Genomic DNA, 53,186 nt, shown 5'->3' with positions numbered 1-53,186 from the left:
ACCCCGGAGGTGGTCGTGCGGACTGTGAACTTCACCCAGCTACGCCAGAACCTGGCCGCTGAACTCGACAGCGTCATCAACGACGCCGAGGAAGTGGTGGTTACCCGGTCTGGCCACGAGCCGGTGGTGATCGTGTCGCTGGCCGAGTACGAGTCGATGAAGGAAACCGAATACCTCCTACGCAGCCCCAGCAATGCCGCAGCCCTACGCCGGTCGATCGCCGAGCTTGAGCAGGGCGACACGGCCGAGCGGGAGCTGACCGACCCGGACACCGCGCGGGACGTCGCGTGAGGCTGGTCTTCACCGCGACAGCCTGGAGCCAGTACCTCAGCCACACCGACCGCAAGCTGATCAAGCGCATCAACGACCTGATCGCGGACGTGATGCGCAACGGGTACGAGGGCATCGGCAAGCCGGAACCCCTGCGGGGAGAGCTGTCCGGCTTCTGGTCCCGCCGGATCGACCGCGAACACCGGCTGGTCTACCGCATCACCAAGGACGACGTCGAGATCATCGCCTGCCGATACCACTACGGCGACCGGTAGCGGACCGGCCGGAAGCGGGAGCGTCGGCCGTCCCGACCGAGTCCGCACGTCCTACCGGTCCAGCGCGCTGTGAGGATCGAGGCTCTCCGGAGCACCCAGGGGCCACACGACAGCGTGAAACGTCGGCAACCACGGACGAACGACGTGAGCCGACGAGCAGGCGCGACCAGGATGCGAAGCGGGCAACCGCAGGTCATGCGACCGCCCATCGGAGTTCCGCTGCAACGTCTGACACTCGGGCTGGGTAACGACGGGCGCGGGCAGCATCCATCGACTCCGGTGCACCGCTGATGCAGCTCAGCCCCGCATGGCGCAACCCGCCGGGCGGCCACGTGCAGCAAGCCGGTCGATCACCCGACAAAGACTGACCACTGGGATGAGGCGGTGCCAGCCGCTTATATCCAACATGTAATCATGCCCTGACGATGTTCGTAAAACACCCTCTAAATTCGTGGAACTACCTGAAACCCTTGCAATAGGGGACGTGTCGATTGAAGGTCAAGCATTGCGCCAGAATGACCGCCGCCGAACAACGAACAGTATTGGCTGGGCCGAACGGGCAAGTCTCGCCTTCGCCATTCTTGGTATAATAGCTGCCATTGCCAGCGCCTTTACGGCGAGCGATCGAAAAGGTCAACCAGAGCCAACTCCCCCATCCCAATGGCTCACTCCCGTGCTTATCGCGTTCCTCATTGCAGTCGCCATAGCGGTAGTGGCCGTTGCTTGGCTCGCGGCGCATTCTGCCATCCGACGGAGGGAGCGCAGAAAAGATGTCGTAGAGTTACTGATCTCCAAGGGGGGCGAAGTCGAAGAGACGGGCTTTAGTACTCCTGCTCAACAGCTATACGTGAACATGGTGGAGCAGTACTCCAAGTCGCTCGTCGATGCGGCGCGGCAGGCATTCGAACGAGATGGCTCTGACGTCGTCTCGCAGAGACATGTCCAACGGGCCGCTGAATTTTTGGGGACTGGGTCCGTGTCCCGCCGAGGGCGTCACATCGGCGCAATTGGTGGCGTTCTGCTGGGCACAGGCCTTTCCGTCTGGAGCGACATCCTCATCGACAAGAAGTACAATCCCGCAGCTCTTGTGATATCACTAACGGTATCCTTAATCGGGGTAGCCTTTGTTGTCTATAACTGGCTTAAGGACTAGGCGTTAGAACTTTACGTCTTAAATGACAGGCAAGGCGGCGTGAGTGGCCAAGGTGGACAGAGCCCGTCGAGGTGCACTGCGGCATCGCACGCGTCTCGTGTGGCTGGGACCCAGCAGTGAGGCAGCAAGAAGGCAGCACGAGCTCCGATGCAGCAAGTGGTCATAATTCTGACCAGTTGCTAGAGTGGTCGCTATGGAGACCATTCCGATCACCGAAGCCAAGGCCCGGATCGCCGAGCTGGCCGACCGGGTCGCTCGGGAGCACGACCACTTCACGATCACCCGCAACGGCCGTGCCGATGTGATGCTGATCTCGGTCGCGGAGTACGAGTCGATGCGGGAGACGCTCGACCTGCTCTCCGACGACGAGGCCCTCGCGGATCTGCGCCAGTCGCGGGAGGATTTCGCCGCCGGCGACACGTTCTCGATGGACGAGGTTCGCGCCGAGCTGGAACGGCGCCGCGGTAAGGCGGCCTGATGCCTCCGCAAAGCGGGCGGCGGGACGACGCCCGGGAGGCAGCCAGCCCGTACACGGTGGTGTTCTCCCGGCAGGCCCGCCGCAACCTGCACGAGGACCTACCGCTGGAGGTCGCGGTCGCGGCAACGGAGACCATCCAGCACGCGATCGCGGTCAACCCCTATCGGGCTGGCAAACCACTCGACGAGCCCTTCGACGGCTTCCACTCCGCCCGCCGTGGCACGTACCGGGTCATCTACCGGATCAACGAAGCCAAACGCGTCGTGGAGATCCACTCAATCCGCCACCGGCGAGACGCCTACCGCTTCTAGGGGCCACGCCTGGAAACGCGCTTCATTGGGCTGACCCGCCCATCGGCGGTGGTAGCGGGCCACCGGCGACGGTCACGACTGGTTCGAGCGGTGAGGCCTCCGACCCACGTACTCTCTGACCTGCGGTTCTTGGTCCATGCCGCAGTCGTCATGCGAAACCGGTTGATCGACGATCCGGTACACCAGGCGGCGCTCCTGATCGAGGCGCCCCGACCAGAAGCCTGACCAGTTGCCCCGAACTTGCTCCGGTTCCCGATGCCTGACGGCCGTTGCGCCGGACGTCCCCGGTCAGGGTATTTGTACAACCGAGCCGTCGGCGCAGCGCGCAGGTTTTTCACCTGGCGCGGCGCGGACGCCGCGTGCGCACCTGAATACTTAGCCGTTGCGCTAAGTATCGTCGTAGGGGATACTTAGCCACATGGCTCAGTATTCGGCGCAGCTCGACGGCGTGTTCGGGGCTCTCGCCGACCCGACGAGACGCGGGGTCCTCCGCCGCCTCGGCCGTGGGCCGACGACCGTCGGTGAACTCGCCAGCGAGTTCCCGATGACCCTTCCTTCGTTCATGAAGCACGTACGGGTCCTCGAGTCCAGCGGGCTGATCCAGACGGCCAAGGCCGGTCGGGTACGCACCTGTGTGCTCAACCGGGAGCGCCTCGCCGTCATCGACCACTGGCTCGCCGAGCAGCGCCAAGTCTGGGAAGAGCGCACCGATCGCCTCGAACGCTTCGTCACCGACCTTGAGGAGCACCAAGAGTGAAACCCGACCTGGACCTGTCCGTGGAGCGGGTCATCCGCGCACCCCGCCTCACCGTCTGGAGGGCGTGGACCGACCAGTCCCGGCTGGCGAAGTGGTGGGTTCCGGCCCCTGCTCACTGCCGCGTCGACCGCTTGGACGTCCGGCCCGGCGGCGGGTTCGTGACCCGGCTGAGCGACGACGGCGGTGAGTTCGTCCCGCACATGGACGCGACCTTCCTGGTCGTCGACGAATACGAGCGGATCGTGTTCACGAACGCCGTCGACAGCGCCTGGCGGCCCGCGAGCCCTGTCCCGGTCGCCATGACCGCCGAGGTCACTTTCAACGACCATCCGGACGGCACGGACTACCGGGTCGTCGTCCGCCATGGTGATCCCGCCGCTCGCGCCCGTCATCAGGAACTCGGCTTCGCCGACGGCTGGGGCTCGGTGACCGCCCAGCTCGCCGCATTCGCCGAAAGTGAGGAGACACGATGAAGATCGCCCTGACCGAGTTCGTGACCCTCGACGGGGTCAGCCAGGGTCCCGGCTCGCCGACCGAGGATCCGAGTGACGGCTTCACCCGGGGCGGTTGGCTCGTGCCCTACCTGGACCCGCTCTTCGTCAAGCGCACCTCCGAATGGCTTGATCTTGCCGACGGTCTGCTGCTGGGGCGACGGACGTACCAGGCGTTCGCCCGCGACTGGCCGCAGATCACCGACCCGAACGACCCGTTCACGGAACGGATGAACTCGCTACCGAAGTACGTCGTCACCAACACCCTCACCGAGGGCAGTTGGCGTCCCGTGACGCTACTCCACGGCGACCCGGTCCAGACCGTCGGGCAGCTCAGGACGCAGCCGGGACGGGAGCTTCAGATTCACGGGAGTGCGCGGCTCGGCAAGGCCCTGTTGGCGGCCGGTCTGGTCGACACGCTCCGGCTCGTCGTCGCTCCCACCGTGGCCGGTTCCGGACGGCGTCTACTGGACCACCCGAGCGCTCCCGTCGGCCTGCGACTCGTTCACCACGAGGCGACGCCGAACGGTCTGCTGCTTGTCGAGTACGCGCAGGTCGGCGTCGCGCCGGTGGCCGAGTACGACGGCGTCACGGCGTTCGTCTAGATTCCGGCCCTCAGCCGGGCCGCAGAAGCAGCAGCGCGACGGTGGCCAGGTAGATGATCGGGATGGCGGCCCCTTCGAAGCCGATGCCCCGGCGTTCCCTGATCAGCAGCCCGGCGGTCAGCGTGGCCGTCATCAGCGTGGTCATGCCGGTGAACAGCAGCCCCGACAGGTTCGCCTCCGAGTAGATCGACCCGGGCCGGTAGGCGGCGTCGGCGAGGAAGATCATCAGAGAGTCGAACGCGTTGCCGCCGAGGATGTTGCCGATGCCGAGGGTCAGCGCCCCGATGCGGACCGCCGCGATGAGCGTGATCAGCTCCGGCAGCGAGGTGATCGCCGTGGTGATGGTGAAGCCCACGAATCCGCTGGGCAGGCCGGAGGCGGCGACCACGCCGAGCCCACCCTGACCGATCAGGTAGCCGGTGGCGGCCACGACAGCCGCCAGCGCGGCAAGTCGGAGCCACAGCCGACGCAGGCTCATCCCGGACGTCTCGGCAGCCGGCTCGTCCTGACGGGTCTCCGTGGTACGCCGGGCGAACCACATCGGTTCCCGGCGGAGCCGGCGCAGCAGCACCAGACCGTACAGGTAGATGACCGGGATCAGCAGGCTCGCCGGGTGCACCCAGAGCACTGTGAGTTCAGGCGTGGCGTACGCCACCACGGGCAGGCAGAGCAGCGCCACCAGCACGACCGCCTGCAAGACGTTCTCCAGAGACGCCGCCGCGTGCTCGATGTTCGAGCGGCGGTACAGCAGGTCTGCGATGGCCAGCCACACCGTCTGCACCGCGATGCCACCGATCGGGTTGGCGAGGGCGAACTCGGCATCCTGCCGAACCGACCCGATGATCGTGGTGGCGATGCCGGGCAGCGAGGTCACCGCACCGAGCAGAAGGGCGCCGGCCACCGCCTCGCCCATCCCGGTCCGGTCGGCCAGTTCGTCGGCCGTCCGGACCAACGCCCGGCCGGCGGACAGGATCGCCGCGAGGGCGGCGACCAACGCGACCACGCTGGGCAGGAGCGGCCAGGTACCGGTGATCACGAGAGGTCGCCTGAGGGTTGTTCGAGAGCCATGCCTCCCCCCGTACCCATCTGGCGGGATTTTGCGCAGCAGCAGGCCAGGTCCTGGTCTGCCGTCGACGCGTCAGTGATGGGGTGCGAACGTCTGTCAGACTCGCTCGGCGTGAGACATCAGCAGATTCTGGACAAGCTCGCCGCACCGGCCCTCGTCCGCGCGTTGAACGAGGATCTGGCCCGGTGGGTGGGCTGGCAGCTGATTGCCGTACCGGACGATCACCGCGAGCTGGCGCGACGGGTCGTTCCACCGATCCTCACCCGCTGGCGGTGCCTGCTCGACGCCGACGACACCGCTGCGGCGACCCGGCACCGTGGCTGGGTGGCGATGGCGGTTCTGCTGCACCGGTACGGCCTCGCCGATGAGGCTGTCACCGCCCACGCGTCGGCTGCCATCGACTCGCTCAACCGCGACGTCGTGCTCTCCGACGCCTTCGCCCGGCAGTCTCCGGCCATCAAGGACTTCCTGGCCACGCCGCCGACTCCGCCGACACGCCGGCCACGCCGGCCCAGAACGCTGACGCTTCTGCGACCCGGAGACGTGGTGTCCATCCAGGTGGGGTCGAGCTTCCACGCTGCGTTCGTACGCGACGTCGCGGGCGGTAACGAGTACCCGATCGTCGAGTTCTACGCCGGCCGTTTCGACCGGGCACCGACGTTCGACGAGTTGTCCGGCCGGGATGCCGCCCGCGACCGTGGCCAGGCCCGGTTCGGGGTGGTCGGGCTCACCTACCTGCCCGACCCCGCCAACCAGGTCCTGGCCCTCGCCTCCGGGCAGCAGCAGCCACCGGTGGGCACCGATCCCGGGCCGGGCGAGGGCCGCTACACGATGACCGACATCATCCGGCTGCAACACGCCATCACCCGCCTGTTCCAGTGAGCACGGGTCGTCGGTCGTACCGCAGGACGAGCCGGCCGCAGACGACGCCGAGGATCAACTCGACCACTGTGGCGGCAACGAGCCCGGCGGCCGGTGGCCCGTCGAGCGCCATGCCGAGCAGCCGGGACAGACCGTAGGCCAGATAGACCACGGCACCGACCAGGGCGGCGGGGTAGGTCAGCCGTCGGACGTACCCGCCGAGCATGACGAGTACGCCGGTGGCCAGCAGCGCCCCTCCGGCACCGCGGGCCTCGCTGAGCAGGCTGCTGTTGCCCGCATACTCGATGCCGTTTCCGGCGTGGAACGTCGCCGGAACGGTCAGCAACGCTCCACCGATGACGATCGCGACCAGTCCGGCGACGGTCAGGCCGATCCTTCCGGGTGGAGGGGCGGGTGGTGCTCCGGTAGGTGTGTTCCGGCCGCTCACCGCTGCCACGTCCCGGCAGCGACGGCCCGTCGGCAGACATCGGCGAAGTCAACCGGTTGCCGGTCGAGTGCCTGGTGGACGCCGTCGCCGAGGCTGGCGTTGCGCCCGTCGAAGACCTCCACACAGAGGTCGGTGAGGAGCCGGGCGTGCTCCGGCCCGACCTGTCCGACCAGGCCGTCGTGGAACTGCTCGGCGGTGACCGGCAGGTAGCGCACCTCCCTACCGGTGGCCTCGGTGATCTCCGCTGCCGCCTGGTCGAAGGTCAGCAGGCGAGGGCCGGTGACCTCGTACGCCCGCCCGTCGTGCCGGTCGCCGGTGAGCGCGGCGACGGCGACGTCGGCGACGTCGTCCACGTCGACGAACGGCTCGGCGACCCGACCCGCCGGCAGCGCGAGCAGGCCGTCGTGGACGGACTGCGCCAGCTGCCCCTCGGTGAAGTTCTGCGTGAACCAGCTGGCCCGCACGATGGTGTACCCGAGTCCGGAGCCCGCGACGATCGCCTCACAGCGCTGCGCACCCGCCTCTCCACGACCCGACAGCAGCACCAGCCGGTGCACGCCCGTCTTACGGGCGACGTCGGCGAACGCCTCGACCACGTCGGAGGCCTGCGGGGCGGCCAGATCCGGGAAGTAGCACAGGTACACGGCGTCGATGCCGCGCAGCGCGGCCGACCACGTCTCCGGCCTCGCCCAGTCGAAGGGCTGTTCGCCACGGCGGGAAGCCTGCCGCACCGGATGTCCGAGGCGGATGAGGCGGTCGGCGACGCGTCGGCCGGTCTTGCCGGTCGCGCCCGTGACGAGTACTGACGGTCGGGACATGGGTGGCTCCGTTCCGGAGAGGATTGCTTTTCGCTGCCAACCCAGCCTGATGCGGGTTCGATGGTGGAACAATGATCGTGCTGCCGGATTTCTTTGCCTGTCGTCCAGCCGCTAGGACGACGGGCACATCTGCGAGAGCCTTGAGCGATGTGGACGACACCGGCCTGCGAGGTCGCGGCATCCAGTGACCCACTCGGCGAGACCCTGCATCTCCTCCGGCTCACCGGCACGCTGTACTGCCGCGCCGAGCTGACCGCACCGTGGGGCGTGGCGGTGCCGGCCCTGCCCGGTTGCATGACGTTGCAGGTGGTCACGGCTGGGCGGTGCTGGCTTGAGGCGGACGGCGTCGAACCCCGCCTGGTCGGGCCGGGCAGTCTGACGCTGATCCCGCACGGCATTCCGCACCGCTTCCGCAGTGATCCGCAGGCGTCGACCGAGGCACTCTTCTCGATTCCGGTGCAGCGGCTCAGCGAGCGTTACGAGATCATGCGGTACGGCGGTGGCGGCGAGCTGACCCAGGTCACGTACGCGGTGCTGCGGCTGGACCACGTCGCGGCGCAGCGGATGGTCGCTCAACTGCCGACCGTGCTGCACCTGGACCGGTTCGACGACGAGACGGGGTGGTTGCACAGCACGCTCCGGTTCGTGGCCAGCGAGGCGCAGACGTTGCGTCCGGGCGGCGAGACGATGCTCACCCGGCTGGCGGACGTGCTGGTCATCCAGACGATCCGCGCCTGGTTGGATGCCGCACCCGAGGCGCGCCAGGGATGGCTGGCGGCGCTGCGTGATCCCCAGATCGGGCAGGCCCTCACCGCGCTGCACCGTACGCCCGAGCGGGACTGGCGCGTGACCGATCTGGCCCGGGAGGCGGGCATGTCCCGGTCGGCGTTCGCCGCACGCTTCACCGCGCTGGTCGGCGAACCCGTCATGCGGTACGTGGCCGCGTGGCGACTGCAACTCGCCCACGACCATCTCGGTCGTAGTGACGAACCACTGCCGGTGGTGGCGCGGCGGTTCGGCTACCAGTCGGAGGCGGCGTTCTGTCGTGCCTTCAAGCGGGCGTACGGGGTGCCGCCGGGCCGGCTGCGCCGCGAGCCTGTTCCAGACCGTCGAAGAGCAGATCGAGGGTGAACTCGAACTCGGTCTGACTGTCACACCAGCCCAGGGTGGGGTCGGTGGCGTCGTGCAGCTCGGCGGCCACCATCGCGGCCAGGTGGGGCAGCTGTGCGGACAGCGCGGCCAGCTCCGCCTCCGCCGCGTCGGCGTCGACCTCCGCGCCGGCGGCAGGCTGGAAGACCTCCTGGGCGAAACCGAGAGCCAGGCTGCCGAACGCGTGCAGCGCCCGGTGGGCGATCCGGTACGAGAAGCCGCCGTCGATCAGGATGGCGAGGATGCCTTCGTAGTAGCCGTACACCCCGCCGGGAATGGTCGAGCGGGAAGTGAGCAGGGCGGGTGCCCACGGGTGCCGCAGCATGACCGCGCGTGCGGCAAGGAAACGTGACCGTAGCCGGGTACGCCAGTTTCCGCCGGCCGCCTCCGTCTCGGCCTGGTCGGCGGCCGTGACGATCTCGGCGACCACGGCATCGACGAGGCCGTCGAGCAGCCCCTCCTTGCCGGGCAGGTGGTGGTAGAGCGACATCGCCTCGACGCCGAGGTCGGCGGCGAGCCGGCGCATCGTCAGCGCCGCCATCCCCTCCGCGTCAACCAGCGCGATCGCGGCGACCAGCGCCCGGTCACGGCTCAGCGGCTCCCGGCGTCTTCTCGCTCCCATGCGGCTCCCATCTTCCCTTGACCTTACAACGTATGGTTGCCTTACGACGTAAGGCTGATCTCGCCACCAGAGCTGCCGCAACCGAAGGAGCCACCATGCATCCGCTGATCCGCACCGCCCGGACGACCGGGCTTTTCTACCTTGGGCTCGGCATCGCCGGCGCACTGGGCTTCCTCACCATCCGACCCATGATCTTCGAGTCCGGTGACGCCGACGCGACCCTCGCCAACCTGGTCGCCAACGAGTCACTGGCGCGCCTCGGAGTGGCGTTCGAACTGCTCGTCGTCCTCACCCAGACGCTGGCCGCCGTCTGGTTCTACCGGCTGTTCCGTACCGTCAACAGCACCGCCGCCGGCAGCATCGCCGCCTTCGGCATAGTCAACGCCGTTGCCATCCTCGGCAGCGCCGCCATGCTCGGGACCGCGGTCGCGGTGGCCACCGGCGAGGCCGGTGGGGCCGCCGACACGGTCCAGCTGCTGTACCTCGTCAGCGAGAACCTGTGGGCGGTGGGCGGACTCTTCTTCGGCCTCTGGCTGATGCCGATGGGCTGGTGCGTGCTGCGTTCGGGTTGGTTGCCCCGGGCACTCGGCTGGATCCTCGTCGCCGGTGGTGTGGGCTACGTGCTGATGACGTTCGTCGGGTACCTCGCCCCCGACGCCGGGATCGTCGGCGACCTGCTGGTGGTCCCTGCGACCGTGGGCGAACTCTGGATTCTCGGCTACCTGGTCGTCTTCGGCGTCCGGAAGCAGGCACTCACCGAGACGCCGCGAACGACGCCGACCGCGCCGCTCGCCGCCTCACCCGCCTGACCGTCCCGGCCGGCCCGGTTCGGGTCGTGCCCCCGCCCGGGTACGCCCCAGCCGGGGCCGGCCGTCCCGCCGTGTCGTTGATCCGGTTGTGCCCGCCACCCGCCGGTGACCACGGTGGGGGCGCCGAGAAGTCCGGAGGACGCCGATGACAAGCGAACGCGAGACCGTCGAGGTCGACCCCGCCCTGTTCCAAGCCGTCTACGACTCGCCCGCCGCACTGCCCGGCCGGCACCGCTGGACCACACCGGAGTCCGACGTACGGCGGATCGAGAAGCTGCTCAACATGCCGCCCCGGACCATCGGCGCGCCCCTGTGGGTCAGCGGCGACCAGCCGGACTGCCCGAAGTGCGGTCGCCGGATCACCTGGTACGACATCGTCGCCTCGGCCCTGAAGGGCGTGCACGACCCGATGATGATCGCGACGGTGATCCTCGGTGACCGCCGCTACGTCAACACCGGCCTGCCCGCCGCCATACCCGGCGTACGCTGCGCCGACTGCCGGTCACCCATCGAGGGGCTGCGCAGCTTCAAGTGCCACAACTGGGCGTACGCCTTCGAGGAGCTGGCGGCCGTGCGGCAGCGGATGTCCGGCGGCCCGGTCCACGGTGACCAGGGTGAGCCGGTCCACTGACACCCGTGCGGTCAGCGGCGGGCCGGCCGACGGCCGGGTGGGGATGGTGGTTCGGGGCCGAGGTCGGGTAGTGGGGGCATGGGTCGGGTGGTCGGATGGTCGGCGGTCACCCGCAGCCGCTCACCGTGGTGCCACAGCTCGATCGCCACGCCAGCCTCGGCGTCCGGCAGCTCGTAGCGGGCCTCGTCGGCGGTCAGCGTGACGTGCAGCCGGTGGCCGTGCCAGAGCAGGCTGAACGCGAGGCGGTCGATCCGGTCGGGCAGCCGCGGGTCGAACGACAACAGCTCCCGGTCGTCGCGCAGGCCGCCGAAGCCCTGCACCAGCGCCAGCCAGGCCCCGCCCAGCGAGGCCAGGTGCAGCCCGTCGCCCGTCTTGTCGCCGAGATCCTCCAGGTCCTGGAGCACCGACTCGGCGAACAGGTCGTACGCCAGGTCGAGGTGGCCCAGCTCGGCGGCGAGCACCCCCTGCGGTGCGGCGGACAGCGACGAGTCCCGCACCGTCCGCGCCTCGTAGTAGGCGAAGTTGGCAGCCTTCTCCTCGGCGGTGAACTCGCCCGGACAGCGCAGCATCGCCAGCACCAGATCGGCCTGCTTGACCACCTGGTGCCGGTACAGCTCCAGGTAGGGAAAGTGCAGCAGCAGCGGATAGTCGTCGTCGCCGGTGTCGGCGAAGTTCCACTCCGGCCGGTCGGTGAACCCGGCCGCCTGCTGGTGCACCCCGCGCTTCGGGTCGTACGGCATGGTCATCGCCTCGGCGGCGGCCCGCCAACCGGCCACCTCGGCCGGGTCCACGCCCAGCCGGCCGGCCGCCTCGGGGTGCCGCTCGACGGCGTCGGCCGCGCCGCGCAGGTTCCGCCGCGCCATCAGGTTGGTGAACAGGTTGTCGTCGACAAGTGCGGCGTACTCGTCCGGGCCGGTCACTCCGACGATGTGGAAGCTGCCGTCGTCGGTGAAGTGCCCGAAACCGTGCCACAACCGGGCAGTGGCCACCAGCAGGTCCAGCCCGGGGCCGGTCAGGAAGTCCTCGTCGCCGGTGGCCGCGACGTAGCGCAGGACCGCGTCGGCGATGTCGGCGTTGACGTGCAGCGCGGCGGTGCCGGCCGGCCAGTAACCGGAGCACTCCCGGCCGCCGATGGTCCGCCAGGGAAAGGTGGCGCCGGTGAGCCGCAGTTCCGCCGCGCGGTCGTACGCCTGCGGCAGGTGCGCGTACCGCCAGCGCAACGCCGACCGGGCCACGGCCGGCGCGATGTAGGTAAGCACCGGCAGCACGTAACCCTCGGTGTCCCAGAGCACGTGACCGTCGTAGCCGTTGCCGGTCAGCCCCTTGGCGGGGATGGTCCGGTCGCCGTCCGCGCGGCCCGCCTGGATCAGGTGGAACATCGCGAACCGGATCGCCAGTTGCAACTCGTCGTCGCCGTCGAGCAGCACGTCGGCGGTACGCCAGGCGTCGTCGAGGGCGGCACGCTGCTCGGCACGCAGATTCTCAAAGCCGACCGTACGCGCCGCGTCCGCCTCGGCCGTCACCTGCGCCCCCAGTTCCTCGACGGACGAGTCGGCAACGGACGCCCACTCGTACGCCGCGTACTTGGTCAGCCGCACCCGCTCGCCGGGTCGCAGCGGCCCGGCGAGGGTCAGCCGGATCCGATCCGGGCTGGCGTCGGCGTCGGTGGTGACGTGTGCCGGTGCCAACAACCGGTGCGCGACCGCGACGGCGACCCGCTGCTCGCTGCGCTCGGTCCGGTGCACCAACAGCGCGTCGACACCGTCGACGCGGTGCAGTTCGGCGGTCAGTGGGTCCTGGATCAGCGAGGCGGCCCGGGGGTCGTCGGCCCGCTCGGGGACATGCTCGTTGGCCAGCAGGTCCGCGCAGATCCGCAGGTCGACCGGCCCGTCCAGGGGTTCCACCGTCCAGTGCACGGCGGCGACCCGGCGGCGGGGCAGCGACACCAGCCGGGTGCTGCGTACCCGTACCCCGTCGCCGGCTGGCGAGATCCATTCGGTGAGCCGTTCGATCACCCCGGCCCGCAGGTCGAGCACCTGCTCGTGGGCGAGCACCGTGCCGGTGCGCAGGTCCAGCGGCTCGTCACCGACCCAGAGTCGTACCAGCGTGGCGTTCGGCGGGCTGATCACGGTGTCGCTGAGCTGCGGGAAGGCGTAGCCGTTCTCGGGGTAGGTCAGCTCACGGCGTTCGTGCAGCCCGTTGAGGTAGCTGCCCGGCATGTCGACCGGCAAGCCCTCGTCGAGGGTGCCGCGCCAGCCCAGCCATCCGTTGCTCAACGCGAAGACCGACTCGGTCTCGCCGAGCCGGTCCAGGTCGTCCCAGGTCCGCCGGATCCGCCACCGCTCGTCGGGCTGCGGCTCGTCCGTTCGCTGGTCAGGGGTGGGGTGCACAGTACCTCCAGGACTCTCCGACGGTCCCTGCGAGCTGACAATTCCCCACCGCCCGGTTCACCACACCAGCAGCGTCGTTCACCACACCAGCAGCAACGCGGCGAGCGTGCCGAGCACCAGGTACGGCCCGAACGGCAGGTGGCTCGACCAACGGGCCCGACGGCTCACCAGCAGGCCCAGGGCGACGAGTCCGGACAGGGTCAGCGCGAGCAGCAGCCCGAGCACCGGCACACTCCAGCCGTACCAGCCCAGGAGGGCACCCGCGCTCAGCGCGAGCTTGGCGTCGCCGATGCCGAAGCCTCGCGTACCGAGCAACAGGGTGGTGGTGGCGAAGAAGAGGGCCAGCCCGAGCCCGGCGGCGATGGCACGCAGCCATGGTGTCGCACCGGCCCCGGTCAGCGCGGCCAGCCCGAGCAGCAGCCAGGTGCCGACGGCGGCCGGCCAGGTCAGTCGGTTCGGCAGCCGGTGCACCGCGACGTCGATGAAGAGCAACGGCACCGCGAAGGCCAACCACCAGCCGGCGGCGGCCACCTCGACGGCGGGTGGGCGGGTCAGCAGCAGCGCGGCCAGGGCAGCCAGCGCGGCCAGTTCGACGGTGGCCGGCGGGGCACCGACCCGGGCGCCGCAGCCGCCGCAGCGGGCGGTCGGGCCGAGCGCCGGCCAGGGGCGGTGCGGGCCGATCGGCGCGCCACAGGCGTCGCAGCCGGTCCGGCAGGCGGTTCCCGGGGGTACGGCGTGCCGGGCGACGGCGTACCGGAGCAGTGGGGTGATCGTCAGCAGAGCCGAGGCGCGCGGCCACGACCGGGTGATGTGCCCGGGTGATGGATCATCCGGCGCGGCCGCCCGGGGCACCGGCGGAGCAGGTTGCCGGGTCATCTCGACCACCCCTTCACGGAGGGTAGTGTGCCCGGTCGGTTCGGGTGGCGGTCCGAATGTCCGACGCCGTCCGCCGCGCCGCCGCGCCGCCGTCGGCTCAGATGCCCGGAACGGGCAGATGGAATTCCCATAGATCGCAACTGGCGGCCAGTTGGCCCCTTTTTTGCCGGGGACGGATCGGACCGATTGCCATTTCCCGCCCTATTGCGACCAGCCGGTGGGCCGCCCACCCGGCGGTGGGATCGTCCGCTTCGCCACCCGCACCCGCCCGAGCCGCACCCCGGGTCGATCAACGCCGGCAATCTACCGGTAACCATGCGGCGCCACCACCATTCATAACTCAGAGTGTTCGAATGAATTGCCTCTGTTGCATCGGCCAGCGTCAGCCTATGCTCGCCCCTTGGATGTGACGCAACCCACGTCCGTTACCGACGAGCAGCCAGGCCAATGCGTTAGCAGGAGATCCACAAGAGCAAATGCGGCTGGGCACGAAACAGGGCCGGAAAGATCCGTCCGATCGCGCCGCCGCACGCCCGGCGACGCTGATTCGACGTCCGCCGGTCGGCACCGAGGAGGGCACGAGGTGCGAGCACGGCAGCTGAGCCGCTGGACGGCCGGCCTGGTCGCGGTGGCCACGGTCGGCACGAGCACCGCCTGCGGCAACACCCAGGAGACGTCCACCACCGCGACACCCGAACGGCACAGACCAGCCGGCGCCGAGCGGGCCGCCGAGGAGACGGCTGCGGAGAAGGCGGCGCTGGCGGCCTACTCCGGCTACCTCTCGGCGTCCCGCACGGCGAGCCGGCGCAGCGACCCACAGGAGCCGGCGCTGACCCGGTTCCTCGCGGACCCGCTGCTGACCAGGGTCCGGTTCAGCCTGCGGCAGGCCCGCCAGAACGGCGCGGTGAGCGCCGGCACGCTTCGCTCCGAAGGGCCCACCGTCATCTCGATGGACCTGGACGCCACACCCCCCACAGTGGAGATCCAGGACTGCGTCGACGCCAGCAACTACCGGCTGATCTACGTCGCCGACGACAAGGTCGTACCGGGCACCCGAGGCTCCCGCCACCTGGCCACCGCCACCGCGACCCGTTATCCCGACGGTCGCTGGCGGATCAGCACCGGCGCGGCCCACCAGGACCAGCCGTGCTGACCGGGCTGACCTACCGCCGCCGCCCGGCCGCCCCGCGTACCGGTGCCGTCCGGCGGACTCTGCTCGGCGGCGCGTTGGCGGTGCTGCTGGCGACCGCTGGCGCGGTTCCGGCGACCGCCGCCGACCCCGGTGCCGAATGCCCGCCGGCCCAACCGAACTGCAACGTCTGGGACGACGACCCGGGTACCCCAGGTGGCGGCGGCAACGGTGGGGACAACGGCAGCGGCGGCGACAACGGCGGTGGGGGCGGTGGCGGCGTCTGCCAGTGGGAGGGCCGCACCATCCCCTGCTACGACGACGTGCTCGGCTGGTTCAACAGCGGCGACGGCTGCTACTACAAGCTGGCCGAGCCGCAGCCGGAGGCGCCCGAGGGCCAGCAGTGGTACGTGCGTACCTGCTACGGCGGGGCGGTCGGTGACCAGCGGACAGTGCTGCTGGACGCGCCGCCGCAGGGCTTCGGCGCTCCGCCGGACCCGGAGGAACTGGCCCGTCGGGCGTTCGCCTCGATTACCCTGCGCGCGCCCCGCGCGTCGGTCGCGCCCCGCAAGTCCATCGGCCCCGGGCTGGTCGGTCTGCCGGTCTGGATGTGGGCCGAATGGGGTCGCGAGCAATTCGGCCCACAGAGCGCCACCGCCGAGGACCGAGGCCTCGAGGTGACGATTCGGGCCAAGGTGAACCGGGTTGTCTGGGACATGGGCAACGGCGACACCGTCACCTGCGCCGACGCCGGTACCGAGTACGAACGCCGGGGCCCGCACGCCGGACGACGCTCCCCCGACTGCGGCTACCACGACGGCTACGCCGAGGCCGGGACGTACACCGTCCGGGCGACCACGCACTGGTCGGTGACGTGGACCAGCAACGGCGGCGACAGCGGGAGCATCGGCGGTGTCACCCGCACCACGGGCCCGATCGTCATCCAGATCAACGAGCTTCAGGTGGTGACCCGGTGAGCGCGAGGAGTGAGCCGGTCCTGCGAGCCCCGCAGTCGCGAACGAAAGGTGTGACCCGATGAGCGTGGCGACCCGCAACGGAAACACTCCGGTGGATGCGCCGGTCGCCCCTCCCCGGGTGGTCCGCCAACGCCGGGTCCGGCCCGGGCTGCTCGGCCTCGCCGTCCTGCTGATCGCCCTCGGCGGCCTCGGTTCGGCGTTCGCGGTGACCTCGGTCCGGGCGACCGGCAGCTACCTGGCGGTGGCCCGGGCGGTCGAGGTGGGCAGCGTGCTCCGCGCCGACGACCTGATCTCGGTGCAGGTGGCCGGCGGGCAGGGACTCGAACCGGTGCCCGCCTCCCGGCTCGCCGACGTGATCGGGATGCGCGCCGCCGTCTCGCTGGCCCCGGGTTCCCTGCTGACGATGGCCCAGCTCACCGACGAACCACTGCTCGGCCCCGGGCAGCAGCAGCTCGCTCTCGGGCTGCGCGCGGCCCAGGTGCCGGCGCCGAAGCTGCGCCCCGGTGACCAGATACTGCTGGTCAGCACGCCGAGCAACGACAGCGGCGGAGGTTCGTCGTCCGGTGCCACCCGGTTCACCGCGACCGTCACCGACGCCGTCTCCACCGACGGACGGGACGAGGTTGTCGTCTACCTGGCGCTCGCTGTCCGGGACGTACCGGCCGTGGTGGCACTGGCCGCCCAGGATCGGATCGCGGTCGTACTGACCAAGGCGGCCTGAGTATGGCGATCATCGCGCTGGTCTCGGCCAAGGGTTCGCCGGGGGTCACCACCACCGCGCTGGCCTGTGCGTTGAGCTGGCACCGGCGGCTGATCCTCGCCGAATGCGACCCGGCCGGCGGCTCCGTCCTCGCCGGCTATCTCGGTGGGGCGCTCGACGGGCCGCGCGGCATCGGTGAGCTGGCCGTCGGCGAGCTGCGCGACGGCAGTCTGGAGAGCGCATTCTGGTCGCAGCTGGTCGACCTGGACGCGCCGCGCCGGGAACGGCTGCTGCTGCCGGGCGTGGTCGACCCGGCCCAGGCCGGCAGCGTCACGCCGCTCTGGCAGCGGTTCGCGGACTTCTTCACCGGGTTGGAGCGCGGCGACCCACCGTACGACGTGCTTGTCGACTGTGGCCGGTTGCACGTCCTCGGTCCGCCCTGGCCGCTGCTGCGCGCCGCCTCGGTGGTGCTGGTGGTAAGTCGGGCGCAGCTGCCCGACCTGTCCGGCACCCGGGCCATGCTCCAGGCCATCGAGCGGGACTTCGCCGAGCATCGGGTGCCGTCGGGCACCCTGCGCCTGCTGTTGATCGGCGGCGGCCACGGCAGAAGCGAGGTCAGCAAGGCCCTTCAGCTGCCGGTGATCGCCCGGCTGCCGCACGATCCGCGTACCGCCGAGGTGTTGAGTCTGGGCGGGACCGTGCGGGCCACCCGACCGCTGTTGCGGGCGGCCCGCGAGCTGGAGGTGCCGATCGGCGCGCTGCTGGAACGGCGGCGGGCCCGGCTGGCGTGGCCCGTCTCCCAGGGAGTGCCGGATGCGATTTGAACCGGTCTCGTCCGACCCGCGCCGGCAACCACCGGGCGCCACCTCCACCGCCCCGCCGCTGCCCCCGGTCAACGGTTGGCACCAACCACCGAACGGGTCGGTGCCAGTCGCGACACCACCAGCGGCGCCGCCGCCCCGGCCACGGGTGGATTTCCAGGTGGTGCGCGAGCTGCGCCGGCAGCTCAGCGAGCGGCTCACCCGCTGGCAGCGTGGCCGCGAGTTCAGCGTCGCCGAGGAGGACACCGAGCGTGCCCGGCTCGCGGTCGAGCTGGTCGCCGAGTACGCCGACGCGGTGCGCCGCGCCGGCACGCCGATGGCCGCCGGCGAGGAGCGGCTGCTACTCGACCAGGTGACCGCCGAACTGGCCGGCCTCGGTCGACTTCAGACCCTGCTTGTCGACGACACCATCGAGGAGGTGCACATCCTCGGCTGTGACCAGGTGCGGATCACCCGGCACGGTGGTGGGGTCGACTGGGCCGACCCGATCGCGGACAGCGACGACGAGTTGGTGGAGATCCTCCAGGCGGCGGCCCGCCGGGCCGGCGCCACGGAACGCTCCCTGTCCACCTCGAAGCCCACCCTGGACCTGCAACTTCCGGACGGCAGCCGACTGGCCGCGGTGTTCCTGGTCAGTCACCGCCCGTACGCGGTGATCCGCAAGCACAACACCCTCGACGTGACCCTGGACGACCTGGCCGGTGGCCGGGGCGACCTGGACGAAATGATCGACCCGCTGCTGCGCGACTTCCTCCGGGCGTCGATGCGGGCCGGGTTGAACATCATGGTCGCCGGGCTGGCCGGCGCCGGTAAGACCACCGTGATCCGGGCGATGATGAGCGAGATCCCGCCGGACGAGCCGTACGTGCTGCTGGAGGAGAGTCGGGAGCTGCTACCGGCCCGCCGCGGCGATCGCCACCGGGCGGTGATGAGCTTCGAGGCCCGGGAGGGGCACGGCGAACGCGGGCCGGACGGTCGACCGGCCGGGGAGGTGAGCATCGCCGACCTGATCCCGGTCTCGCTGCGGATGGGCGTGCTGCGGATCATCGTCGGTGAGGTGCGGTCCCGGGAGATCGTGCCGATGCTCCAGGCGATGACCACCAGCCGGGGATCGATGTGCACGATCCACGCGCGAACCCCGGCCGGGGTGAGCGAGCGGATCATCGAGTTGGCGCTCGCCCACGGCCGCGAGATGACGGTCGACCAGGCCCGCCGGATGGCCGGCAATGCGCTCGACCTGATCGTCTACGTCACCGTCGACGACGAGACCGGCATCGGCGGGCGCAAGCACCGCTTCGTCTCGCACGTCGAGGAGGTACTGGGCGTCGGTGAGAGCAGCCGGATCACCACCACGCAGGTCTTCGGTCCCGGCCCGGACGGCCGGGCGGTCCCTCGACACCTGCCGGAACGGGTCCGGGACCAGTTGCTGCGGGTGGGCTACGACGCCCGGTTGCTGAGCCGCTGGATCGAGGCCGGCCAGGGTGCCTGGCGTCGGCCCCGGCAGACCCGACTCGGTCGGCGGTGAGCCGGTGCGTACGAACATCGAGCTGATCGCCCTGGTCTCGGGGGCGGCCTGCGTGGCCGGCCTGGTGCTGGCGGTCGTCGCGCTCGTCGGCACCCGCCGGCCGCCCGGCCGGGCACCCGGAGCGGGCCCGGGGCTCGGGCGGCTCTGGCGCGGCTCCGGCACCACGGCCCGTGAGCAGCGGGCGCACCAGGCGCTGCTGGTCGGCGCGCTGGTCGCCGGTGCGCTGGCCTTCCTGCTGACCGGCCTGCCCGTGGTGGGCCTGCTGGTGGCGGTGGCGGTGCCGGGCACCCCGTGGTTGTTCTCGGTCGGGCGGGCCGAGCAACGGGCCATCGCCCGGATCGAGGCGGTCGGCGAGTGGACCCGCCGGCTCAAGGACGTCTCCGCCACCGGGCAGGGGCTCCAGCAGGCGATCATCGGTACGGTCACCACCGCACCGGAGGAGATCCAGGAGGAGGTACGCCTGCTCGCCGCCCGGCTCCAGGCCGGTTGGCTGGCCCGCTCCGCCCTGCTTGCCTTCGCCGACGAGATCGGCGACCCGGTCTGCGACCAGGTGGTGGCCGCGTTGATCCTGCACCTCACCGACCGGGGTGAGCGCCTCGGCGACGTGCTCGGCTCGATCGCCTCGGCCGCCGCCGCGGAGGTCGCGACCCGCCGGGAGATCGAGGCCAAGCGCACCCAGCCCCGGTTCGCGGTCCGCTTCCTCACCGGGATGACGCTGGCCACCATCGCGTACGGGCTGCTCAACCGCGAGTACGTGCAGCCGTACGACACCCCGTTCGGTCAGCTGGTGATGGCGGTGCTCGGCGCGGCCTTCGTGGCGCTGCTGGCCTGGGTGCGGTCGATGAGCCAGCCGCCCCGACCGGCCCGTTTCCTGCCGGCACCCGACCCGAGCGAGGTGGTGGCGTGAACCTGCACCTCACCCTCGCGGTGGTGGCCGGTGCCACGCTCGGCCTGGGCGTGTTCCTGGTGGTCCGCGAGCTGGTTCCGGCGACTCCCGCGCTCGGCCCGGCACTACGCCGGCTGCACCAACCGCCGGGAAGCGCCCGCACCGGCCCCGCCGACCGGCGGCTGGACTGGCTCACCGGGATGGCCCGCTGGCTGCGACCCCCACACCGGCAACTGGCCCTGCTCGACCGCACCCCCGAGCAGTACGCCCTCTCCCTGCTGTTGTCCGCCCTGATCGGACTCTCCGCTCCGGCGCTGCTCAGCGTCACCCTCTTCACCGTCGGCGTCTCGCTGCCGCTGGCCGTACCGGTCCTGGGCAGCCTCGGCCTGGCGCTGCTCTGCGCGCTTGTGGCCCACCGGTCGGTGCTGACCAGGGCCGACACCGCGCGGGACGAGTTCCGTCAGGCGGTCTGCACCTACCTCGACCTGGTCGCGTTGCAACTGTCCGCGGCGCACGGTCCGGTGCAGTCGCTGGAGCGGGCCGCCGCGATCTGCGAGGGCTGGGTCTTCGACCGGATCTCCGAGGCGCTGCGGATGGCCCAGATGCAGATGCACTCGCCCTGGGACGAGCTACGCGATCTCGCTGACCGGATCGGCATCCCGGAGCTGGGCGATGTCGGCGCGATCATGCGCTCCTCCGGCAGCGAGGGCGCGCAGGTGCACGAGACCCTGCGCAGCCGGGCCGACTCGCTGCGCGATCAGATCCGCACCGACAACCTGGCCCGGGCCGAGGGGGTGACCAGCCGGCTCGACATCCCCGGCGCGCTGCTGGTCTTTGTCCTGCTCGGCTTCGCCATCTACCCGTTCCTGGCCCGCCTCTAGGCCGACCCGAGTGAAGGAGCCCCGATGTCCGTAATCACCTACCTGCACGTCGCGCTGCGGGCGCGGCTGGCCGAACTGCGCGGCGACCGTGGCGACAGCCCGGTGCCCACCGCCGTCATCATCTTTGGTCTGGTGGCCGTGGCGATGGCGGTGACCGCCGCCGCCCTCGGTGCGGCAAACGACTGGATGGACAACATCCCGGCCCACCAGGACCCGACGGCCGACTGATCGATGTCCCGTCGCCTCACCGCCGGCTGGTGCCGGGTGGTCGCCGCCACCCGGCACCGTCTGCTGCCCGGGGACGCCGAGCGGGGCGGCAATCCGGTCGAGCTGGCGGTGGCCCTGCCGGCGATCCTGGTGATGCTGTTCGCCTCGATCCAGGTCGCCGTCGTGTTCGTCGCCCGGTCGACCGCGCTCAACGCCGCGCAGAGCGGCGTCAACGCGGCTCGGCTCTACGACGCCCCAACGGGTGCCGGGGAGGAGCGTGCGGCCGAGTTCCTCCAGGCCGCCGGGGACTGGCTGGTCGACTGGGACGACCCGGGGCCCAGCTGCGCCGCCACGGACACCGACGTGAACTGCACGGTGACCGGCAAGGCCCTGTCGGTGGTGCCGGGCGTCAGCTTCGCCGTCCGGCAGACGGCACACGGGACGGTGGAACGATGGACCGAGCCATGAGCCGGGGTTCCGTCTCGATCGAGGTGGCGGTGCTGGCGCCGGCCTTCGTGGCGATGATGGTGCTGGGCGGGGTCGCCGGGCGTACCGCGGTGGCCAGCGCGGCGCTGGAGGCGGCCGCGCACGACGCGGCCCGGGCGGCGTCGATCTCCCGGGACGCCGCCACCGCCCGCCGGGAGGCCCGGGAGGCGGCCCGCCGCCAGCTCGACTGGCGGGGGGTGTCCTGCTCGGGGGCCCCTCAGGTGACCTTCCGCGGCGCGGTCGACGGACGGTCGACCTCCTTCAACCGTGCCTTCAGCAGCGACCTCGGGCAGAACGCCACGGTCACGGTCGAGATCGCCTGCACCGTCTCCTACTCGGACATCAAACTGCCGGCGCTGACGATGCCGGACGGACAACGGATCACCGCGTCGTTCACCTCGCCGCTGGACCGCTACCGGAGCCGGGGATGACGGCCGGGCGGGGCGACGCCGGTCGGGTGAGCATCTTCCTGGCCGTGGCCATGATCGGGGTGCTGGCCATCATCGGCATGGCGTTCGACGGCGCGGGTCAGCTGCGGACACTGCAACGCGCCGAGAATCTGGCCGCCGAGGCGGCCCGCGCGGGCGGCCAGGCCATCGACCGGGCCACCGCCATTGAGGGCGGACCCAAGCGGATCAACCGACGCGAGGCCCGCCGCGCCGTCCGGAGCTACCTCGCCACCGCCGGGGCCAGCGATCACACCGTGACCTTCCCGGTGGTCGACGGCGAGACCCTGATCCGGGTACGCGTCCAGGTCACCTACGACCGGGCGGCGCTCGGCCTGTTCGGCTTCTCCAACACCGTCACCGTCTCCGGTGAGGCGACCGCGCGGGCGCTTACCGGGTCCTAGGAAGGAAGGTAGCCATGGCCGCATCGGGTGGCACCGCCGTACGGCGGGTCGGTCGGGTGCTCACCGGTTTCGGTGCGCTGGTCGTGCTGATCGGTCTGCTGGTCGGCGGGCCGATCGCGCTGCTGGCCTTCGCCGGCAACCCGCTCCCCGACCACGTACCCACGCTCGCGGAGATCGGCACCACGCTTACCAGCCGCGACGACGGGCAACTCTTCCTGCGGGCGCTGGCCGTCGCCGGCTGGTTCGGCTGGGCCACCTTCGCCCTGTCGGTGCTCGTGGAGCTGGGCGCACAGGCACTGGACCGGCCCGCACCCCGGCTGCCCGGCATGGGCCGGCAGCAGCGGGCCGCCGCCGCGCTGGTCGGGTCGGTAGCGCTGATCCTCGCCGCCAGCCCCGCCGCCACGGCCGCCACCACGGCGTACGGCGCGACGGCATACGGCGGGGGCACGGCAACCGCCGTCGCGTTCACTCCGGCTCCCGCGATGGCGGCACCGGCGACCACCGGGCCAGCGGAAGCCGTGCGGGCGGATCGGCTCGGTGCCCCCGCCGACGCACAGGTCTACCGGGTCGCCAAGGGCGACTACCTGGGTGGGGTCGCCGACCGGTACCTCGACGACTTCGACGACTACCACCGGCTGGCCGCGCTCAACAAGCTGCGTGACCCGGACCGGATCCGCCCCGGCCAGCTCATCAAACTTCCCGAGGAGGCGCGTGACCAGGGTGCCCGGCCACACGCCACCGGCCGGCTCGTCGCACCGAAGCCCCGTCCCACCTCCGGGCCGGAGCGCACCGAGCCGACCCGGCCGGCACCGGCCAATCCGGGCGACTCGGTGGAACGGCCCGGTGAGGCGGCGGAACTACCCGGTGACCCGACCAAGCGACCGGCATCGGCCACCACCACACCGGCCAGTCCCGAAGGGCGGCAACCGGAGCCGGCCGAGACGCCCCAGGAGCAGGCACCGGTGGTGACAGTGGGCGCGGCCCGGGCCGGCGAACCCGATCGGGTGAACCGTCCGCTGGCTGTCTCCGCCGTGCTGGCCGTGGCCAGCATCGTCGGCGCGCAGATCGGCGCGGTGCTCGGCCTGCGCCGCCGACCGGCCATGTCCCGCACCGGCACCCGCCACCAGCCGCCCGTCACCCTTCCCCGCGAGTTGCCCATCGGCCGACACCGCAAAGACTGACACCTCGCAGCCGCACCCCACGTCCGTGATGTGTGGCAGTCGAAGTGGCCGACACGCCGACCACTGACCACCGTCACTGCCACACATCCGGTCGGTCGGCTCCCGGGTCAGGGCAGCCGGGCCTCCAGGCGGCCGTCGACTATCCGGGTCGGCAGGATCTGCTGGTCGTTCGGGGAGGGGCCGTGCACCACCTCACCGCCGTTGAGCCGGAAGGTGCTGCCGTGCCACGGGCACACCACGCACGCGTGCCCATCGATCTCTTGTACCTCGCCCTCGCCGAGCGGGCCGCTCTGGTGCGGGCAACGCTCCAACATGACTGTCACGTCGTCGCCGTGCCGGTAGAGGATCACCGATACGTCGTCGAGCTTGCGGGTGACGAGTTCCCGCTGCGGCAGGCTGGTCATCTCCGCGACCGGGTGCCAGCCGTCGCTGATCAGATGCAGGTCGGAGACGCTCACGTTCACCTGGGCACCCTGCTTGTACGCCAGGTGCCCGCCGAGATACGCCCCGGCACCTGCGGCGCTGAGGCCAAGCCACCCGAGGGTGCGCCCGAGTCCGTGCCGGCCGGAGAGACGGGCGGCCAGCGAGGCGCCGTACAGCGTCAGCCCGACGGAGTTCGACGCGGCGTGCACCAACCCGACCCGACGCTGGTCACGGGAGAGCCCCGCCCAGTCGTTGAGCCCGGCGACCGCCGCCGGCAGGGCGCTCAGCGTGCCGACTGCGGTCAGGGTGGTCGCCGCCCTCCGCTGACCGGGCATCAGGTCCAGCACCGCCGCGCTGATCCACGCGCCGACCGGCAACTGCACCATCGCCGGGTGCAACGGGTGGCCCAGCCAGACCCCGTGCAACAGGTCGCGGACCCGCTGCGGGCGCAGCACACTCTGCACGGTCTGCTGCAACCGGTCACCGAACCGGTCGAGGCCGGAGGCTTGCTCGATCTTCGTCAACAACGCTCGCACGAGTAACGACTTCCCGTCGTACGCGGCCGCAAACCGGTCGCCGGGGACGAATAGCCAGCCGGGCGACGCCGGGGCATGCTGACGGGATGACGGTACGGGTGGCCCGGAACGGGCCGGTGACCACGGTGATCCTGGACCGGCCGGCGGTCCGCAACGCGGTCGACGGGCCGACCGCCCGGGCGCTCGCTGACGCGTTCCGCGCCTTCGACGCGGATCCGGCGGCGGCGGTGGCGGTGCTCTGTGGCGCCGGAGGAACTTTCTGCTCGGGTGCCGACCTGACGGCGATCGGTACGCCGAGCGGCAACCGGGTCGAGCCGGACGGCGATGGTCCGATGGGTCCGACGCGGATGGTCCTGGGCAAGCCGGTCATCGCCGCGATCTCCGGATACGCGGTGGCCGGCGGACTGGAGCTGGCGCTCTGGTGCGATCTGCGGATCGCCGAGTCCGACGCGGTGCTGGGCGTCTTCTGCCGACGGTGGGGAGTGCCGCTGATCGACGGTGGGACGGTCCGGCTGCCCCGGCTCATCGGCGAGAGCCGAGCCATGGACCTGATCCTCACCGGGCGTGCCGTGCCGGCCGAGGAGGCGTACGCGATGGGGTTGGTCAACCGCGTGGTCGGCCCGGGCGAGTCCCGGGCGGCGGCCGAGCAGTTGGCCGCCGAGATCGCCCGCCACCCACAGACCTGCCTGCGCAACGACCGCGCCTCGGTCCTTGCCGCCGCCGCCCAGCCCGAGCCCGATGCCCTGGCCACCGAACTGACCTACGGCCTGCATTCCCTCGCCACCGACGCGGCGGCCGGCGCCGCCCGCTTCACCGCCGGCGCCGGCCGCCACGGCACCCCCGCCTCCTGACCTGCCGACCCTGCGGCGGGTAGCGGTGGAGATTGCGCTGCCGGGTCACTGTCCGAGATTGCGCAGCGCGTCGGAGATCGCCCGGTGGAAGGTCGGGTACGCGTAGATCATGTGCCGGAGCTGACTCAGCGGGACGGCCGCGTGCACGGCCACGACCAGGCCGGACAACACCTCGCCGCCGGCCGGTCCGGCCGAGGTGGCCCCGATCAACACTCCCTGGTCGGCGTCGGCGATGAGCTTGATGAAGCCGTCCTCGTCGGTCTTGTGGATCCAGCCACGGGTGGACGACGACAGCCGGGTGAAGCCGACCTGCACGTTGATTCCACGATCACGGGCCTGCTGCTCGGTGAGGCCGACCGCACCGATCTCCGGATCGGTGAAGGTGACCCGGGGCAGCGCCCGGTAGTCGGCGCGGGGCACCGATCCCGCCGAACCACTCGATCCGGTGGCGGCCAGCGAGCTGGCCACGCCGACCGCGCCACCGACCACACTTGCCGTACCGCTCGGGTCCGCGCCGCCCTGCGACCGCCGCATGTGGTCGAGCACGTCGGCGACCACGATGGACGCCTGATACATCGCGACGTGGGTGAAGGCACCCTCGCCGGTGACGTCGCCGACCGCCCAGATCCCCTCGGTGACGTGCAGCCGGTCGTCCACCGGCAGGTACCGCCCACCCGCGTCGACACCCACCGTGTCCAGCCCCAGCTCGTCCAGGTGGGCGCGGCGGCCGGTCACCACCAGCAGCCGCTCGGCGGTGAACACCTCGCCCCCGGTGCCGCGCAGGGTGAAGCCGGCGGCACCGTGCTCGACCCGAGCGGCCTTGACCCCGGTGTGGATCTCCACCCCGTCGGCCCGCAACGCGGCAGCCGCCGCTTCGGACGACTCCGGCTCCTCGACGGCCAGTACCCGGTCGAGCGCCTCGACCACGGTGACCCGTACGCCGAAGCGGGCGAACACCTGAGCCAGCTCCAGCCCGATCGCCCCACCGCCCAGCACCAGCAGCGACCCCGGCAGTTCCTCGACCTCGATCGCCTCACGGTTGGTCCAGTACGGGGTATCCGCCAGCCCGTCCACCGGCGGCACCGACGGTCGGGTACCGGTGCCCAGCACGATCCCGTGGCGCGCCTGGAAGACCTGGTCACCGACCCGCACCCGGCCCGGACCGTCGATCCGGCCACTGCCGCGTACGAAGCGCCCACCCTTGCCGGTGAACCGCTCCACCGCCACCCGGTCGTCCCAGTCGTCGGTGGCCTCTGCGCGGATCCGCTTCGCCACCTGCGCCCAGTCCGGGGTGACCTGCGCAGCGCCGCCGAGGCCGTCGACCCGGCGGGCCTCCGCGATTGCGTTCGCCGCCCGGATCATCATCTTGCTCGGGACACACCCCCAGTACGGGCACTCCCCGCCGACCAGGTTGCGTTCGACGCCGACCACTGTGAGCCCGGCCTCCGCGAGCCGACCGGCCACCTCCTCCCCGCCGACTCCGAGCCCGAGCACCACCACGTCCACCAGTTCCGGCTCCGCCATGCCGCCAGCATCGCGCACCGGCCCGCCCCCGGCCACCCGACCACGCCGTCCTCTGACGGATACCGGACCCGACCTGTCGGCCAGCTGGGATGCGATCGAAAAGTGACCGAAAGTAATATCCCTGGCTTGTGGAGCACGAAACGTCCGACGGTCCGACGGGGCGTTCCCCCGAGGCACCGGCCCGTTCCCGGGATCTCGCCAGCCTGACCGCCGACATTTTCACCGCCGCCGCCGGGTTCGTCGGCGTGGTGCAGGCGCTCCGCGCCGGTCCGCTCTGGGCACTGTGGGTCGCGCTCGGCACCCTTGCCCTCGCCGGCCTGCTGGCGTACCGGCTGCGGCAGCGGCGCTGGCGCGCGGCGGCGGTGAGCCTCACCGTCCTGCTGCTTCTCGGCGGGGGTGGTGCCCTGCTGGCACTGACGGGAGGTGGCGTCGAGCAACCGGCCGACACGCCCGCCGGCGCCGCGCCGGACGACGTGTCCCCGACCACGGCCAGCCGGTCCCCCTCCAGTGACCCGACGTCCGGCCCACGCACCGGCGATTCCGCCGAGCCGGTCGTCGATGATGCCGGCACCGTCGTCTTCAGCGACGTGGTGCAACTCGACAAGCAAACCGGAGTCGACCTGGACGACGGTCGGGCCGAACGCAGATACGTCCAGGACGCCACCGTCGATCTCTACCTGGACTGGGGGTATGTGCTCTACGGCAGCGCCCGGCACAGTCAGCTCCACGACGACAGCAACGCGGGGCCGGAGCAGGGGGCCCGCGATCGCTGCCGCACCTACCGGGTGGCCGGCCGGGACGGTGCCACGAGCACCTACATCGGCGGCGGCAACCAGCAGAAGTGCTTCACCACGTCGCAGGGCCGCCCAGGCTGGGTACAGGCGGTCAACAGCGTCGGCAACGGCGGGCTCCTGCTGAAGGTGACGGTCTGGGCCGACTAGCGCAACCAGACCGGGGGTTCGCCGGGTGGCGCCAGCGGCGGTGGGTAGTCGAGTGTGCGGCGCAGCGCGTCGGGCAGTCGCCACGGCTGGTGCACCGCCACGCCGGCCACCGACGCCAGCTCGGGCACCCACCGCCGCACGTACGCGCCGTCGGGGTCGTACCGCTCAGCCTGCCGGACCGGATTGAATCCCCGGTACGGCCTGGTGTCGTTGCCGGTGCCGGCGACCCACTGCCAGTTGCCCGAGTTGTCGGCGATGTCGCCGTCGAGCAGCCACCGGAAGTAGACCGCCTGCCCGTCCCGCCAGTCCAGCCCGAGGGTCTTGGTGAGGTAGCCGGCGGTGATCAGCCGGGCCCGGTTGTGCAGCCATCCCTGCGCCCGTAGCTGACGCATGCCGGCGTCCACGACCGGCAGGCCGGTGCGCCCCTCGGTCCAGGCGGCGAGGGCCTGCTCGTCGTAGCGCCAGTGCTCGGTCGCCCGACGGCGGTACGCCTTGCGGGGCAGGTCGGGAAAGGCGGCGGTCACCTGGTGGTAGAAGTCGCGCCAGCAGAGCTGCCGGACGAACGGGGACTCCCGGTCGTCGATCGCGTTGGCCACGGTCAGCGGTGACAGGCAGCCGAAGCGCAGGTAGGGACTGAGCCGGGAGGTGGCGTCGCCGGCCATGTCGTCGTGGCGGTCGCCGTAGCCCGTGACGTCGGGCAGCCACCGCGCCAACCGACGCCGCGCCTCGTCCTCTCCGCCGGTCACCACGTCCGGCGACTCTCCCGGCGGCAGCGCCGGGAGACGTCCGACCGGCACGCCGGCCGGCAACCTCACGGTCGCCGGTGCGGACAGTTCCTCCCGCCACGATCGCGCGCTCCACGCCCGGTGGTACGGACTGAACACCCGGTAGTGGTCACCGCCGCCCGGGGCCAGTTCCGCCGGCTCGACCACCGTCAGGCCGGGGAAGAACCTCAGATGCAGTCGGTGCCGGTCGCACTCGGCACGCAGGCGTTGTGCCCGGCGGGCCGCGAACCAGGAGACGTCGGCGGAGAGCGCGACAGCCTCGGCGCCCACCTCGCCGGCCAGCCGGACGGTCTCGGCCACCGGATCGCCGTGCCGCAGCACCAGGTCACCGCCGAGCGCACGCAGCGCCTCGCGGAGCGCGGCAAGACTCTGGTGCAGGAAGCGGGTGCGGTTCGGCGACAGTTCCGCGAGCGCGGGATCCAGCACATAGAGCGGCACCACGCGCTCGAAGGCGGCGCAGCTGGTCGCCAGTGCCGGGTGGTCGTGCACCCGCAGGTCGCGGGTGAACAACACGACGGCGGTACGCTCGCTCACCGCAGCCGCGGTCCGGGCACCGCCACCGGGCTGCCGGCCGGGGTCAGCAGGGCGCGGGTCGCCACCCCCAGCCGACGCCGCTGCGGGACGGTGGCGCGACGGGCGAAGACGTCGTAGTCCTGGGCGGCCACCTCGTCGAGGATCCCCCCGTAGAGCAGGTAGGCGGTGCGGATGCAGGCCTGCGAGGCGCCGTCGAGCAGCACCACGCCCGGCGCTGCGGCGAGGTAGTGCGCCTGGGCGCGGGTCACCTCGTACCGGATCAGTTCGCGCACCGGCCCGCTGGCCCGCCCGGCGGCGTGACAGGCCACCAGGTCGTCCCGGGTCACGCCGAAGGCAGCCAGGTCCTCGTCGGGCAGGTACGTCCGCCCCCGGGCCAGGTCCTCGCCGACGTCCCGGATGAAGTTGGTCAGCTGGAACGCGAAGCCGAGCTGCCGGGCGGGCTCGCGGGCCGCCGCCGGATCCGAGCTGCCCAGGATGGGCAGCATCATCGTGCCGATGACCGCTGCCGATCCCTCCATGTAGTCCAGCAGGTGCTCGTAGGTGCGGTAGGAGGTGACGGTCAGATCCATCGCCATGCTCTTGAGGAACGAGGCGAAGTCCTCCCGGTCGAGGTCGAAGACGGCGATGGTGTGCAGCACCGCCGGAAGCAGCGGGTCGGTCACCCGCGCGCCGTGCAGCCCGGCGACGAACCGTCCCCCCCAGTCGTCCAGCCGTGCCGCGCGCTCCGCCGGTGGCAGGGCGTCGGTCTGATCGACGATCTCGTCGGCGTAGCGGGTGAACCCATATAAAGCGTGCACATGCCGCCGTTTCCATGCGGGCAGCAGCCGAGTGGCGAGATAGTAGGTGCGGCCGTGGCGTCTGTGCAGCTCACGGCATCTGTCGTAGGCAGCGGCGAGATCCAGGTCCACCGGCCCCTCCTCTGATTCGACGCACCAATCGACGCAACTTGAGACCTTAGGGTACGCTCGGCGGCATGGCCAGCGACGGACCAACGGGTAACCTCCTTCGCGTGGTGCCTGAGCAGCCGGTCGGTGGAGACGACCCGATCGCTGCCGTACTGGCCGCTTACACGCGCGACATCGTCACGGCCGTCGACAACACGCTGGCCGAGTTCCTGACCGCCGAGGTCGACGCGCTCGCCGCGATCGACCCGGCGATGGGCGGCTTCGCCGCCACCGCCCGCGACTGCGTCCTCTCCGGCGGAAAGCGGGTCCGGCCCACGTTCGCCTACTGGGGATGGCGTGGCGCGGTCGGCGGTGACACGCCGGTCACCCCGGTGCTGCCCGCACTGGCCACCTTGGAGGTGCTGCACACCTTCGCGCTGGTGCACGACGACGTGATGGACGCCTCCGCCACCCGGCGCGGCCGACCGACCGCCCACGTGGCGGTGGCCACCCAGCACGCCGCGTCGGGTCGCAACGGCGACTCCGGGCGCTTCGGCGAGGCGGTCGCCGTACTCATAGGCGATCTCTGCATGGTCTGGGCCGACCAGTTGCTGGCCCTCGCCGACCTGCCGGCGGACCGGCTGTTCCAGGTACGGCGCGGCTACGACCGGATGCGGGTGGAGACGGTCGCCGGGCAGTACCTCGACGTTCTCGGCGAGACCGAACCGCAGAGTTGGTCCGTGGATCGGGCGCTCCGGGTGGCCCGGTACAAGACCGCCAGCTACACCGTGCAACGGCCGCTGCTCTTCGGTGCCAGCCTGGCCGGCGTCGACGGCGACAGTGCGCTGGCCGCCGCGTACACCCGCTACGGCGTCGCCGTCGGCGAGGCCTTCCAGCTCTGCGACGATCTGCTCGGTGTCTTCGGTGACCCGACCACCACCGGCAAGCCGGCCGGCGACGACCTGCGTACCGGCAAGCCGACGGCGCTGCTCGTCCTGGCCCGGGAACTGGCCACGCCGACCCAGCTGCGGGCACTCGACGGCGCCGGCCGGCGCGCAGACGAGCCGGAGATCGCCCGGCTCGCCGAGGTCGTGGTCGACACCGGCGCCGTACGACGGATCGAGCGGATGATCGACGAGCGGGTCGAGGACGCGCTGGCCGCACTCGACGCGGTCGCCGTCGACGAGACCGCCCGTACCGCGCTTGTCGGTCTCGCGACCGCCGCCACGCACCGGAGGGCATGATGGGCTTCCTGCACAGAGAGGTGGTCGCCGGTGCGGACAGTTGACGGGCGTACTGATCGGGTGGTGGTTGTCGGCGCCGGCCTCGGCGGGCTGGCCTGCGCGCTGCACCTGGCGGGCAGCGGGCGCCAGGTGATCGTGCTGGAACGCGAGCCGGTGCCGGGTGGGCGGGCCGGTCGGCTCAGCGTCGACGGCTACGAGTTCGACACCGGCCCCACGGTGCTCACCATGCCCGATCTCATCGCCGAGGCGCTCGCCGCGGTGGGCGAGGAGCTGACCGACTGGCTCGACCTGGTGCCGCTCGACCCGGCCTACCGTGCCTACTATCCGGACGGTTCCACGCTGGACGTGCTCACCGACACCGCCGCGATGGCTGCGGAGATCTCCCGGGTCTGCGGGCCCCGGGAGGCCGACGGTTACCTACGGTTCGTCGACTTCGCGCGCAACCTGTGGCGTCTGGAGCGGGCCGACTTCATCGAACGTAATCTCGACGCGCCGACCGACCTGCTCACCGGCAACCTGCTCAAACTCGTCGCCACCGGCGCCTTCCGGCGGCTGCAAACCAAGATCGACCAGTTCTTCCGGAATCCGCGTACCCGACGGATCTTCTCCTTCCAGGCGATGTACGCCGGTCTCGCCCCGCACGACGCGCTGGCCATCTACGCGGTCATCGCGTACCTCGACTCGGTGGCCGGGGTCTTCTTCCCGCGCGGCGGCATCCACGCGGTCTCCCGAGGGTTGGCCGGCGCCGCCGAGAAGCACGGCGTACGCATCCGGTACGGGACCACCGTGACCCGGGTCGAGACCGCGAACGGGCGGGCCACCGGGGTGGTGACCGCCGACGGGGAGTTCGTCCCGGCCGACGCGGTGGTGCTCAACCCCGACCTCCCGGTGGCCTACCGCGACCTGCTGCCGCCGGCCCGGCAGCGCCGGCTCACCTACTCGCCCTCGTGTGTCGTGCTGCACGTCGGCTCGACCCAGGGCTACAGCCGCATCGCCCACCACAACATCCACTTCGGCCGGGCCTGGCAGGGCACCTTCGACGAGGTGATCCGGCGCGGAAACCTGATGTCCGACCCGTCCCTGCTGGTCACCAACCCGAGCCGGACGGATCCGGCGGTGGCACCGACCGGCCGGCACACCTACTACGTGCTGGCTCCGGTGCCGAACCTCGACCGGGCGCCCTTCGACTGGCGCGGCGACCTCACCGCCCACTACACCGACCAGCTCATCGCCACGTTGGAGGAGCGCGGCTACGTCGGCTTCGGCGCGGGTGTCGAGGTGCTGCGGGCGATCACCCCGGCCGAGTGGGCCGAGCAGGGCATGGCAGCCGGTACGCCGTTCGCCTCCGCGCACACGCTGTTCCAGACGGGCCCGTTCCGACCGTCGAACCTGCACCGCTCACTGTCCAACGTGGTGTTCGTCGGCTCGGGCACCCAGCCCGGTGTCGGCGTACCGATGGTGCTCATCTCCGGCAAGCTCGCCGCCAGCCGGATCACCGGGGAGCCTCGGTGAGCACGAGGAACGAGGCAGCGCCGAGCCCTGAGCTCAGGAACGGAGAGTGGCGCTGATGCCGCAGTCCCGGGAGAGCCACCTCGTCGAACTGGTCGACGACACCGGGCAGCCCGTCGGGAAGGCCACGGTCGCCGCCGCCCATCAACCGCCCGGTCAGCTGCACCGGGCGTTCTCCGTACTGCTCGTGGCACCGGACGGCCGGGTGCTGCTTCAGCGGCGCGCCGCGACGAAGACCCGCTTCCCGTTACGCTGGGCGAACTCCTGCTGCGGCCATCCCCAGCCGGGCGAAGCCCTGGCCGAGGCCGCCAACCGGCGGCTGGCGGAGGAGTTGGGTGCCGGGCCGGTGCCGTTGCGCGAGATCGGCGTCTACGTCTACCGCGCCGAGGATCCGGCCACCGGGCGGGTCGAGGTCGAGTACGACCACGTCCTGCGCGGCGAGTTCCACCCCGACGGGTCACTACGACCCGAGCCGACCGAGGTGGCGGAACTGAGCTGGGTCGAGCCGGCCCGGCTCGCCGCCGCGCTCCGCCAGGATCCCGACGCCTACGCGCCGTGGCTGGGTGGCGTCCTGGATCGGCTGCTGCAACCCTCGCAACCGCCCGGGCAGCCGGCCTACGACGCGCCGGAGCGGCCGGGTGGCCGATGAGGCGCTGAGCGCGGGCGTGGTCGCCCAGCGCCTGGGGGTCGCGGTGACCACACTGCGCACCTGGCACCAGCGGTACGGCCTCGGGCCCAGCCAGCACGTTCCGGGCCATCACCGGCGCTACACACCGGCAGATCTGGCTCGGCTCGAGGTGATGCGACGCCTCACCGCCGAAGGGGTGAGCCCTGCCGAGGCGGCCCGGTGGGCTCGTCAGGCACCCGACGCCCTTGCGCCTGTCGACATCTCCCGTGCCGTACGCCGACGGGACGGCGGTGGTACGACCATCCCGGTCGGCCGGGCCGGGCCGGCGGCCCGGGGACTGGCCCGCGCCGCGATGCGCCTGGACGCCGCGGCGATCAGTGAAACGATCGGCCGCGCCATCGCCGCCGACGGCGTGGTCGCGACCTGGGACCGGCTGCTGCGCCCGCTGCTCGTCGGTATCGGCGAGCGGCATGCCGCCACCGGTGCGCTGATCGAGGTCGAGCACCTGGTGACCCGATGCATCTCGGCGGCGTTCAGCGTGGCAGCGTCCGCCGGCCCCGCCCCCGGGACGCCCCGCGTCCTGCTCTCCTGCGCCGACGAGGAGCAGCACAGCCTGCCGCTGGAGGCGCTTGCCGCAGCGTTGGCCGAGGCCGGGGTCGGCTACCGGATGCTCGGTGCCCGGGTGCCGACGACGGCACTGCTCGCCGCGATCGACCGGACCGGTCCGGCCGCCGTGGTGCTCTGGTCGCAGACTCGGGCCACCGCCGACCCGGCCCAACTCACCGCACTGCTCACCGCGTCGAGCCGGCCGATGCTGGTGCTCGCGGCCGGGCCGGGCTGGCCGGCCCGGGCCCTGCCCACCGGGGTGGTCCACCCGACCGACCTGACCGAGGCGGTCTCCCTCACCGTCGCCCTGCACGATTCGCTGAACCGTCCGGCCGCCTCCTGACCCGCCGTAGGTCTCCCCGAGTCGGGTGAACTAGCGTCGGGGCGTCCGCGTACCCCGAACCCTTCTCGGGAGCGAACGATGCGTCACCGTGCCCTACTGGCGTCCCTCGCCGGCCTGGTCGTCCTGCTCGTCGCCGGCTGCGGCGGCGGCAGCACCCCAGCGCCCACCGCCCCGTCCAGTCCGCCGCCCTCGGCCGCTCTGCCGCCGGAGCCGGCCCCGTCGCCGACCCGTACCGTGCCGCCGAAGCCACGGCTGCGGCCGCTGCCGGTGAAACTGCCGGCCGGACTGATCCGCACCACCGGCACCGACAAGGTGGCCCTCACCTTCGACGACGGTCCGGACCCGGCCTGGACGCCGAAGGTGCTCGACCGGCTGAAGGCAGCCAAGGTGACCGCCACCTTTTGCGTGGTGGGTAAGCAGGTCCGCAAGCATCCGGGCCTGCTGCGGCGGATCGTCCGGGAGGGGCACCAGCTCTGCAACCACAGCTGGAACCACGATCTGGATCTCGCCCGGCGGCCGGTCTCCGAGATCCGCGCCGACCTGGTACGCACCAATCGGGAGATCCGGCGGGCGGTGCCGGACGCGAAGGTGCCGTTCTACCGGCAGCCCGGTGGCCGGTGGACCGCCGAGGTGGTGAAGGTCGCCAAGCAGCTCGACATGCGCTCGTTGCACTGGTCCGTCGACCCACAGGACTGGGCCAAGCCGACCGCGGCCACCATCGAGAAGCGGGTGAAGCGGTCGGCCCGCCCCGGAGCCGTGGTCCTGCTGCACGACGGGGGCGGTAACCGCTCGGCCACCCTCGCCGCCTGCACGAAGTTGATCGCCGGCCTGAAGCGCGACCACGGCGTCGCCAGGCTCACCTAGACCGGCTCCGAGCTGGCACTTTTCGGGCCGTTGTGGCTGCCGCCATACCGGTTTGGTCGACCGGTACGCCATCACGTATGCTTTCGAAGCCTCCGGCGGGGCCGGATGGGAGCAAGTCCGCTCAACGTTGCGAGTGTGCAATGATGGCGGGGCCGCCCTCATCGTCTAGCGGCCCAGGACGCCGCCCTTTCAAGGCGGTAGCACGGGTTCGAATCCCGTTGGGGGCACGGTTCGGCTCAGGCCGGAGGCAACACCAGCAAGGTCCTGTGGAGCAGTTGGAGTGCTCGCCGCCCTGTCAAGGCGGAGGTCGCGGGTTCAAGTCCCGTCAGGACCGCAAGCGCTGACGCCGCGCAGCTCGCGCGGCGTTCTGCGTATCGGGGCATGCGACCCGTCCCAGCGGCGATCCCGCAGGTTGGGTAGCATGAGCCGAGCACCACGGCCAGGTAGCTCAGTTGGTACGAGCGTCCGACTGAAAATCGGAAGGTCGGCGGTTCGACCCCGCCCCTGGCCACATAGCCTTTCGCCGGGCTATTGCAACGCCGATCAGCGGAAACGCCGGTCGGCGTTTTGCTTTTGCGCCCTCCGCTGGTTGATCTCAGCGCCGGAGCAGGACGAACCATCCCACCGCGCCCACGAACAGAAGCAGTGCCAGTGCGAACAGAGCCCGTCCGGTCACGGCGGGCACGGGGGCGAGAAGCGGCACCTGCTGCACGAGCAGGCTCGCACCGAGCAGTGCGAGGAAGCCACCACGACGGAGGGGCTGGGACCGCTGGCTCTCGGTCAGCCGAGCAGCCCGTACCCAGACCACGGGAAACCGCCGCGTCACCGCGACCCGCACGCCGAGGACGACCACGGCAAGGCTGAGAAGCGCGCTGACGAGACGCAGTGCGACCCATACCGGGTCCGGGTCATCCACGGTCATCCGACCAAACAATCACGTGGGGTCAATGCCCGGCCCCGAGCTTGCATCCAGTACCTGGGTACAGGCTTACCGTCTAGGTATGAGTGATCAGGACATCACCACCGGAGCGGCGTGGGCGCCGGATGCGTGCACCCTGCCGACGGCGCAACGGCCGTTGCGGCTCGCCGAATTCGACCGGTTCTTCGGCGCGGCGGTACGAGCGGCGGAGCGGGTGTCGGCGCAGCATCTGCGGCTGCGACTCGACAACGCGACGCAGGTGGAGGAGACGGCCCGCGATCTGACCGCCCGCGAGTCGTCGTGCTGCTCGTTCTTCGCCTTCGACCTGTTCCGACCCGATCCGGCCTCGCTGACCTTGGACGTCCGCGTGCCAGCCGGGCATGTCGACGTGCTCGACGCTCTCGCCGACCGGGTCTCCGCCGTACGGCGACGCCGATGACGACGTACGGGCTGCGCAGTGGGGAGTTGGCCGACGCGGCCGGCGTCAACCGCCAGACCCTGCGCTACTACGAGCGCCGCGGCCTGCTCGCCGCACCGCAGCGGTCACCGGGTGGGCACCGGATCTATCCGGCCGAGTCGGTCACCCTGCTACGGATCATCAAGACGGCCCAGCGTCTGGGCTTCACTCTCGACGAGGTCACCGAACTGCTCGACGCCGGTCGCCACCGGCACGGCCGGCGGCCTGACAGCGGCCTGCAAGCTCGGGCCAGGAACAAGCTCGCCGAGGTCGAGCGGAAATTGGCCAACCTGACCGTCATCCGCGACACCCTGCGGGCCGCCATCTCTGCCGGCTGTGACGACCTGATCGCCTGCGCCGACAGCCCGAGCTGCCCGCTGCCCTTCGTCGAACTCGCGGCAGGGGGCAACGACGGCCGGTGGTCGCCGACCAACCGGTTCTCCGGCACCCCGAACGGGACGTGGACGTGAGCACGAGGGCACTGGCTCCCGAACGGCGGGCGGTGCTGTCCCGACGGAGCCTGTGGCTCGCCTACGCCACCGCTGGCTACAACCTGCTGGAGGGTCTGGTCGCCATCGCCGCCGGAGCCGCGGCCTCCTCCACCGCGCTGATCGGCTTCGGCCTGGACTCGTTCGTCGAGGTCTCCAGCGCCGCAGTGGTGATCTGGCAGTTCCGCTCCCGGGTCCCTGAGGACCGGGAACGGCTGGCGCTGCGGCTGATCGGCCTCTCCTTCTTCGCCCTGGCCGCCTGGGTGACCTTCGACGCTCTCCGCTCGCTGCTGGCCGGCGGTGGCGCCGATGCCAGCCCGGTCGGAATCGGCCTGGCCGTGGCGTCTCTGATCGCCATGCCGTTGCTCGTCGCCGCCAAGCGGCGCACCGGCCGTGAACTCGGTTCCGCCACGGTCATGGCCGACTCCACCCAGACGTTGCTGTGCACGTACCTGTCTGCGGTGCTGCTCGTCGGTCTGCTGCTCAACGCCCTGCTGGGCTGGTCCTGGGCCGACCCGATCGCCGCCCTCGTCATCGCCGGGGTCGCGGTCAGGGAAGGCGTGCAGGCGTGGCGCGGCGAGCACTGCGACGACTGCGCACCCGTTCCGGTCGCGGAGACCACCGGCCGAACCTCGGGCTGCGCCGACAACTGCTGCACCGACTGAGAGGTGTGACGACATGGCCTGGCTCGCGCTGCTGCTCTAACTGCTACCGCCGCTACGCAGGACGAGTCGGGCGTTTCCTGCCCGGGTTGGGTCGGCTCACCGGCTGAAAGCCGATCTCCTCCTGCTGTGGCGGCGCGGGTTGCGGTAAGGCGGGGTCTCCGGGGCGGTGGAGGGCGCGAGTTGCGGTGTCTCGTGCGGTGGCGGGTGGTCCGCTGGCCCTCGGGACGGTAGCGGACGCGGCTCTCGCGTCGCTTGGCTGCGCCGGGGTTGCGGCCCGACCAGTTGAGACCCTTCCGGCCTCAGCCGGCGGACCATCGGGCGTGTGGGAAGCGATCCACCCCGGTGCTCGTCCGCGCTCGACACGCCGACCGGCTCACCGGTCCTGCTGTCGGCTCTGCGCCACACCGCCCTGGATCGCTTCCCACACGCTGCGCCCGGCCCGTAGGAGCGTCTCTCCCGCCTGCTCGGCCAACTGCCGAGTGCCGGACGTCTCGCCGTGAGCGGGCGGGCCATGCTCCGGCGACGCGGGCCCATCCTGACTCCGGCCGCTCCCGCCACCCTGTTCACCCCGCTCCTCTTCCCGGCCCCGGCTCGAATCCCGGTCCTCGGCCGGCTCCGGCTCCCGACCTTGGCCCTGGTCCCGGTCCTGGACCCGAGCCTGGCCCTGATCCCGAGCCCGGCCCTCGACCCGAGCCTGGCCCCGATCCCGGTCGTCCGGCTCGCGTCCGGGCGCCCGGCCAGCGACCGCGCCGATGGCACCCACCTGCTGGCCCAGGTCATCCGTCGCACCGCTCGGCCGCCCAGCCACCGGACCCGGCCTGCCCGGCCGTGCAGCCACCGGACCCGGCCCGTCGGCGGCCGGGCTCGACGGACCGGTGGAATTCTCCTGCTCGCCGAGGGGCCGGCCAGGTCGAGCGAGCGGTTGGCCCACCGTCCCAGCGGACCGGGCAGCGACAGGTGCAGCCCGGTCCGTCACCGGGCCAGGCCGCCCGACAGCGGGTTCGGCCCGGCCCACGGCCTGCCCGACGGCGGGTCCGGCAGCGGCAGCCACCTGTTCGCTCACGTCCGCAGCCGTTCCCGCCACCCGGTTCACGTCTTCCAACGCCGCGCTCGCGGTACGGGCCAGCGCGTCGATCACCTGCGGGTTCCGATCGATGGTGGTCAGCGCGCGATCGAGGATCGTCACCAACTTCTCCAGACGCACCTTCAGCAGGGCCTGCGCCTCCACGCCCTCGATGTCGAGTTCGACGCCCTCGACGTGCACGCGGACGCCGGCGTCGAGTTGAAGCAGACCGGCGAGCCGGGCCCGCAGGGACAGGTCGGCGTCCAGCCGGTCCACGGAGAGCTGGATCGACTTGACCGAGACCTTCGGGACGTCGAGCAGCACGTCCGGCTCCGGCTCACCGCCACCGTTCGGACCGGTCGGCTGCCCGGCACTGGACACCGAGGGCTCTTCGCTGTCTGTCATGTCCCGCTCCGCCTCACCGTCGCGGACCGCCCGGCGACGTCCCGCCACGCATACCCGCTCTGCGGACGGCCATCCCGGCACGAAGGCGCATCGGCAGCACATGATCGATCGATATCGACGAGTACGACGATCATCAGGCGGGACGGACATCGGGGGAAGCTGCGCACCGGGGCATGAGCCGGTATGGTCCGGGCCTATGGGACAGGGGATGGCCGATCCTACCGACATCCAGCAGGACCTTGAGCGGTTCGCGCTCCGCAACACCCTGCGCGTGCCCGCCCCCGCCGAGCGGGCGTACGAGGTCTTCACCGGTCGGCTCGCCGACTGGTGGGTGATGGAGTACACCTGGTCGGGCCCGGAGATCCTGGCCGAGTTGGGCATGGAGCCACGCCCCGGCGGGATGCTCTACGAGGTCGGGCCATACGGCTTCCGCAACGACTGGGGGCGGGTGCTGACCTGGGATCCACCCCGCCGGCTGGTGTTCACCTGGCAGATCGGCGCGGATCGCGCACCGGTGCCCGACCCGGCGCAGGCCAGCGAGGTCGAGGTGCTCTTCACGCCCGCCGAATCCGGCACCCTCATCGAGGTGACGCACCGGCACTTCGACCGGCACGGCTCGGCGGCGGAGGGCTACCGACAAGCCCTGACCGCCGGTTGGCACGAGCTGCTTTCCCGCTACGCGACGACACTTATCCATTCGCCGGCATGAGCGCCGCGCCGGGCGCGTTGACCGACTCGAACGGTCAGGCGGCCCGATGCCGCAGCGTCGCCACGGTCGAGCCGGCCAGGGTGAGCAGGCACTCCGGCAGCAGCCCGTCGGCGGCCGCCGCGCCGAACAGCGCCCGCGCGGTGTCGAGGTCGGCGTTGGCGTACGCGCTGACGAAACGAGCCACCCACCGAGCGTCGTACCCGGCCTGGTCGATCCCGGGGAAGTCGAGCGCACAGGCCCCGGGCGGCACCGGATCCCCGACCATCGTCGCGGCCAGGCACCACGCCACGTCGTACGCCCCGGACAGGCCGGCCCGGTCCACCACCGCGTCGAAGGTCCCCACCACCGCCTCGGAGTCCCCGTCGAGGGCCGAGCTGAGGATGGCGGCGGCATCCTCGAACATCTGCTGTGGCGAGTCGGTCACGGACCGCACAGTACGGGTGCCGGTCAAGGAGCCCACTCCGGTTACTCTCCGCACATGGTGGAGGCGACCTGCGGATAGACCTGCCTCCACGGTCCCGCCGCCCGTCACGGCACGCTAGTCTGCGCAGCGGACCTTCGCCCGAGGAAGGACGACCATGCACATGTCGCGCGGCTCGCGTACGGCCATCCTGGCTGTCTGCGCCACGGTCCTGCTCGCCACCAGTGCCTGCGGGGAAGACCAGCCCGAGGAGGCGACCACCCAACAGGTGCGCCTCTACGGCACGGACGGCAACATGCTCAACTCGTACCCGGAGGAGTTGAAGGATCGCGCCGGCCTGGTCGACGGGATGAAGGGCACCACCCCGCTCACGCCGCTGCCGGACGACTTCAAGAACCGGCTACGGTCCGTGGACCCGAGGTTGACCGACTACCTCTACGCCGCCGAGGCGTACGACGCGGTGCTGATCAGCGCGCTCGCGGCGCAGCTGGCCGGGTCGACCGACCCTGCGGACATCGCCAAGCAGATCGTGGGCGTCACGAACAACGGCACCAGCTGCACCACGGCGAGTCAGTGCCTCCGGCTGGCCCGCCAGGGCACCGACATCGAGTACCGCAGCGTGTCGATCACCCGAGCCGGCTTCACGGACGCGGGCGAGCCGGCCACCGCCAGTTACGCCACCCTGCACTTCGACGGTCAACAGCTCAACGATGCCAAGACGGAGTTCGTCGGCGCCGGGGACGAGTCCACGGCCAGCAAGAAGGCACCGCCGAAGGCGAAGCGGCAGGACGCCGACTTCCCTGACCCGGAGAGCGGCGCGCCGCTGGTCCTGGGTGGTCTGCTGCCCAAGACCGGTGACCTGGCGCTGGCCAACCCGCCGTTGGCGGCCGGCGCGGCGCTGGCGCTCAAGGAGATCAACGCGGCCGGTGGGGTGCTCGGCGAGGACGTGGTCTGGATCGACGGTGACGACGGCACCAGCCCGGCCGTGGCCAAGGCGACGGTGGCCAGTCACGTCGATGCCGGCGTACACGTGATCATCGGTGCCGGTGGCTCGGGCATCTCCGCGGCCGTACTGCCCGACGTGGTGGACGCCGGTCTGATCCTCTTCTCCCCGTCGAACACCGCGGCGGACCTCACCGAGGCCGACGACAAGGGCCTCTACTTCCGCACCGCCCCGCCGGACAGCCTTCAGGGGCGGGCGCTGGCCGACGTGATCCTTCGGGACGGGCCGCGGAAGATCGCTATCGTGGCGCGTGAGGACTCCTACGGCAAGGGGCTCCAGGAGGTCGTCCGGGCCGAGCTGGAGCGGGCCGGTTTCGGCGGCGACAAGGTGAAGCTGCTCGGCTACGAGCCGGGAGAGGACGCCGAGGCCGCCCCGATCAACTTCGGCGAGGGCGCCAAGCAGATCAAGGAGTTCGGGGCCGACGCGGTGCTGATCATCGGCTTCAGCGAGTCGGCTGCGGTGATCCGGGCGCTCGCCGACGCCGACGTGCCGCTGGCCGCGCTGGCCTCCTGATCCAGCCGACGCCGACGGCCGCACCGCGACGCGGTGCGGCCGTCGCTGCTTGCGGGTGCCTCAGCGTCCGCGCCGCCGTTCCAGGAACTCCGTCATCCGGCGCTGCTTCTCCTCGTCGGTGAAGAGCACCGCCTGGCTGACCAGGTCCAGCTGTGGATGCGCGGCGGCCGGGGCGTCGACGGCCAGCTTGGTCAACCGCAGCGCCAACGCCGAACCCTTGGCCATCTCGTCGATCAGCCCGTGGGCCGCCGGCAGCAGCTCGTCCGGCGTGGCCACCACCCGATTCACCAGGCCGATGCGCAGCGCCTCGGCAGCGTCCACCCGCCGGCCGGTGAACAACAGCTCCTTGGCCAGGGTCTCGCCCACCAGCGCCGGCAATCGGTGGGTGGCGCCGGCACCGGCCAGAATGCCGAGCCGCACCTCCGGCTGGCCGAAGACCGCCCGCTCGGAGCAAACCCGAAGATCGCAGGCGTACGCCAGCTCGGCGCCGCCGCCGAGGGCCGGGCCGTCGATCGCCGCCACGGTCGGCATCGGCAGCGCCCGGATCCGGGCGAAGGCCGCCGAGTTGATCGCGGCCAGTGCATCCAGCCGGCCACGCTCCCGCAGTTGGGCGATGTCGGCCCCGCCGGCGAAGATCCCGTCGGTGCCGCCGGTCAGCAGCAGCATCCGGGGGCGTGCCTCCAACTCGGCGCAGACCTCGTGCAGGGCCGCGATCAGGTCGGCGTCGATGGCGTTGCGCTTCTCCGGCCGGTCCAGCGTGACCACCAGTCGGTCCGGCTGCTCCTCGACCCGCAGTCCGCTCATCGTGCCGCCTCCGGCGAGCCGGCACCGCCCGGGGTCGGCCCCTCCGAAGCGCCGCCGGGGGTCGCGAGAGGCTCGCTGCCGCCCGAGCGCACCCCATCGGTCCACCGGTAGAAGCCGTGCCCGGACTTCTTGCCCAGCCGACCGGCGGCGACCAGCTCCACCAGCAGCGGCGGCGGGGCGAACCGGTCGCCGTACGCGGCCTGCAACGTCCGCGCGATGTCCAGGCGCACGTCCAGACCGACCAGGTCGGTCAGTTCCAGCGGCCCGATCGGGTGTCGGTAGCCGAGCACCATCGCCTTGTCGATGTCGGCGGGGCTGGCGACCCCGTCGGCGACCATCCGGATCGCCTCCAGCCCGAGGGTCACGCCGAGCCGTGACGTGGCGAAGCCCGGCATGTCGCGTACGACGACCGGGTCCTTGCCGAGCCGACCGGCGAGCGTGACGGCCGCGTCCGTGGTCTCCGGGGCGGTGGCCGGCCCGACCACGATCTCCAGCAGCGCCATCGCCCAGACCGGGTTGAAGAAGTGCAACCCGCAGAAACGCTCCGGCCGGGTCAACTCCGCCGCCAGGTCGGCGATCGGAATGCTTGAGGTGTTGCTGCCCAGCAGCGCCGGGCCCAGCGCCTCCGCCTCGGCGAGCACGGCCCGCTTGAGATCGACCCGTTCCGGTACCGCCTCCACGACCACGTCCGGTGCCGGTGCGACCTCGGCGAGCCCTGCCCGCAGGGTGATCCGTTCCCGGTCGGCAGCGGCCTGCTCGGCGCTGAGTCTGCCCCGCCGCACGGCCCGCTCGCCGAGTTCGGTGAGCCGCCGCACCGCCGCGACACCACGCTCCCGGTCCACCTCGACAAGCTCCACGGTATGACCGCTGCCGGCCGCCACGTACGCGATGCCGAGACCCATCGTGCCGGCACCCACCACCACGAACCGCTCAGTCATCGCGCCACCACCGCACCGTGAGAATCGGTCCCCGGCTGACGCCTGCGACGCGCGGGGTCGCCGCCACGCCGGGTGTCAGCCCGTACGCTCCGCTCAGTCATGCTGCGACCCTATGCAGCGCCGGCACCGGTGCCATGCGTGGGGGCGGGCGGGATCGGGTAAGACCGCCGACAACCGAGGGAAGGACGAGCAGATGAGCCAGGCACCGGAGACCGTGGACGGCACGGGCGCCGAGGGGACCGTCGAGACGCGCGGCGACGAGCGCGTCGAACTGCTGCGTGCCGACACCAACAACGACGGCCGCACCGACGTGTGGGTGGTCGACACCGACGGGGACGGCAAGGCCGACCTGTTCCAGTTCGACACCGACGGGGACGGCAAGGTGGACGTCACGATGGTCGACATCGACGAGGACGGCCAGCCCGACGAGGTGGTCGACGGCGACGGCGGGCTCCCCCCGGAGCAGCTTCCGCCGACCGTTCAGGTTTGAGGTGTCGGGAAGGGCTCCCTGCTGCCGCCTCCGGCGGAGCAGGGAGCCCTTCCCGACATTTCCGCGGGTCGCCGGTTCAGCCGGTCAGTTTCAGGGTGGCGAGATAGTACGGGGCGTCGTGGTTGTCCACGTCGACCAACTTCCAAGGGGAGCCGTGCACCAGCTCGGCGAGCTCCTCCGGCGAACAGACCAGGTAGTCGAACCAGGGAGTACCCAGCTCGCGGTAGCGCAGTCGCAGCCGCAACTGCCCGCCAAGGCGCCCCCGCCGCCGGTTGTGCTCGTGGTACGTGGTGTGCACCGGATCCCGGGTGCCGTACGGGTCGGTGCCGTGGGCGATCACCTGTGCGCCGGGGCGGGCCAGCGCCGCCAGCGCGGCGAGGAAGGCGGGAGCCCGTTCCCGCCCCTCCATCAGGCCGAGGTTGTTGCCGAGCAGCAGGAAGGTGTCGTACCGCCGCCCGCTCGCGGCGTGCTCGTCGACTGTGGCGAGCACCAGGTCGCGTACGCCCCGGCGGCGGCACACCTGCAACGCGCCGGCCGAGGTGTCCAGGCCGGTGACCGGTACGCCCCGCTCCTGCAACAGCAGCGCGATCCGTCCGCCACCGACACCGACGTCAAGTGTCGCGCCGTGTACCCGGTCGACCGCACGGTGGTCGTGCGGCTGCCAGTCCTCTGGTCCGTCGAGATAGTGAGCGGCCGGTGCGCCGTTGATCAGCCCGTCGTCCCGCTCGATGATCTCGATGACCGGGCGGGGCAGGCGGCCACCGGCCAGCGGCCGAGGACCGATGCCCGTCGCCACGGCCAGCGCGTCGCGCAGCAGTTCCCCGAAGACGTCACCGATCCGTGGCTCCCCCGTCACATGCTTCACGCTATCTGGCCGGTCAGTTGGCCGCAGCGCCCGTATCCTGGCGGCGTGACCACGTTGGACCGCCTCTCTGCCGAGAAGTACATCCTCCTGACGACCTTCCGCAAGGACGGTCGTGCGGTGCCGACCCCGGTCTGGGCGGTGCGCGACGGCGACGCCCTGGCGGTGTGGTCGGCGGCCGACGCCGGCAAGGTGAAACGGATCCGCCGCAGTGGGGACGTCACGGTGGCCCCCTGCGACGTACGCGGCCGGCCGCACGGCGAGGCGGTACCCGCCCGGGCGAGCCTCTACGACCCCGGCGCGACCAACCGCATCCGCGGCCTCATCAAGCAGAAGTACCGGGTGATCGGCCGGCTGACCCTGCTCGGCAGCCGACTGCGTCGGGGGGAGGGTGGCACGGTGGGCATCCGCGTCGAGCTGACCGGCTGACGGTCTCGCCCGGCGTTGCGGGACTTCGCCGGCCCGACCATGGCGAAGGGCGGCGGAACGAGTCCGCCGCCCTTCGTGAAGCTCTGTTATCAACCGTGCGGTCAGTCCCCCTGACGCTGCTGCGGAATCTGGCCCTGCAGCAATGCCCTGACCTCAGACTCGCGGTATCGGCGGTGACCGCCGAGGGTCCGGATGGCGCTCAGCTTGCCAGCCTTCGCCCAACGGGTCACCGTCTTCGGGTCGACACGGAACATCGACGCCACCTCGGCCGGTGTGAGTAGCGGCTCTGGTTCGTGCGTTCGCGATGCCATCGGTCACTCCTCCACATGTATAGACATCGGCCGGGGTCCCGCCGGCCGACGCGTCTCCCATGGTCCGGCTAGTCCCCGATGTCCGACATGGGCCGAACGGCCGAACGTCCCTAGACGGACGGATGAACCATGCCCGATTTATACGACTTTTACACGCCAGAAAGTAACTTAATCGGACTCATGATCACGGTTCGTGATGCGTCAACTACGAAGGAGCCTCGCATTGCCGCCCAGAAAAGGGACATTGGTGACCTAATTGCAACGCTCCAGAAGTTGCACCGCGCGCCAGCGGGCGACCAACTTGTCGTACGCCGCCGAGGCCTCCTCCGCCTCGCCCCGGGACAGCCCGGCCAGCCCGGCCGCGACCAGTTCCGGCGAGTCATCCTCGGCCAACGTCTCGTCGGAGAGCAGATCCACGAGCCCGCCGTAGTCGAGTTCAACCACCGAACGTGGGTGGAACTCCTCCAGCCAGCGGGCCGCCTCCTCCACCGCCTCGGTGATCGGCGCGTCGCCGACCGACTTGCGGAGCACCGCGAGCGCCCGGGACGAGCGGCGGCGGGCCTTGGAGATCTCCGTCCGGAAGCGCAGCGAGCGCCGGTCCGGCACGGTGACGTGGTTGCGCTCCTGCGCATCGAAGAGCACGAACCAGCGCAGCGGCACGCCCCAGGTCGCGATCTGCTCGTGCACGCGGGGGACGCCGTGTTCCAGCACCCGGGCACCGCTGCGCCAGTCCTCCACCACGGCCTTGGCCTGCCCGGCCAGCACCGGCGGCACGAAGGCGTCGGCCAGCACCGGCGGTACGCCGTCCCGTGCGCTCAACGCCGCCTCAGCCACCCGGATACGCAGGTTCCACGGGCACACCAGCAGCGTCTCGTCGGTCTCCAGCACGTACGCCTCGTCCGGCAGATCCGGCAGCCGCGTCCAACCGGCACCGAGCGCCTCGATCACCGAGGTGCGCTGCCGGCCGGGCCCTTCGACCGGCGCCACGGCCCGCCCCTGCTCGACGTAGCGCCGCCAGTAGGACTGGCGATCCCGGTCGAAGGCGGTCAGCGGCTCGTACACGCGCAGGTATGAAGCGAAGAGCGACGGCACGGCGCGATCCTCCCACGAACGGCAAGCCGAGCGTTGCTCGGCGTCATCGGCCGAGCCGGCGCGGCGCAGGAGCAACCCGGGCAAAGCCCGGCGCCACCCCGTACCCGCCACGGCGGTGGAGCCGGGACGGACCGCCCGCAGGGCGGGACGGCGGCCACTGGGGAGAGCGGCGCGACGCGCGCCGATACTAGGCTCGCAACACCGGCAGCATCCCCGCCGACGTTGACCAGGTCCGCGCCCCACAAGGGCGCCCGCCGACACAGGAGCCAGTCATGGGCGTATTCGCCACCACGGACGATCCGGAATCCACGGGTCACGAGCAGGTCGTGTTCTGCCAGGACAAGCAGACCGGCCTGAAGGCGATCATCGGCATCTACTCCACCGCGCTGGGTCCCGCGCTCGGTGGCACCCGGTTCTACCCGTACGACAGCGAGGAGGCCGCCCTCGCCGACGTGCTCGACCTCTCCCGCGGCATGGCGTACAAGAACGCTCTCGCGGGCTTGGACCTGGGCGGCGGCAAGGCGGTCATCTGGGGTGACCCCGAGCAGATCAAGAGCGAGGCGCTGCTGCGCGCCTACGGCCGCTTCGTGGAGTCCCTGAGCGGCCGGTACTACACCGCCTGCGACGTCGGCACCTACGTGCCGGACATGGACGTGATCGCCCGGGAGACCCGGTACGTCACCGGCCGGAGCGTCGAGCACGGCGGGGCGGGCGACTCCTCGATCCTCACCGCCTGGGGCGTGTTCCAGGGCATGCGGGCGGCGGCCGAGCACGTCTGGGGCGTACCGACGCTCAACGGTCGGCGGGTCGGTGTCGCCGGGCTGGGCAAGGTCGGCAAGTACCTCGTCGGTCACCTCCTGGAAGACGGGGCCGAGGTGGTCGCCACCGACGTCAGCGCGCGGGCGCTGGACTGGGCGCGCACCACGCACCCACAGGTCCACCTCGTCAACGACGTCTCCGCGCTGGTCGCCGCCGACATCGACGTGTACGCCCCGTGCGCCCTCGGCGGCGCCCTCGACGACGACACGGTGGCGGCGCTGCGAGCCAAGGTCGTCGCCGGGGCGGCAAACAACCAGCTCGCCCACTCCGGGGTGGAGAAGCTGCTCGCCGACCGGGGCATCCTCTACGCGCCCGACTACGTGGTGAACGCCGGTGGTGTGATCCAGGTCGCGGACGAGATCGAGGGCTTCGACTTCGAGCGGGCCAAGTTGCGCGCCACCCGGATCTACGACACCACGCGGGAGATCCTCCGTCTCGCCGACACCGACGGCGTACCGCCGGCCGTGGCGGCGGACCGGCTGGCCGAGCGGCGGATGGCCGAGATCGGCCGGCTGCGCACGATCCACCTCCGCTGACGACGCACCATCGGGGGCGGGCCGGTGTCCGCCCCCGACGCCTCAATCCGAACTGCCGACAGGGCGGTGGACGCGAGACGACCGGCCACCGCCCTGTTGCCGGTCGCCCTAAGCTGAATTTGCGACCCGTTCGCGGAGATTTGCCCCGTGTCACGACCGATCTCGGCACCGCTCCTTACCGGGTACAATGGGTGACGTCCTGACAACCGCAACGCGCGGTCGTGGTCGTAGGTAACCCGAGGTGCCGAACGGTGGCATCCCCATGTACCGTAAGAGCCACGAGAGATGCCTGACGTCATCGGGGCCCGCCTTCGGGCTGCCCCGCATTCTGTGCGAGGGGGTCGAGCCATGGGGCGCGGCCGTGCTAAGGCCAAGCAGACAAAGGTGGCCCGGGAGCTGAAGTACCACTCCCCGAACACCGACCTCGCCGCCTTGCAGCGAGAACTCGGCGGCAGCGGCAAGTCGGACCGCAACTTCGACGACGACTACAAAGAGTACGTCGACGATGACGAGGACCACTCCGACGACGACCCGGACAACTGGGTCCGTCCGACCCGCTGACCCCCGGTCACATCTGAGCACGCGGTGACTGCCCGCGTGCTCACGCATGTGCCCGCTACGCAGCGGCGTGCAGCACCCGACGAGTCGAGGGCCCACCATGGCCGGACGATGCTCCGGCAGCGTGGCGGGCCCTCGGCACCGACAGGTCAGCGGGGACGGTTGTTCCAGTTGTAGAACGTCGGGATGTTCTCGAAGTGGTTCCAGGCGCAGACCGCGCTGGCCCCGTCGCCACCCGCCACCTCCGCCCGTAATTGACGCGCGACCTCGGCCTCGTGGAGCAGGGCGTTGAGTCCGACAGCGGCCTCCCGCACCCGGTCGGCGACCCGGTCGGGCTCGGCTCCCGTCACGGTCTCAGGCTCCCGGTGACTGGTGGTCTCGGGCATGCTCCAACACTCCCTCCAGTAGGCGGATCTTGCTGTTGCGGCAGTGCTCGGTCTCCGTACCGTCAAAACGCCCCAGCTCGAAGTAGCGGTTGGCCGCGTGGCCTCCGCCACAGAAACCGAAATACGGGCAGGAGGCGCGACACGCCTCCACACCGTCGATGAATTCGCCGACCCAGGGGGTCGCCCCCGCGTCGGCCAGGATGGTGTGCAACGGGGTGGTGAGCACGCTTCCGCTGGAGAAGTCGCCGTAGCGGGGATCGTGGAAACCGGCCAGCTCGGGTGAGAGCACCACGACCGAGCCGTCGTACGCCACTGTCGGTATCGGGTCGAGCCGGTTGGGCAGCAGATCGTCCGCCGTACCGTCCAGCACCGCTGCGGCGTACCGCAACGACCACTCCACCTCCCGCAGGTGGATCCGGGGATCCCGCCGCCAGGCCGCGACCAGCTCGGCCCAGAACCCGGTCACGGCCGGGGCGGCGTGGGCGTTGTCCCGGGTGTTGACTCCCTCGGTCTCCTCGATGTTGACGCCGAGCACCTCGCAACCGAGGTCGAGGAAGTAGTCGTACAGCTCGCTGGCCCGGCCGGGCGACGGATCGTTGACCACCGCGAGCGCCGAGAACGGCAGCCCGTGCCGACGCAGCGCGGCCACCCCGCGGACGATCCGGTCGTACGCCGGTCGACCGGCCCGGGTTACCCGCTCACCGTTGCGTTCCCGCGGCCCGTCCACACTCACGCTCACCCGCATCCGGTGCCGGGCGAAGAACTCGCACCAGGCATCGTCGATCAGGGTGGCGTTGGTCTGGACGTGGTGCTCCACCTCGGGCCCGAAGGGCGCCATCAGCGCCGCCAGCCGCTCCCGACCGGTGGCCAGCGGCTCCCCACCGTGCCAGACCACGGAGAACCGGTCGGTGGCCGCCCACCGGTTCACCGAGGCGGCCACCGCCTCGGCCACCGCGACCGGCATCTGCCGGTCCGCCGCCCGAAACGGCAGGTAGCAGTACGCGCAGTCGAGATTGCAGAGGGTGGTGGGCTGCATCACGACGTACGACGGGACGGTGGCCAGGCCCCGCATCCCGCCCAATGACCGTCCCCGCCCAGCCATCGCCCTCCTCCGTAGCGGTCTTGGGCTGCCGGGCGCGACCCGGCAAGGGCACGCCCCCACAGCTCTCGAGGGTGCCCTTCAGGCTAGGCCGCGACGGCCACTCGGGTGAAGCCCTGATCAGGTGGTCGGACGATCAGCGCAAAGTGATCATCCTCGGGTGTGCTGGCCGACCATCCGCACCTCACCGGTGCCCTCGATGATCTCGCCGACCTGCCAGGCGTCGACGCCCCGACCGGTGAGCGTGGCCAGCGCCCGGTCGGCGTCCTCCGCCGACACGATCGCGAACATGCCGACGCCCATGTTGAAGGTCGCCTCCATCTCCGGATCCTCGATCCGACCCTTGGACTGGACCAGGTCGAAGACCGGCTGCGGCTTCCAGGTCGAGCGGTTCACCACGGCGTCCACGTGCTCCGGCAGGATCCGCACCAGGTTGCCGGGGATCCCGCCGCCGGTGACATGGGCCAGGGCCCGAACCTCGGCCTCCGCGATCAGCTTGAGGCAGTCCTGTGCGTAGATCTTGGTGGGAGTGAGCAGTTCCTCGCCGAGGGTACGCTGGCGACCGAAGTCGTCGATCACCACGTCGAGGCGCATCCGACCGGCGCCCAGCAGCACGTGCCGGACCAGGGAGTATCCGTTCGAGTGCAGGCCGGACGAGCGCATCGCGATCACCACGTCGCCCACCTCGACCCGCTCGGAGCTGAGGATCTCGCTCTCCTCCACCACCCCGACGCCGGTGGCGGAGATGTCGTACTCGTCGGGGCGCAGCACGCCCGGGTGCTCGGCGGTCTCGCCACCCAGCAGCGCGCAACCCGCGTACCGGCAGCCGTCGGCGATGCCGGCGCCGATCTCGGCGACCTTGTCCGGTACCACCTCGCCGGTGGCGATGTAGTCCAGCAGGAACAGCGGCTCCGCGCCGCAGGCGACCAGGTCGTCGACGACCATCGCGACCAGGTCGATGCCGACCGTGTCGTGGATGTTCATCTGCTGGGCGATCACCAGCTTGGTGCCGACGCCGTCGGTGGAGGAGGCCAGGATCGGGTGCTTGTACTTCGTGGTGTCCAGCCGGAACAGGCCGGCGAAGCCGCCGAGGTCACCCATCACCTCCGGCCGGCGGGTCTGCTTCACCTTCGACTTGAGCAGTTCCACGGCACGGTCACCCGCCTCGATGGACACGCCGGCGTCCGCGTACGAGACCGCGCGTTTGCGCGCCGGGCGGCCGGAACCGGCCGTCCAGGGCTGACGGTCCCCGCCAGCGCCGCTCGGGCTGCTTCCTGCGCCGCTGCGCTCGGACACGTGCGTCACGGTTCTCCCCTTTGTGGTTCTCGGCTGTCGCGTCGACGGTGACCGGCACGGCAGCCGGGCGGTGCTACGGGCGGTTTGTGGTCGCCGACGGTTTGAGGTCGCCGAAGCTGTTGTCGAGTGGCGGGACGAGTTGCTCGGCGGATCCGATCTCGTCGGCCGTGTGGTTGGCGACCCGACGGCCGATCCCTTCGAGCACGTGCTTGCCGATCAGGTTGCCGACGGGCAGTTCGATCGGGTACTCCCCGTCGAAGCAGGCCCGGCAGAGTCGGGTCTTCGGCTGCTCGGTCGCGGCGATCAGGCCGGACAACGAGACGTAACCCAGCGTGTCCGCGCCGATCGAGCGCCGGATGCCGTCGTTGTCGAGGCCGTTGGCGAGCAGTTCGGCGCGGGTGGCGAAGTCGATGCCGTAGAAACACGGCCAGGAGACCGGCGGCGAGGAGATGCGTACGTGCACCTCCACCGCACCGGCCTCGCGCAGCATCCGCACGATCGCGCGCTGGGTGTTGCCGCGGACGATGGAGTCGTCGACCACGACCAGGCGCTTGCCCCGCACGTTCTCCCGCAGCGGGTTGAGCTTGAGCCGGATGCCGAGCTGACGCAGCGTCTGCGACGGCTGGATGAAGGTACGCCCGACGTACGGGTTCTTCACCAGTCCGGCACCGTAGGTGATGCCGGACTGCTCGGCGTAGCCGATCGCTGCCGGCGTGCCCGACTCGGGCACCGGGATCACCAGGTCAGCGTCGACCGGGTGCTCCTTGGCCAGTTGTCGCCCGATCTGGACCCGGGCGGCATGCACGTTGCGGCCGGCGATGGTGGCGTCCGGCCGGGCAATGTAGACGTACTCGAAGAGGCAGCCCTTGGGCTCGGGGGCGGCGAACCTGGTGGACCGCAGCCCCTCCGCGTCGATCGCGATCAGCTCGCCCGGCTCGACCTCGCGGACCACGCTGGCACCGACGATGTCCAGCGCGGCGGTCTCACTGGCCACCACCCAGCCGCGCTCCAGCCGGCCCAGCACCAGCGGACGCACACCGTGCGGGTCGCGCGCGGCGTAGAGAGTCGTTTCGTCCATGAAGACGAAGCTGAACGCGCCTCGCAGCTGCGGCAGGACCTCCAGCGCGGCGGCCTCGACAGACAGATCCGGCCGGCTGGCCAGCAGCATGGTGACCAACGAGGTGTCGTTCGTCGAACCGTCGGCGCCGAGGCCACGCTCGGCCACCTCACGCTGCAACTCGGCCGTGTTGACCAGATTTCCGTTGTGCGCCAGCGCGATGGTGGTGCCCGAACTGGTCGCCCGGATGGTCGGTTGGGCGTTCTCCCACGTCGACGCGCCGGTCGTGGAGTAACGCGCGTGCCCGATCGCGACATGACCGCGCAGGCTGGCCAGCGTCGGCTCGTCGAAGACCTGGGCCACCAGGCCGAGATCCTTGTAGACCACCACGCCGGAGCCGTCGCTGACCGCTATGCCGGCCGCCTCCTGACCTCGGTGCTGCAACGCGTACAGCCCGAAGTAGGTCAGGTTGGCAACCTCCTCCCCCGGGGCCCAGACGCCGAAGACACCGCACGCGTCCTGGGGGCCGGGTCGCTGGGGA

General features: G+C 71.2%; 62 protein-coding genes, 3 tRNA genes and 1 pseudogene (1 of these 66 running past the window's edge). 43 read left to right on the top strand and 23 right to left on the bottom strand.

Annotation, left to right across the window (positions count from 1 at the left end; genetic code table 11):
* The first annotated feature begins 15 nt into the window (after positions 1 to 15).
* The 5 genes from ACN26Z_RS03500 to ACN26Z_RS03480 all read left to right on the top strand — a co-directional run bounded on the left by ACN26Z_RS03500 (position 16) and on the right by ACN26Z_RS03480 (position 2,487).
* Complete coding sequence (locus ACN26Z_RS03500; RefSeq protein WP_131306469.1) at positions 16 to 291, top strand: type II toxin-antitoxin system Phd/YefM family antitoxin; 276 nt, start codon at positions 16 to 18, stop codon at positions 289 to 291.
* Positions 288 to 545, top strand: a complete 258-nt coding sequence (locus tag ACN26Z_RS03495; protein ID WP_282240385.1) for a Txe/YoeB family addiction module toxin — start codon at positions 288 to 290, stop codon at positions 543 to 545. The genes ACN26Z_RS03500 and ACN26Z_RS03495 overlap by 4 nt, the downstream gene beginning before the upstream one ends.
* Before the next feature lie 451 nt (positions 546 to 996).
* Positions 997 to 1,698 (top strand): hypothetical protein, encoded by a 702-nt coding sequence (locus ACN26Z_RS03490; RefSeq protein WP_282240386.1) that lies wholly within the window; start codon positions 997 to 999, stop codon positions 1,696 to 1,698.
* A gap of 193 nt (positions 1,699 to 1,891) precedes the next feature.
* Complete coding sequence (locus tag ACN26Z_RS03485; protein ID WP_282240387.1) at positions 1,892 to 2,176, top strand: type II toxin-antitoxin system Phd/YefM family antitoxin; 285 nt, start codon at positions 1,892 to 1,894, stop codon at positions 2,174 to 2,176.
* Entirely contained in the window at positions 2,176 to 2,487 is a 312-nt protein-coding gene (locus tag ACN26Z_RS03480) for a type II toxin-antitoxin system RelE family toxin (protein WP_421459843.1), read from the top strand. The genes ACN26Z_RS03485 and ACN26Z_RS03480 overlap by 1 nt, the downstream gene beginning before the upstream one ends.
* 72 nt (positions 2,488 to 2,559) lie before the next feature.
* On the opposite strand, the pseudogene ACN26Z_RS03475 reads toward ACN26Z_RS03480, so the two are convergent.
* Positions 2,560 to 2,727: pseudogene (locus ACN26Z_RS03475) on the bottom strand (hypothetical protein); the annotation flags it as partial.
* 178 nt (positions 2,728 to 2,905) lie between these two features.
* Here ACN26Z_RS03475 and ACN26Z_RS03470 point away from each other — a divergent pair.
* The 3 genes from ACN26Z_RS03470 to ACN26Z_RS03460 are packed head-to-tail and all read left to right on the top strand — an operon-like array spanning position 2,906 to position 4,340.
* Positions 2,906 to 3,244 (top strand): ArsR/SmtB family transcription factor, encoded by a 339-nt coding sequence (locus ACN26Z_RS03470; protein ID WP_421459842.1) that lies wholly within the window; start codon positions 2,906 to 2,908, stop codon positions 3,242 to 3,244.
* Positions 3,241 to 3,717 (top strand): SRPBCC domain-containing protein, encoded by a 477-nt coding sequence (locus ACN26Z_RS03465; protein WP_421459841.1) that lies wholly within the window; start codon positions 3,241 to 3,243, stop codon positions 3,715 to 3,717. The genes ACN26Z_RS03470 and ACN26Z_RS03465 overlap by 4 nt, the downstream gene beginning before the upstream one ends.
* Positions 3,714 to 4,340, top strand: coding sequence for a dihydrofolate reductase family protein (locus tag ACN26Z_RS03460; RefSeq protein WP_421459840.1), 627 nt, complete (start codon positions 3,714 to 3,716; stop codon positions 4,338 to 4,340). The genes ACN26Z_RS03465 and ACN26Z_RS03460 overlap by 4 nt, the downstream gene beginning before the upstream one ends.
* A gap of 10 nt (positions 4,341 to 4,350) precedes the next feature.
* Here the strand turns inward: ACN26Z_RS03460 and ACN26Z_RS03455 are convergent, their stop codons facing one another.
* Positions 4,351 to 5,376: a sodium:calcium symporter gene (locus tag ACN26Z_RS03455; RefSeq protein ID WP_307871026.1), complete on the bottom strand. Its 1,026-nt coding sequence runs from the start codon at positions 5,374 to 5,376 to the stop codon at positions 4,351 to 4,353.
* A 141-nt stretch (positions 5,377 to 5,517) separates the two neighbouring features.
* On the opposite strand from ACN26Z_RS03455, the gene ACN26Z_RS03450 reads away from it, so the two are divergent.
* On the top strand, positions 5,518 to 6,288 hold the full coding sequence (locus ACN26Z_RS03450; RefSeq protein ID WP_421459839.1) for a hypothetical protein: 771 nt from the start codon (positions 5,518 to 5,520) through the stop codon (positions 6,286 to 6,288).
* Here ACN26Z_RS03450 and ACN26Z_RS03445 read toward each other — a convergent pair.
* Positions 6,269 to 6,715, bottom strand: a complete 447-nt coding sequence (locus ACN26Z_RS03445; RefSeq protein WP_282240393.1) for a DUF4345 domain-containing protein — start codon at positions 6,713 to 6,715, stop codon at positions 6,269 to 6,271. The two genes, ACN26Z_RS03450 and ACN26Z_RS03445, sit on opposite strands and share 20 nt — an antisense overlap.
* The gene (locus ACN26Z_RS03440; protein WP_421459838.1) at positions 6,712 to 7,533 is read right to left on the bottom strand and encodes an NAD(P)H-binding protein; all 822 of its coding nucleotides are present in this window, start codon (positions 7,531 to 7,533) and stop codon (positions 6,712 to 6,714) included. Before ACN26Z_RS03440 ends, ACN26Z_RS03445 begins: the two co-directional genes overlap by 4 nt.
* A gap of 147 nt (positions 7,534 to 7,680) precedes the next feature.
* On the opposite strand from ACN26Z_RS03440, the gene ACN26Z_RS03435 reads away from it, so the two are divergent.
* Positions 7,681 to 8,664 (top strand): AraC family transcriptional regulator, encoded by a 984-nt coding sequence (locus tag ACN26Z_RS03435; RefSeq protein ID WP_093403889.1) that lies wholly within the window; start codon positions 7,681 to 7,683, stop codon positions 8,662 to 8,664.
* On the opposite strand, the gene ACN26Z_RS03430 is transcribed toward ACN26Z_RS03435, so the two are convergent.
* Complete coding sequence (locus tag ACN26Z_RS03430; protein ID WP_421459837.1) at positions 8,585 to 9,304, bottom strand: TetR/AcrR family transcriptional regulator; 720 nt, start codon at positions 9,302 to 9,304, stop codon at positions 8,585 to 8,587. The two genes, ACN26Z_RS03435 and ACN26Z_RS03430, sit on opposite strands and share 80 nt — an antisense overlap.
* A gap of 95 nt (positions 9,305 to 9,399) precedes the next feature.
* Here ACN26Z_RS03430 and ACN26Z_RS03425 point away from each other — a divergent pair, with 95 nt between their 5' ends.
* Both ACN26Z_RS03425 and ACN26Z_RS03420 read left to right on the top strand, forming a co-directional pair.
* Entirely contained in the window at positions 9,400 to 10,113 is a 714-nt protein-coding gene (locus tag ACN26Z_RS03425; protein ID WP_421459836.1) for a DUF4386 domain-containing protein, read from the top strand.
* A gap of 145 nt (positions 10,114 to 10,258) precedes the next feature.
* Complete coding sequence (locus ACN26Z_RS03420; protein ID WP_396887217.1) at positions 10,259 to 10,744, top strand: hypothetical protein; 486 nt, start codon at positions 10,259 to 10,261, stop codon at positions 10,742 to 10,744.
* Positions 10,745 to 10,755: 11 nt separating this feature from the next.
* On the opposite strand, the gene ACN26Z_RS03415 is transcribed toward ACN26Z_RS03420, so the two are convergent.
* Positions 10,756 to 13,134: a glycoside hydrolase family 65 protein gene (locus tag ACN26Z_RS03415; RefSeq protein WP_421459835.1), complete on the bottom strand. Its 2,379-nt coding sequence runs from the start codon at positions 13,132 to 13,134 to the stop codon at positions 10,756 to 10,758.
* A 78-nt stretch (positions 13,135 to 13,212) separates the two neighbouring features.
* Positions 13,213 to 14,010, bottom strand: a complete 798-nt coding sequence (locus ACN26Z_RS03410; RefSeq protein WP_421459834.1) for a prepilin peptidase — start codon at positions 14,008 to 14,010, stop codon at positions 13,213 to 13,215.
* A 583-nt stretch (positions 14,011 to 14,593) separates the two neighbouring features.
* On the opposite strand from ACN26Z_RS03410, the gene ACN26Z_RS03405 reads away from it, so the two are divergent.
* Genes ACN26Z_RS03405 through ACN26Z_RS03350 form a run of 12 tightly spaced genes read left to right on the top strand, consistent with a single transcriptional unit; the run spans position 14,594 to position 23,653 of the window.
* On the top strand, positions 14,594 to 15,163 hold the full coding sequence (locus ACN26Z_RS03405; RefSeq protein ID WP_093403882.1) for a hypothetical protein: 570 nt from the start codon (positions 14,594 to 14,596) through the stop codon (positions 15,161 to 15,163).
* The gene (locus tag ACN26Z_RS03400) at positions 15,157 to 16,116 is read left to right on the top strand and encodes a hypothetical protein (protein WP_373870677.1); all 960 of its coding nucleotides are present in this window, start codon (positions 15,157 to 15,159) and stop codon (positions 16,114 to 16,116) included. Before ACN26Z_RS03405 ends, ACN26Z_RS03400 begins: the two co-directional genes overlap by 7 nt.
* 58 nt (positions 16,117 to 16,174) lie before the next feature.
* The gene (locus ACN26Z_RS03395; RefSeq protein ID WP_093403880.1) at positions 16,175 to 16,837 is read left to right on the top strand and encodes an SAF domain-containing protein; all 663 of its coding nucleotides are present in this window, start codon (positions 16,175 to 16,177) and stop codon (positions 16,835 to 16,837) included.
* Between the two features lie 2 nt (positions 16,838 to 16,839).
* Entirely contained in the window at positions 16,840 to 17,640 is an 801-nt protein-coding gene (locus ACN26Z_RS03390; RefSeq protein WP_093403879.1) for a ParA family protein, read from the top strand.
* Positions 17,630 to 19,162 (top strand): CpaF family protein, encoded by a 1,533-nt coding sequence (locus tag ACN26Z_RS03385; RefSeq protein ID WP_093403877.1) that lies wholly within the window; start codon positions 17,630 to 17,632, stop codon positions 19,160 to 19,162. The genes ACN26Z_RS03390 and ACN26Z_RS03385 overlap by 11 nt, the downstream gene beginning before the upstream one ends.
* A 4-nt stretch (positions 19,163 to 19,166) precedes the next feature.
* Entirely contained in the window at positions 19,167 to 20,069 is a 903-nt protein-coding gene (locus ACN26Z_RS03380) for a type II secretion system F family protein (protein WP_421459833.1), read from the top strand.
* Entirely contained in the window at positions 20,066 to 20,929 is an 864-nt protein-coding gene (locus ACN26Z_RS03375) for a type II secretion system F family protein (protein ID WP_093403876.1), read from the top strand. The genes ACN26Z_RS03380 and ACN26Z_RS03375 overlap by 4 nt, the downstream gene beginning before the upstream one ends.
* A gap of 24 nt (positions 20,930 to 20,953) precedes the next feature.
* Positions 20,954 to 21,157 carry a hypothetical protein gene (locus ACN26Z_RS03370; protein WP_093403874.1) on the top strand — a complete coding sequence of 68 codons (204 nt, stop codon included), beginning with the start codon at positions 20,954 to 20,956 and terminating at the stop codon, positions 21,155 to 21,157.
* A gap of 3 nt (positions 21,158 to 21,160) precedes the next feature.
* Entirely contained in the window at positions 21,161 to 21,604 is a 444-nt protein-coding gene (locus ACN26Z_RS03365) for a TadE/TadG family type IV pilus assembly protein (RefSeq protein WP_093403873.1), read from the top strand.
* A complete protein-coding gene (locus tag ACN26Z_RS03360; RefSeq protein ID WP_093403871.1) occupies positions 21,589 to 22,053 on the top strand; it encodes a TadE/TadG family type IV pilus assembly protein in 465 nt (154 codons plus the stop codon). Before ACN26Z_RS03365 ends, ACN26Z_RS03360 begins: the two co-directional genes overlap by 16 nt.
* A complete protein-coding gene (locus ACN26Z_RS03355; RefSeq protein ID WP_396887208.1) occupies positions 22,050 to 22,472 on the top strand; it encodes a pilus assembly protein TadG-related protein in 423 nt (140 codons plus the stop codon). Before ACN26Z_RS03360 ends, ACN26Z_RS03355 begins: the two co-directional genes overlap by 4 nt.
* Positions 22,473 to 22,486: 14 nt before the next feature.
* Entirely contained in the window at positions 22,487 to 23,653 is a 1,167-nt protein-coding gene (locus tag ACN26Z_RS03350; protein ID WP_421459832.1) for a LysM peptidoglycan-binding domain-containing protein, read from the top strand.
* 107 nt (positions 23,654 to 23,760) lie between these two features.
* Here the strand turns inward: ACN26Z_RS03350 and ACN26Z_RS03345 are convergent, their stop codons facing one another.
* Positions 23,761 to 24,612, bottom strand: coding sequence for a Rieske (2Fe-2S) protein (locus ACN26Z_RS03345; RefSeq protein WP_093403867.1), 852 nt, complete (start codon positions 24,610 to 24,612; stop codon positions 23,761 to 23,763).
* Positions 24,613 to 24,698: 86 nt separating this feature from the next.
* On the opposite strand from ACN26Z_RS03345, the gene ACN26Z_RS03340 reads away from it, so the two are divergent.
* Positions 24,699 to 25,463: a crotonase/enoyl-CoA hydratase family protein gene (locus ACN26Z_RS03340; protein WP_421459831.1), complete on the top strand. Its 765-nt coding sequence runs from the start codon at positions 24,699 to 24,701 to the stop codon at positions 25,461 to 25,463.
* Between the two features lie 45 nt (positions 25,464 to 25,508).
* On the opposite strand, the gene ACN26Z_RS03335 is transcribed toward ACN26Z_RS03340, so the two are convergent.
* A complete protein-coding gene (locus tag ACN26Z_RS03335) occupies positions 25,509 to 26,987 on the bottom strand; it encodes a dihydrolipoyl dehydrogenase family protein (protein WP_093403863.1) in 1,479 nt (492 codons plus the stop codon).
* 128 nt (positions 26,988 to 27,115) lie between these two features.
* Here ACN26Z_RS03335 and ACN26Z_RS03330 point away from each other — a divergent pair, with 128 nt between their 5' ends.
* Positions 27,116 to 27,928 (top strand): hypothetical protein, encoded by an 813-nt coding sequence (locus tag ACN26Z_RS03330; protein WP_396887204.1) that lies wholly within the window; start codon positions 27,116 to 27,118, stop codon positions 27,926 to 27,928.
* Here ACN26Z_RS03330 and ACN26Z_RS03325 read toward each other — a convergent pair.
* Positions 27,925 to 29,247, bottom strand: a complete 1,323-nt coding sequence (locus tag ACN26Z_RS03325) for a cryptochrome/photolyase family protein (protein WP_421459830.1) — start codon at positions 29,245 to 29,247, stop codon at positions 27,925 to 27,927. The two genes, ACN26Z_RS03330 and ACN26Z_RS03325, sit on opposite strands and share 4 nt — an antisense overlap.
* The gene (locus tag ACN26Z_RS03320) at positions 29,244 to 30,155 is read right to left on the bottom strand and encodes a phytoene/squalene synthase family protein (RefSeq protein WP_421459829.1); all 912 of its coding nucleotides are present in this window, start codon (positions 30,153 to 30,155) and stop codon (positions 29,244 to 29,246) included. Before ACN26Z_RS03320 ends, ACN26Z_RS03325 begins: the two co-directional genes overlap by 4 nt.
* Positions 30,156 to 30,220: 65 nt before the next feature.
* Here ACN26Z_RS03320 and ACN26Z_RS03315 point away from each other — a divergent pair, with 65 nt between their 5' ends.
* The 8 genes from ACN26Z_RS03315 to ACN26Z_RS03280 all read left to right on the top strand — a co-directional run bounded on the left by ACN26Z_RS03315 (position 30,221) and on the right by ACN26Z_RS03280 (position 35,836).
* Entirely contained in the window at positions 30,221 to 31,375 is a 1,155-nt protein-coding gene (locus ACN26Z_RS03315; RefSeq protein WP_396887202.1) for a polyprenyl synthetase family protein, read from the top strand.
* Between the two features lie 30 nt (positions 31,376 to 31,405).
* Entirely contained in the window at positions 31,406 to 32,887 is a 1,482-nt protein-coding gene (gene crtI, locus ACN26Z_RS03310) for a phytoene desaturase family protein (RefSeq protein ID WP_421459828.1), read from the top strand.
* 55 nt (positions 32,888 to 32,942) lie between these two features.
* Positions 32,943 to 33,533 carry an isopentenyl-diphosphate Delta-isomerase gene (idi, locus tag ACN26Z_RS03305; RefSeq protein WP_093404176.1) on the top strand — a complete coding sequence of 197 codons (591 nt, stop codon included), beginning with the start codon at positions 32,943 to 32,945 and terminating at the stop codon, positions 33,531 to 33,533.
* Positions 33,523 to 34,461: a MerR family transcriptional regulator gene (locus tag ACN26Z_RS03300; RefSeq protein ID WP_093403851.1), complete on the top strand. Its 939-nt coding sequence runs from the start codon at positions 33,523 to 33,525 to the stop codon at positions 34,459 to 34,461. The genes idi and ACN26Z_RS03300 overlap by 11 nt, the downstream gene beginning before the upstream one ends.
* 78 nt (positions 34,462 to 34,539) lie before the next feature.
* Complete coding sequence (locus ACN26Z_RS03295) at positions 34,540 to 35,325, top strand: polysaccharide deacetylase family protein (RefSeq protein ID WP_093403850.1); 786 nt, start codon at positions 34,540 to 34,542, stop codon at positions 35,323 to 35,325.
* Between the two features lie 154 nt (positions 35,326 to 35,479).
* Positions 35,480 to 35,552, top strand: a tRNA-Glu gene (locus tag ACN26Z_RS03290).
* A gap of 33 nt (positions 35,553 to 35,585) precedes the next feature.
* Positions 35,586 to 35,659: transfer RNA gene (locus ACN26Z_RS03285), tRNA-Asp, on the top strand.
* Positions 35,660 to 35,762: 103 nt separating this feature from the next.
* Positions 35,763 to 35,836 (top strand) — tRNA-Phe (locus tag ACN26Z_RS03280).
* An 84-nt stretch (positions 35,837 to 35,920) separates the two neighbouring features.
* On the opposite strand, the gene ACN26Z_RS03275 is transcribed toward ACN26Z_RS03280, so the two are convergent.
* Positions 35,921 to 36,247, bottom strand: a complete 327-nt coding sequence (locus ACN26Z_RS03275; RefSeq protein WP_421459827.1) for a hypothetical protein — start codon at positions 36,245 to 36,247, stop codon at positions 35,921 to 35,923.
* A gap of 79 nt (positions 36,248 to 36,326) precedes the next feature.
* Here ACN26Z_RS03275 and ACN26Z_RS03270 point away from each other — a divergent pair, with 79 nt between their 5' ends.
* The 3 genes from ACN26Z_RS03270 to ACN26Z_RS03260 are packed head-to-tail and all read left to right on the top strand — an operon-like array spanning position 36,327 to position 37,854.
* Positions 36,327 to 36,683 (top strand): hypothetical protein, encoded by a 357-nt coding sequence (locus ACN26Z_RS03270; protein WP_093403847.1) that lies wholly within the window; start codon positions 36,327 to 36,329, stop codon positions 36,681 to 36,683.
* Positions 36,680 to 37,171, top strand: coding sequence for a MerR family transcriptional regulator (locus ACN26Z_RS03265; RefSeq protein WP_093403846.1), 492 nt, complete (start codon positions 36,680 to 36,682; stop codon positions 37,169 to 37,171). The genes ACN26Z_RS03270 and ACN26Z_RS03265 overlap by 4 nt, the downstream gene beginning before the upstream one ends.
* Positions 37,168 to 37,854, top strand: a complete 687-nt coding sequence (locus ACN26Z_RS03260; RefSeq protein ID WP_421459826.1) for a cation transporter — start codon at positions 37,168 to 37,170, stop codon at positions 37,852 to 37,854. Before ACN26Z_RS03265 ends, ACN26Z_RS03260 begins: the two co-directional genes overlap by 4 nt.
* A 373-nt stretch (positions 37,855 to 38,227) precedes the next feature.
* Here ACN26Z_RS03260 and ACN26Z_RS03255 read toward each other — a convergent pair whose 3' ends face one another.
* A complete protein-coding gene (locus tag ACN26Z_RS03255; protein WP_421459825.1) occupies positions 38,228 to 39,322 on the bottom strand; it encodes a hypothetical protein in 1,095 nt (364 codons plus the stop codon).
* Between the two features lie 196 nt (positions 39,323 to 39,518).
* Between ACN26Z_RS03255 and ACN26Z_RS03250 the strand changes: the two genes are divergently transcribed.
* Positions 39,519 to 40,031, top strand: a complete 513-nt coding sequence (locus ACN26Z_RS03250; RefSeq protein ID WP_093403841.1) for an SRPBCC family protein — start codon at positions 39,519 to 39,521, stop codon at positions 40,029 to 40,031.
* A 34-nt stretch (positions 40,032 to 40,065) separates the two neighbouring features.
* Here ACN26Z_RS03250 and ACN26Z_RS03245 read toward each other — a convergent pair whose 3' ends face one another.
* Positions 40,066 to 40,455 (bottom strand): hypothetical protein, encoded by a 390-nt coding sequence (locus tag ACN26Z_RS03245; RefSeq protein WP_093404173.1) that lies wholly within the window; start codon positions 40,453 to 40,455, stop codon positions 40,066 to 40,068.
* Between the two features lie 154 nt (positions 40,456 to 40,609).
* On the opposite strand from ACN26Z_RS03245, the gene ACN26Z_RS03240 reads away from it, so the two are divergent.
* On the top strand, positions 40,610 to 41,968 hold the full coding sequence (locus ACN26Z_RS03240) for an ABC transporter substrate-binding protein (RefSeq protein ID WP_396887193.1): 1,359 nt from the start codon (positions 40,610 to 40,612) through the stop codon (positions 41,966 to 41,968).
* Between the two features lie 60 nt (positions 41,969 to 42,028).
* Here the strand turns inward: ACN26Z_RS03240 and ACN26Z_RS03235 are convergent, their stop codons facing one another.
* Together ACN26Z_RS03235 and ACN26Z_RS03230 are read right to left on the bottom strand one after the other, a co-directional pair.
* Positions 42,029 to 42,772, bottom strand: coding sequence for an enoyl-CoA hydratase/isomerase family protein (locus ACN26Z_RS03235; protein ID WP_210939066.1), 744 nt, complete (start codon positions 42,770 to 42,772; stop codon positions 42,029 to 42,031).
* A complete protein-coding gene (locus tag ACN26Z_RS03230; protein ID WP_421459824.1) occupies positions 42,769 to 43,710 on the bottom strand; it encodes a 3-hydroxyacyl-CoA dehydrogenase family protein in 942 nt (313 codons plus the stop codon). Before ACN26Z_RS03230 ends, ACN26Z_RS03235 begins: the two co-directional genes overlap by 4 nt.
* Positions 43,711 to 43,903: 193 nt before the next feature.
* Here ACN26Z_RS03230 and ACN26Z_RS03225 point away from each other — a divergent pair, with 193 nt between their 5' ends.
* Complete coding sequence (locus ACN26Z_RS03225) at positions 43,904 to 44,200, top strand: hypothetical protein (RefSeq protein WP_093403834.1); 297 nt, start codon at positions 43,904 to 43,906, stop codon at positions 44,198 to 44,200.
* Between the two features lie 76 nt (positions 44,201 to 44,276).
* On the opposite strand, the gene ACN26Z_RS03220 is transcribed toward ACN26Z_RS03225, so the two are convergent.
* Positions 44,277 to 45,056, bottom strand: coding sequence for a class I SAM-dependent methyltransferase (locus ACN26Z_RS03220; RefSeq protein ID WP_421459823.1), 780 nt, complete (start codon positions 45,054 to 45,056; stop codon positions 44,277 to 44,279).
* Positions 45,057 to 45,110: 54 nt separating this feature from the next.
* On the opposite strand from ACN26Z_RS03220, the gene ACN26Z_RS03215 reads away from it, so the two are divergent.
* Complete coding sequence (locus tag ACN26Z_RS03215) at positions 45,111 to 45,491, top strand: PPOX class F420-dependent oxidoreductase (RefSeq protein WP_093403831.1); 381 nt, start codon at positions 45,111 to 45,113, stop codon at positions 45,489 to 45,491.
* 101 nt (positions 45,492 to 45,592) lie between these two features.
* Here the strand turns inward: ACN26Z_RS03215 and ACN26Z_RS03210 are convergent, their stop codons facing one another.
* Positions 45,593 to 45,802 carry a BldC family transcriptional regulator gene (locus ACN26Z_RS03210; protein ID WP_007073996.1) on the bottom strand — a complete coding sequence of 70 codons (210 nt, stop codon included), beginning with the start codon at positions 45,800 to 45,802 and terminating at the stop codon, positions 45,593 to 45,595.
* Between the two features lie 252 nt (positions 45,803 to 46,054).
* Entirely contained in the window at positions 46,055 to 46,894 is an 840-nt protein-coding gene (locus ACN26Z_RS03205; protein ID WP_093404172.1) for a hypothetical protein, read from the bottom strand.
* A 272-nt stretch (positions 46,895 to 47,166) separates the two neighbouring features.
* Between ACN26Z_RS03205 and ACN26Z_RS03200 the strand changes: the two genes are divergently transcribed.
* A complete protein-coding gene (locus ACN26Z_RS03200; RefSeq protein ID WP_093403830.1) occupies positions 47,167 to 48,249 on the top strand; it encodes a Glu/Leu/Phe/Val family dehydrogenase in 1,083 nt (360 codons plus the stop codon).
* Between the two features lie 348 nt (positions 48,250 to 48,597).
* Positions 48,598 to 48,810 (top strand): DUF3073 domain-containing protein, encoded by a 213-nt coding sequence (locus tag ACN26Z_RS03195; RefSeq protein ID WP_093403828.1) that lies wholly within the window; start codon positions 48,598 to 48,600, stop codon positions 48,808 to 48,810.
* Between the two features lie 146 nt (positions 48,811 to 48,956).
* Here ACN26Z_RS03195 and amcA read toward each other — a convergent pair whose 3' ends face one another.
* The 4 genes from amcA to purF all read right to left on the bottom strand — a co-directional run.
* A complete protein-coding gene (gene amcA / locus ACN26Z_RS03190; RefSeq protein WP_093403827.1) occupies positions 48,957 to 49,193 on the bottom strand; it encodes a multiple cyclophane-containing RiPP AmcA in 237 nt (78 codons plus the stop codon).
* Complete coding sequence (amcB, locus tag ACN26Z_RS03185; protein WP_421464509.1) at positions 49,162 to 50,265, bottom strand: cyclophane-forming radical SAM peptide maturase AmcB; 1,104 nt, start codon at positions 50,263 to 50,265, stop codon at positions 49,162 to 49,164. Before amcB ends, amcA begins: the two co-directional genes overlap by 32 nt.
* A 177-nt stretch (positions 50,266 to 50,442) precedes the next feature.
* Positions 50,443 to 51,597: a phosphoribosylformylglycinamidine cyclo-ligase gene (gene purM, locus ACN26Z_RS03180; RefSeq protein WP_093403824.1), complete on the bottom strand. Its 1,155-nt coding sequence runs from the start codon at positions 51,595 to 51,597 to the stop codon at positions 50,443 to 50,445.
* A 64-nt stretch (positions 51,598 to 51,661) separates the two neighbouring features.
* Positions 51,662 to 53,186, bottom strand: the 3' portion of a protein-coding gene (purF, locus tag ACN26Z_RS03175; protein ID WP_282240425.1) for an amidophosphoribosyltransferase. Its footprint extends 38 nt past the window's final position; the window shows 1,525 of its 1,563 coding nt (coding positions 39-1,563); its start codon lies beyond the right edge, outside the window; its stop codon occupies positions 51,662 to 51,664.

Source organism: Verrucosispora sp. WMMD703, from assembly GCF_049178935.1.
Lineage (GTDB): Bacteria > Actinomycetota > Actinomycetes > Mycobacteriales > Micromonosporaceae > Micromonospora > Micromonospora sediminimaris.
This window is presented reverse-complemented; position numbering and strand designations above follow the sequence as displayed.

Bases quoted from the DNA above. Each gene is read 5' to 3' on its own strand.
- ACN26Z_RS03485 (WP_282240387.1), top strand. From the start codon at position 1,892: ATGGAGACCATTCCGATCACCGAAGCCAAGGCCCGGATCGCCGAGCTG.
- ACN26Z_RS03480 (WP_421459843.1), top strand. From the start codon at position 2,176: ATGCCTCCGCAAAGCGGGCGGCGGGACGACGCCCGGGAGGCAGCCAGC.
- ACN26Z_RS03470 (WP_421459842.1), top strand. From the start codon at position 2,906: ATGGCTCAGTATTCGGCGCAGCTCGACGGCGTGTTCGGGGCTCTCGCC.
- ACN26Z_RS03460 (WP_421459840.1), top strand. From the start codon at position 3,714: ATGAAGATCGCCCTGACCGAGTTCGTGACCCTCGACGGGGTCAGCCAG.
- ACN26Z_RS03440 (WP_421459838.1), bottom strand. From the start codon at position 7,533: ATGTCCCGACCGTCAGTACTCGTCACGGGCGCGACCGGCAAGACCGGC.
- ACN26Z_RS03435 (WP_093403889.1), top strand. From the start codon at position 7,681: ATGTGGACGACACCGGCCTGCGAGGTCGCGGCATCCAGTGACCCACTC.
- ACN26Z_RS03430 (WP_421459837.1), bottom strand. From the start codon at position 9,304: ATGGGAGCGAGAAGACGCCGGGAGCCGCTGAGCCGTGACCGGGCGCTG.
- ACN26Z_RS03425 (WP_421459836.1), top strand. From the start codon at position 9,400: ATGCATCCGCTGATCCGCACCGCCCGGACGACCGGGCTTTTCTACCTT.
- ACN26Z_RS03420 (WP_396887217.1), top strand. From the start codon at position 10,259: ATGACAAGCGAACGCGAGACCGTCGAGGTCGACCCCGCCCTGTTCCAA.
- ACN26Z_RS03410 (WP_421459834.1), bottom strand. From the start codon at position 14,010: ATGACCCGGCAACCTGCTCCGCCGGTGCCCCGGGCGGCCGCGCCGGAT.
- ACN26Z_RS03395 (WP_093403880.1), top strand. From the start codon at position 16,175: ATGAGCGTGGCGACCCGCAACGGAAACACTCCGGTGGATGCGCCGGTC.
- ACN26Z_RS03390 (WP_093403879.1), top strand. From the start codon at position 16,840: ATGGCGATCATCGCGCTGGTCTCGGCCAAGGGTTCGCCGGGGGTCACC.
- ACN26Z_RS03385 (WP_093403877.1), top strand. From the start codon at position 17,630: ATGCGATTTGAACCGGTCTCGTCCGACCCGCGCCGGCAACCACCGGGC.
- ACN26Z_RS03370 (WP_093403874.1), top strand. From the start codon at position 20,954: ATGTCCGTAATCACCTACCTGCACGTCGCGCTGCGGGCGCGGCTGGCC.
- ACN26Z_RS03365 (WP_093403873.1), top strand. From the start codon at position 21,161: ATGTCCCGTCGCCTCACCGCCGGCTGGTGCCGGGTGGTCGCCGCCACC.
- ACN26Z_RS03360 (WP_093403871.1), top strand. From the start codon at position 21,589: ATGGACCGAGCCATGAGCCGGGGTTCCGTCTCGATCGAGGTGGCGGTG.
- ACN26Z_RS03355 (WP_396887208.1), top strand. From the start codon at position 22,050: ATGACGGCCGGGCGGGGCGACGCCGGTCGGGTGAGCATCTTCCTGGCC.
- ACN26Z_RS03350 (WP_421459832.1), top strand. From the start codon at position 22,487: ATGGCCGCATCGGGTGGCACCGCCGTACGGCGGGTCGGTCGGGTGCTC.
- ACN26Z_RS03340 (WP_421459831.1), top strand. From the start codon at position 24,699: ATGACGGTACGGGTGGCCCGGAACGGGCCGGTGACCACGGTGATCCTG.
- ACN26Z_RS03335 (WP_093403863.1), bottom strand. From the start codon at position 26,987: ATGGCGGAGCCGGAACTGGTGGACGTGGTGGTGCTCGGGCTCGGAGTC.
- ACN26Z_RS03315 (WP_396887202.1), top strand. From the start codon at position 30,221: ATGGCCAGCGACGGACCAACGGGTAACCTCCTTCGCGTGGTGCCTGAG.
- idi (WP_093404176.1), top strand. From the start codon at position 32,943: ATGCCGCAGTCCCGGGAGAGCCACCTCGTCGAACTGGTCGACGACACC.
- ACN26Z_RS03295 (WP_093403850.1), top strand. From the start codon at position 34,540: ATGCGTCACCGTGCCCTACTGGCGTCCCTCGCCGGCCTGGTCGTCCTG.
- ACN26Z_RS03275 (WP_421459827.1), bottom strand. From the start codon at position 36,247: ATGACCGTGGATGACCCGGACCCGGTATGGGTCGCACTGCGTCTCGTC.
- ACN26Z_RS03270 (WP_093403847.1), top strand. From the start codon at position 36,327: ATGAGTGATCAGGACATCACCACCGGAGCGGCGTGGGCGCCGGATGCG.
- ACN26Z_RS03265 (WP_093403846.1), top strand. From the start codon at position 36,680: ATGACGACGTACGGGCTGCGCAGTGGGGAGTTGGCCGACGCGGCCGGC.
- ACN26Z_RS03255 (WP_421459825.1), bottom strand. From the start codon at position 39,322: ATGACAGACAGCGAAGAGCCCTCGGTGTCCAGTGCCGGGCAGCCGACC.
- ACN26Z_RS03250 (WP_093403841.1), top strand. From the start codon at position 39,519: ATGGGACAGGGGATGGCCGATCCTACCGACATCCAGCAGGACCTTGAG.
- ACN26Z_RS03240 (WP_396887193.1), top strand. From the start codon at position 40,610: ATGCACATGTCGCGCGGCTCGCGTACGGCCATCCTGGCTGTCTGCGCC.
- ACN26Z_RS03235 (WP_210939066.1), bottom strand. From the start codon at position 42,772: ATGAGCGGACTGCGGGTCGAGGAGCAGCCGGACCGACTGGTGGTCACG.
- ACN26Z_RS03230 (WP_421459824.1), bottom strand. From the start codon at position 43,710: ATGACTGAGCGGTTCGTGGTGGTGGGTGCCGGCACGATGGGTCTCGGC.
- ACN26Z_RS03225 (WP_093403834.1), top strand. From the start codon at position 43,904: ATGAGCCAGGCACCGGAGACCGTGGACGGCACGGGCGCCGAGGGGACC.
- ACN26Z_RS03210 (WP_007073996.1), bottom strand. From the start codon at position 45,802: ATGGCATCGCGAACGCACGAACCAGAGCCGCTACTCACACCGGCCGAG.
- ACN26Z_RS03200 (WP_093403830.1), top strand. From the start codon at position 47,167: ATGGGCGTATTCGCCACCACGGACGATCCGGAATCCACGGGTCACGAG.
- ACN26Z_RS03195 (WP_093403828.1), top strand. From the start codon at position 48,598: ATGGGGCGCGGCCGTGCTAAGGCCAAGCAGACAAAGGTGGCCCGGGAG.
- amcA (WP_093403827.1), bottom strand. From the start codon at position 49,193: ATGCCCGAGACCACCAGTCACCGGGAGCCTGAGACCGTGACGGGAGCC.
- amcB (WP_421464509.1), bottom strand. From the start codon at position 50,265: ATGCGGGGCCTGGCCACCGTCCCGTCGTACGTCGTGATGCAGCCCACC.